The sequence below is a fragment of the Candidatus Eisenbacteria bacterium genome (genome assembly GCA_026388185.1).
GTDB lineage: Bacteria > Eisenbacteria > RBG-16-71-46 > JAFGJU01 > JAFGJU01 > JAPLKG01.
This window is the reverse complement of record JAPLKG010000011.1, coordinates 1-57,671: the sequence shown is the minus strand read 5'-3', so window position 1 is coordinate 57,671 and position 57,671 is coordinate 1. Positions and strand designations below refer to the sequence as shown.

At 55.8% G+C, this 57,671-nt stretch carries 41 protein-coding genes, 1 tRNA gene and 1 pseudogene (1 of these 43 running past the window's edge); 3 read left to right on the top strand and 40 right to left on the bottom strand.

Annotation, left to right across the window (positions count from 1 at the left end; all coding sequences use genetic code 11):
• The 32 genes and pseudogenes from lon to NTX17_05760 form a co-directional block, all read right to left on the bottom strand.
• A protein-coding gene (gene lon, locus NTX17_05915; protein MCX5800906.1) for an endopeptidase La crosses the window boundary here: on the bottom strand, window positions 1–2,339 show its 5' portion. Its footprint begins 64 nt before the window's first position; 2,339 of the gene's 2,403 nt are visible here — the first part of the coding sequence; its start codon is at window positions 2,337–2,339; the stop codon falls past the left edge of the window.
• 7 nt (window positions 2,340–2,346) lie between these two features.
• Window positions 2,347–3,600 (bottom strand): ATP-dependent Clp protease ATP-binding subunit ClpX, encoded by a 1,254-nt coding sequence (gene clpX / locus NTX17_05910; GenBank protein MCX5800905.1) that lies wholly within the window; start codon window positions 3,598–3,600, stop codon window positions 2,347–2,349.
• Between the two features lie 17 nt (window positions 3,601–3,617).
• Window positions 3,618–4,202 (bottom strand): ATP-dependent Clp endopeptidase proteolytic subunit ClpP, encoded by a 585-nt coding sequence (gene clpP / locus NTX17_05905; protein ID MCX5800904.1) that lies wholly within the window; start codon window positions 4,200–4,202, stop codon window positions 3,618–3,620.
• A gap of 1 nt (window position 4,203) precedes the next feature.
• A complete protein-coding gene (gene tig / locus NTX17_05900; protein MCX5800903.1) occupies window positions 4,204–5,487 on the bottom strand; it encodes a trigger factor in 1,284 nt (427 codons plus the stop codon).
• Window positions 5,488–5,572: 85 nt separating this feature from the next.
• A tRNA-Leu gene (locus tag NTX17_05895) sits at window positions 5,573–5,657 on the bottom strand.
• A gap of 302 nt (window positions 5,658–5,959) precedes the next feature.
• Window positions 5,960–6,262: pseudogene (locus tag NTX17_05890) on the bottom strand (TlpA disulfide reductase family protein).
• A gap of 15 nt (window positions 6,263–6,277) precedes the next feature.
• Window positions 6,278–7,222 (bottom strand): hypothetical protein, encoded by a 945-nt coding sequence (locus tag NTX17_05885; protein ID MCX5800902.1) that lies wholly within the window; start codon window positions 7,220–7,222, stop codon window positions 6,278–6,280.
• A 35-nt stretch (window positions 7,223–7,257) separates the two neighbouring features.
• Window positions 7,258–8,526 (bottom strand): MFS transporter, encoded by a 1,269-nt coding sequence (locus NTX17_05880; GenBank protein MCX5800901.1) that lies wholly within the window; start codon window positions 8,524–8,526, stop codon window positions 7,258–7,260.
• 2 nt (window positions 8,527–8,528) lie between these two features.
• A complete protein-coding gene (locus NTX17_05875; protein ID MCX5800900.1) occupies window positions 8,529–9,752 on the bottom strand; it encodes a YCF48-related protein in 1,224 nt (407 codons plus the stop codon).
• A gap of 51 nt (window positions 9,753–9,803) precedes the next feature.
• Entirely contained in the window at window positions 9,804–10,586 is a 783-nt protein-coding gene (locus tag NTX17_05870; GenBank protein ID MCX5800899.1) for an enoyl-CoA hydratase-related protein, read from the bottom strand.
• 40 nt (window positions 10,587–10,626) lie between these two features.
• The gene (locus NTX17_05865) at window positions 10,627–10,965 is read right to left on the bottom strand and encodes an Mth938-like domain-containing protein (GenBank protein MCX5800898.1); all 339 of its coding nucleotides are present in this window, start codon (window positions 10,963–10,965) and stop codon (window positions 10,627–10,629) included.
• 99 nt (window positions 10,966–11,064) lie between these two features.
• The gene (locus tag NTX17_05860) at window positions 11,065–12,318 is read right to left on the bottom strand and encodes an endonuclease Q family protein (protein ID MCX5800897.1); all 1,254 of its coding nucleotides are present in this window, start codon (window positions 12,316–12,318) and stop codon (window positions 11,065–11,067) included.
• A 408-nt stretch (window positions 12,319–12,726) separates the two neighbouring features.
• Window positions 12,727–14,328 carry a recombinase family protein gene (locus tag NTX17_05855; protein ID MCX5800896.1) on the bottom strand — a complete coding sequence of 534 codons (1,602 nt, stop codon included), beginning with the start codon at window positions 14,326–14,328 and terminating at the stop codon, window positions 12,727–12,729.
• Between the two features lie 1,150 nt (window positions 14,329–15,478).
• Complete coding sequence (locus NTX17_05850; protein MCX5800895.1) at window positions 15,479–16,072, bottom strand: hypothetical protein; 594 nt, start codon at window positions 16,070–16,072, stop codon at window positions 15,479–15,481.
• A gap of 121 nt (window positions 16,073–16,193) precedes the next feature.
• Window positions 16,194–17,960 carry a DNA methyltransferase gene (locus NTX17_05845; protein MCX5800894.1) on the bottom strand — a complete coding sequence of 589 codons (1,767 nt, stop codon included), beginning with the start codon at window positions 17,958–17,960 and terminating at the stop codon, window positions 16,194–16,196.
• Between the two features lie 1,134 nt (window positions 17,961–19,094).
• Window positions 19,095–19,685, bottom strand: coding sequence for a hypothetical protein (locus NTX17_05840; GenBank protein MCX5800893.1), 591 nt, complete (start codon window positions 19,683–19,685; stop codon window positions 19,095–19,097).
• Window positions 19,686–19,783: 98 nt separating this feature from the next.
• A complete protein-coding gene (locus NTX17_05835) occupies window positions 19,784–20,578 on the bottom strand; it encodes a hypothetical protein (GenBank protein MCX5800892.1) in 795 nt (264 codons plus the stop codon).
• Between the two features lie 1,078 nt (window positions 20,579–21,656).
• The gene (locus NTX17_05830; GenBank protein MCX5800891.1) at window positions 21,657–22,151 is read right to left on the bottom strand and encodes a hypothetical protein; all 495 of its coding nucleotides are present in this window, start codon (window positions 22,149–22,151) and stop codon (window positions 21,657–21,659) included.
• 334 nt (window positions 22,152–22,485) lie between these two features.
• Window positions 22,486–23,376, bottom strand: a complete 891-nt coding sequence (locus tag NTX17_05825) for a hypothetical protein (GenBank protein MCX5800890.1) — start codon at window positions 23,374–23,376, stop codon at window positions 22,486–22,488.
• A 489-nt stretch (window positions 23,377–23,865) separates the two neighbouring features.
• Window positions 23,866–24,630: a hypothetical protein gene (locus NTX17_05820; GenBank protein MCX5800889.1), complete on the bottom strand. Its 765-nt coding sequence runs from the start codon at window positions 24,628–24,630 to the stop codon at window positions 23,866–23,868.
• A gap of 158 nt (window positions 24,631–24,788) precedes the next feature.
• A complete protein-coding gene (locus NTX17_05815) occupies window positions 24,789–24,926 on the bottom strand; it encodes a hypothetical protein (protein MCX5800888.1) in 138 nt (45 codons plus the stop codon).
• A gap of 16 nt (window positions 24,927–24,942) precedes the next feature.
• Entirely contained in the window at window positions 24,943–25,512 is a 570-nt protein-coding gene (locus NTX17_05810) for a hypothetical protein (GenBank protein ID MCX5800887.1), read from the bottom strand.
• A gap of 273 nt (window positions 25,513–25,785) precedes the next feature.
• Window positions 25,786–26,172: a hypothetical protein gene (locus tag NTX17_05805; GenBank protein MCX5800886.1), complete on the bottom strand. Its 387-nt coding sequence runs from the start codon at window positions 26,170–26,172 to the stop codon at window positions 25,786–25,788.
• A gap of 433 nt (window positions 26,173–26,605) precedes the next feature.
• The gene (locus NTX17_05800) at window positions 26,606–28,540 is read right to left on the bottom strand and encodes a tetratricopeptide repeat protein (GenBank protein ID MCX5800885.1); all 1,935 of its coding nucleotides are present in this window, start codon (window positions 28,538–28,540) and stop codon (window positions 26,606–26,608) included.
• A 334-nt stretch (window positions 28,541–28,874) separates the two neighbouring features.
• Window positions 28,875–29,315, bottom strand: a complete 441-nt coding sequence (locus NTX17_05795) for a hypothetical protein (GenBank protein ID MCX5800884.1) — start codon at window positions 29,313–29,315, stop codon at window positions 28,875–28,877.
• Window positions 29,316–29,475: 160 nt separating this feature from the next.
• On the bottom strand, window positions 29,476–29,652 hold the full coding sequence (locus NTX17_05790) for a hypothetical protein (protein ID MCX5800883.1): 177 nt from the start codon (window positions 29,650–29,652) through the stop codon (window positions 29,476–29,478).
• Window positions 29,653–29,752: 100 nt separating this feature from the next.
• The gene (locus NTX17_05785) at window positions 29,753–30,991 is read right to left on the bottom strand and encodes a histidine phosphatase family protein (protein MCX5800882.1); all 1,239 of its coding nucleotides are present in this window, start codon (window positions 30,989–30,991) and stop codon (window positions 29,753–29,755) included.
• A gap of 215 nt (window positions 30,992–31,206) precedes the next feature.
• Complete coding sequence (locus tag NTX17_05780) at window positions 31,207–31,854, bottom strand: DUF4062 domain-containing protein (protein ID MCX5800881.1); 648 nt, start codon at window positions 31,852–31,854, stop codon at window positions 31,207–31,209.
• Between the two features lie 201 nt (window positions 31,855–32,055).
• Window positions 32,056–32,595, bottom strand: a complete 540-nt coding sequence (locus NTX17_05775) for a hypothetical protein (GenBank protein MCX5800880.1) — start codon at window positions 32,593–32,595, stop codon at window positions 32,056–32,058.
• A gap of 503 nt (window positions 32,596–33,098) precedes the next feature.
• A complete protein-coding gene (locus NTX17_05770; GenBank protein ID MCX5800879.1) occupies window positions 33,099–33,623 on the bottom strand; it encodes a DNRLRE domain-containing protein in 525 nt (174 codons plus the stop codon).
• Between the two features lie 25 nt (window positions 33,624–33,648).
• Window positions 33,649–37,140 (bottom strand): right-handed parallel beta-helix repeat-containing protein, encoded by a 3,492-nt coding sequence (locus NTX17_05765; GenBank protein MCX5800878.1) that lies wholly within the window; start codon window positions 37,138–37,140, stop codon window positions 33,649–33,651.
• Complete coding sequence (locus tag NTX17_05760; GenBank protein ID MCX5800877.1) at window positions 37,130–38,449, bottom strand: PQQ-binding-like beta-propeller repeat protein; 1,320 nt, start codon at window positions 38,447–38,449, stop codon at window positions 37,130–37,132. Before NTX17_05760 ends, NTX17_05765 begins: the two co-directional genes overlap by 11 nt.
• Window positions 38,450–39,269: 820 nt before the next feature.
• Between NTX17_05760 and NTX17_05755 the strand changes: the two genes are divergently transcribed.
• Both NTX17_05755 and NTX17_05750 read left to right on the top strand, forming a co-directional pair.
• Window positions 39,270–40,136 carry a tyrosine-type recombinase/integrase gene (locus NTX17_05755; GenBank protein ID MCX5800876.1) on the top strand — a complete coding sequence of 289 codons (867 nt, stop codon included), beginning with the start codon at window positions 39,270–39,272 and terminating at the stop codon, window positions 40,134–40,136.
• 211 nt (window positions 40,137–40,347) lie between these two features.
• Window positions 40,348–41,484, top strand: a complete 1,137-nt coding sequence (locus NTX17_05750; protein ID MCX5800875.1) for a right-handed parallel beta-helix repeat-containing protein — start codon at window positions 40,348–40,350, stop codon at window positions 41,482–41,484.
• 69 nt (window positions 41,485–41,553) lie between these two features.
• Here NTX17_05750 and NTX17_05745 read toward each other — a convergent pair whose 3' ends face one another.
• The 3 genes from NTX17_05745 to NTX17_05735 all read right to left on the bottom strand — a co-directional run bounded on the left by NTX17_05745 (window position 41,554) and on the right by NTX17_05735 (window position 45,784).
• The gene (locus NTX17_05745) at window positions 41,554–42,138 is read right to left on the bottom strand and encodes a hypothetical protein (GenBank protein ID MCX5800874.1); all 585 of its coding nucleotides are present in this window, start codon (window positions 42,136–42,138) and stop codon (window positions 41,554–41,556) included.
• Complete coding sequence (locus NTX17_05740; protein ID MCX5800873.1) at window positions 42,110–43,447, bottom strand: DNA methyltransferase; 1,338 nt, start codon at window positions 43,445–43,447, stop codon at window positions 42,110–42,112. The genes NTX17_05745 and NTX17_05740 overlap by 29 nt, the downstream gene beginning before the upstream one ends.
• A gap of 84 nt (window positions 43,448–43,531) precedes the next feature.
• Complete coding sequence (locus NTX17_05735) at window positions 43,532–45,784, bottom strand: phage/plasmid primase, P4 family (protein ID MCX5800872.1); 2,253 nt, start codon at window positions 45,782–45,784, stop codon at window positions 43,532–43,534.
• Between the two features lie 644 nt (window positions 45,785–46,428).
• Between NTX17_05735 and NTX17_05730 the strand changes: the two genes are divergently transcribed.
• Window positions 46,429–47,811, top strand: coding sequence for an ATP-binding protein (locus NTX17_05730; protein MCX5800871.1), 1,383 nt, complete (start codon window positions 46,429–46,431; stop codon window positions 47,809–47,811).
• 115 nt (window positions 47,812–47,926) lie between these two features.
• On the opposite strand, the gene NTX17_05725 is transcribed toward NTX17_05730, so the two are convergent.
• The 5 genes from NTX17_05725 to NTX17_05705 all read right to left on the bottom strand — a co-directional run bounded on the left by NTX17_05725 (window position 47,927) and on the right by NTX17_05705 (window position 57,528).
• Window positions 47,927–49,180: an NAD(P)/FAD-dependent oxidoreductase gene (locus NTX17_05725; GenBank protein MCX5800870.1), complete on the bottom strand. Its 1,254-nt coding sequence runs from the start codon at window positions 49,178–49,180 to the stop codon at window positions 47,927–47,929.
• Window positions 49,181–49,299: 119 nt separating this feature from the next.
• The gene (locus NTX17_05720; GenBank protein MCX5800869.1) at window positions 49,300–52,377 is read right to left on the bottom strand and encodes an efflux RND transporter permease subunit; all 3,078 of its coding nucleotides are present in this window, start codon (window positions 52,375–52,377) and stop codon (window positions 49,300–49,302) included.
• The gene (locus tag NTX17_05715; GenBank protein ID MCX5800868.1) at window positions 52,374–53,525 is read right to left on the bottom strand and encodes an efflux RND transporter periplasmic adaptor subunit; all 1,152 of its coding nucleotides are present in this window, start codon (window positions 53,523–53,525) and stop codon (window positions 52,374–52,376) included. Before NTX17_05715 ends, NTX17_05720 begins: the two co-directional genes overlap by 4 nt.
• Before the next feature lie 469 nt (window positions 53,526–53,994).
• Window positions 53,995–54,855 carry a hypothetical protein gene (locus tag NTX17_05710; GenBank protein ID MCX5800867.1) on the bottom strand — a complete coding sequence of 287 codons (861 nt, stop codon included), beginning with the start codon at window positions 54,853–54,855 and terminating at the stop codon, window positions 53,995–53,997.
• Between the two features lie 78 nt (window positions 54,856–54,933).
• A complete protein-coding gene (locus NTX17_05705) occupies window positions 54,934–57,528 on the bottom strand; it encodes a T9SS type A sorting domain-containing protein (GenBank protein ID MCX5800866.1) in 2,595 nt (864 codons plus the stop codon).
• Window positions 57,529–57,671: the final 143 nt, after the last annotated feature.

Below are 57,671 nucleotides of genomic sequence, written 5' to 3'. Positions count from 1 at the left end.
ATGTCCAGGGCGAGTTGCAACACCTCGTCCATCGTCTCAACGCCCACTATGTTCAGGCTGTTTCGAACCTCGGCCGGAAGCTCCGTCAACTCGCGCTCGTTCAGCTTGGGAATAAGCACGGTCTCTATACCGGCGCGCCTCGCAGCAACCAATTTCTCGTTGAGACCACCCACGGGCAGCACGTTGCCCCGCAGAGTAATCTCTCCCGTCATGGCGACGTCCTTGCGCGTCGGAACCCCCGTTAGAGCGGAAACAAGAGCGACGGCCATCGTAATTCCTGCCGAAGGTCCATCCTTGGGCATGGCACCCTCGGGAACATGAACGTGCACGTCCACTTCTTTGTAGAAGCCCCTGTCAAGACCGAGGACCGTGGCCCTCGAACGCGCGTAGCTCAGGGCGGCCTGACCGCTCTCTCTCATTGTCTCGCCGAGCTTGCCCGTGAGAAGGAGTTCACCCTTGCCGGGCAGCACGCTCACTTCAACCGTGAGCACGTCGCCGCCGGCTTCGGTCCAAGCGAGCCCGGTCGCAATACCGGTCCGGGCTTTCTGCTCCACCACGCTGTCCATGTACTTCGGCACGCCAAGAAACTCCTGGAGCCTCTTGCCGGTAACGACCACTTTCCTCTTCGCCTTCCCCGCCGCCTTTCGTTTGGCCACCTTCCTGCACACGGAAGCGATTTCTCTCTCCAGACTCCTCACACCCGCTTCGCGCGTGTACTCGTTTATCATTGTGCGCAGCGCGCCCGAGGTGAAGCTGCAATCGGAATCGCGCAGACCGTTTGCGGCAAGCTGCTTGGGGACAAGGAAACCCTTGGCTATTTCCGCCTTCTCGTACTCAAGGTAGCCGGGCAGTCTCAATATTTCCATCCTGTCCTGCAAGGCAGGCGGTATCGTGTGAAGCACGTTCGCAGTCGTTATGAACATCGTCTGCGAGAGATCGAACTCCACTTCAAGATAGTGATCTGTGAACGTGCAATTCTGCTCGGGATCCAGAACTTCGAGCAGCGCGGAAGCGGGATCGCCCCTGAAATCAACGCCGAGCTTGTCCACCTCGTCCAGCAGAAAGACGGGGTTCATCGAGCCAGCCCTTTTTATGGACTGAACGATGCGCCCCGGAAGCGAACCGATGTACGTCCGTCTGTGCCCGCGTATCTCCGCCTCGTCCCGGACACCGCCCAACGACATTCTGACGAACTTCCTTCCCAGGGCTCTCGCGATGGACTTCCCAAGAGACGTCTTCCCGACCCCCGGAGGACCGACAAAGCATATGATCGGACCCTTGAGCGAACCTGTAAGCTTGAGGACGGCGATGTACTCCAGTATGCGCTCCTTCACCTTCTTAAGCCCGTAATGGTCTTCGTTGAGCACATCCTCGACGGCCTTCATGTCCGGGTTGTCGTCGGTTCTCTTTGCCCAGGGCAACGCAACAAGCCAGTCGATGTAGTTGCGCACGACGGTTGCCTCCGGTGACATGAAGGACATCTTGCTCAGCCTGTCTAACTCCTTCATGGCCTTCTCGTTCACTTCCTTGGGCATCTTGGCTTTCTTTATCTGCTGGGCGAGTTCTTCGAGCTCGTTTGAAAACTCGTTCTGATATCCCAACTCTTTGCGAATGGCCTTGAGTTGCTCGTTGAGATAGAACTCCTTCTGGTTCTTGTGCACCTGGCTGCGAACCTGTCCCTCGATCTTACGCTCGAGTTTGAGGATCTCGAGCTCAGAAGTGAGCACGCGGCACAGAGCCTTGAGCCGCTCGGACACATCTTCTATCTCGAGGAGCTCCTGCTTCGCGCTGACCTTGAGGAAGAGATGCGCGGCCACCGTGTGAGCCAGACAGGTGGCGTCAGTCATGTTGCTGACGGTCATGAATATCTCATCGGAGATGCGCCTGCTGAGCCGCACGTATTCGCCAAAAGAGCTCACCACGCTTCTCATCAGAGCCTCTGTCTGTGGCGAACTCTGGCTCTCCTCCTTCATGAGGACGATGTTTACGTAGTACATTTCCTTTCCTATGTGGAAACGGCGCACCCTGCCCCGACAGATTCCCTCTGCGAGTACTCTCATCGTGCCGTTGGGATGTCTCGACAGTTGAAGGATCCTGACGACGGTTCCCACCCTGTAGAGTTCGTCCCTCGTGGGATCCGCGATTTCCGGCCGCTTCTGCGTGGCAACGAACACCATCCTGTCGCTGGCGACGGCTTCCTCTATGGCGTTCACCGATGGAACCCTTCCCACGAGGAGCGGAATCGTCATGTAGGGGAATATAACGACGTCCCTCAGCGGAAGAAGTGGTAGCTTGTCGTCGATCTCGAAGACTTCGTCACCGCGCTTTATTACCAGCATTTGTCGTTCACGCCTCCTTCTTTTTTCTCTCGCCTCTGAACGTCAGGAGGGCGGGCGTCTTGTCAAGAATCATTTCTTTGGTGATTGTACAGGCCACGACGTCGGTGCGCGAGGGAAGGTCGTACATCACGTCCAGCATGGATTCCTCGAGCACGGCCCTGAGACCCCTGGCGCCTGTTTTGCGCTTCATCGCTAGCTTCGCGACTGCTCGCAACCCATCTTCGGTGAACTCGAGCCTTATGCCCTCCATGTCAAAGAATCTCTGATACTGTTTCACGAGAGCGTTTCTCGGCCGCGTCAGTATTTCGACGAGCGAATCCTGGTCGAGCTCGTGGAAAGGAGCAACGATCGGAAGTCTGCCCACGAGCTCGGGTATGAGACCGAACCTCAGCAAGTCCTCAGGTTCTATGAGCGACAGGATCTCCCCGTAGCTTTTCTGGGACTTGCTCTTTATCTCGGCTCCGAAGCCCATGACCTTACGCCCTATTCTCTTCTCAATTATCTTCTCAAGCCCTTCGAAAGCGCCCCCGCAGATGAAGAGTATTTCCTTGGTGTCGACCTCGATGTATTTCTGCTGCGGGTGTTTTCTGCCCCCCTGGGGAGGCACGTTTGCAACGGTTCCCTCCAGAATCTTGAGAAGCGCCTGCTGCACTCCCTCTCCGGAAACGTCCCTCGTGATGGAGGGATTGTCACTCTTCCTCGCGATCTTGTCTATCTCGTCTATGTAGACAATCCCGTGCTGGGCGTTCATCAGATTAAAATCGGCGGCCTGGAGAAGCCGCACGAGAATATTCTCGACGTCTTCGCCGACGTAGCCTGCCTCAGTCAGACACGTGGCGTCAACGATCGCAAACGGCACCCTGAGAAAGCTGGCCAGGGTTCTCGCGAGCAATGTCTTGCCCGTCCCCGTCGGCCCCACCAGCAATATGTTGCTCTTCTCGATTTCGACGTCGTGAGAAGTGGAAGGGTTGAAAATACGCTTGTAGTGATTGTAAACTGCGACGGAGAGTATCTTCTTGGCCAACTCCTGCCCTATCACATATTCGTCGAGAACCTTCTTTATATCGGCCGGCTTGGAAAGGCTCTCTTTCTGAAGGGGCTGTTTTTCTTCGAGCTCGCCCTCAAGAATGTCGCTGCAAAGCTTGACGCATTCGCTGCAAATGTAGACGGAAGGACCCGAGACCAGCCGCGTGACTTCGTCCTGTCCCCTGCCGCAGAATGAGCAACGAATCGGATGCGGAGAAGCGGCCCTCTTCTTCATGACTGCCTACTTCCTTCCTACGCTCTCTTAACAATCACATCGTCAACAAGGCCATACGTCTTAGCCTCTTCGCCCGACATGAAGAAATTCCTGTCGGTGTCCTTCCTTATTCTTTCTATGGGCTGACCCGTGTGCTTCGACAGAATTTCGTTGACCTGCTCCCGAAGCGTCAAGATTTCCTTGGTGTAAATCTCGAGGTCGGACGCCTGCCCCTGGCTGCCCCCCGCGGGCTGGTGAATCATGATCCTGGAGTGCGGGAGAGCCGAGCGCTTTCCCTTTGTACCCGCAGCCAGAAGCACCGCCCCCATGCTGGACGCCTGCCCCATACAGATAGTGACGACGGCGGGCTTGATGAATTGCATCGTGTCGTATATCGCAAGACCCGCAGAAACCAGCCCTCCGGGGCTGTGTATGTAGAGATGTATATCCTTGTCCGGATCGTCTGCCTCGAGAAAGAGCATCTGGGCTATGACCAGATTCGCCACAACGTCGTCTATCACGGAACCCATGAAGACGATCCTGTCCTTGAGAAGTCTCGAGAATATGTCGTATGCCCTTTCCCCTCTTCCAGTCTGTTCAACTACGATCGGTACAAGAGACATTTCAATTACCCTCCGGTTTCGGCAGTGGTTGCTTCACGATCTTCACGTTCGCTTGAGAAACGAGAGAATCGATCACCCTTCTCTCCAACAGATTGTCCCTGAGCCGGCCTAGCTCCGTCTCACCCTGCAGGCGCTCCTTGACCTCCTCCGGTTTCAACTGCTGGTACGCGGCGATTCGCGCGATCTCGTCATCCACGTCCTTATCGGTCACCTGAATGCTCTCTTGTTTGGCCACCTGCTGGATTACTATCAGCCGTTTGATGAAGCGCATGATCGAAGGCTTGAGCTCCTCCCGGAGCTTGGCGTCGTCTTTCGGAGAAACGTCGGGATCCTGCTTTTCGAGAATGTGTCCGAGCATGCGTTCAACCATCGATTCGGGCAGATCAAAGGTATTCATGGAGGAAAGCTCGTCGAAGAGACTGGATTCAAGCAACTCCTGCGAACGCATTATGGCCTTCCCGTCGAGCTCGAGCTTTACCCTCGCGCGCAGCTCTTCGAGACCGCCTGTCGCGCCAAGCCTCTTCGAGAATTCGTCGTCAAGAACCGCCTCCTTGCGTTCCTTTATTTCCTTCACCTTGATCCTGAAGGAGATCGAGCTTCCTGCAAGCTTCTTGTCGGAGTGGCTCGCAGGCAGATTCGCCCTTACTTTCTTTTCGTCACCGGCCACGGCTCCCTCGAGAGCCTTCTCGATTTCGTCGAGAAGCGTGTGCGAACCCAGCACCACGGCGTAGCTCTGAACTTTCGACGACTCCTGGGCGCCCTCCGTCTTGCCTAGCCTTTCGTAGTCAATGACAACGAGGTCGCCTTCTCTGGCCTCCCTGGCTATTGCGACGAACTCGGGATTGCTTTTTCTCACTTCCTCCAGCGCCCTCTCCATGTCGTCGTCACTTATCTCGAACTCTATTTTCTCCAGCCCGAGCCCCTTGTAGCCGGAGACCTCTACCTGCGGTTTCACTTCAAACGTGGCCGTGAAGGTGAGCGCCTGGCCGCGCTTGAAGCTGATGTCGTCGAAACTGGGGTCACAGATCGGCTCAAGCTGCGCTTCGCGAAGTGCCTCCTCGTACGCGCGAGGGACAACTCTCTTCAAGAACTCTACGTCCAACCCGCTTCCCAACTGAGCCTCAACCAATCCCAGAGGCGCCCGCCCCTTTCGAAAGCCGGGGATTTCGAGTCTGTTCCTGAACTCCTTGACAACCTCCTCCATCTCCTTGCTCACCCGTTCAGGAGGAATCTCAATCTTGAGAGTACGTTTCCAGAGTGTCCCTTCTTCCACTTGAACCTTCATCAGACCTCCTTCTTGAGTAACGCAATACAACCTCGGGAAATCCCGGCCTCAAGGAACCGAAGTCCCAAGGACGCAACTCGCGAGTTGGTGCGAGAGGGGGGATTTGAACCCCCATGAGTCTCCTCACTGGATCCTAAGTCCAGCGCGTCTGCCAGTTCCGCCACTCTCGCGGGCGTGCTTCCTCTTACTTAAGTATAACACATCAGTATAACACATCGAATCCGAAAAGCAATACGGTGCCGAGAGGCAAGGAAGACGGCCTAACCGACAGTCGAGCAACAAGGTAGCGCGCACCGGGGTACGGGGAGGTTCGCAGGGCTCGCGCCTCGCGACGGCCCACCGGACGCGCGACGGCCCGCCCGTTGCATGACCCGAGAACGAGAGAGGGGTCTGCCTTACTACGGCAAACCCCTCCAGTGGCCTCGCCGGGTCGCAAGCCAAGGCCGAGCCTCGAAGGCATCTTGTGGCCGACTTACGCTGGACCCGCCAACAAGCCTTGAATCTCCTTCTTGAGAATCTCCTCCATGCCGTCGGAGTAGCCCACATGCCTAAAGGCCACAAAGCCGTCGCCGTTGATTATCAGCGTCGTGGGTGTCCCTCTCACTTTGTAGAGCTTCCTTCCAACGGACCTGTTGTCAAGAAGCACCGGGAAACTCACGCCGGTATCGCTCACTACCTTGATAGTTCTTTTCTTCTGATTGGAGACGTCAACAGAGACGACGGCGAATTGAGCGGACGGGAACTCTTTGGCGAGCTCCTCGAGTCGCGGAAACTCCGCGACGCAAGGTCCTCAAGTAGGCTGCATGAAATTGAGCAGAACAACCTTGCCCTTGTAGCCCGAAAGGGTCTTGATCAGGCCCTGCGTGTCACGGAGCGCGAATTGAGGAGCAGGGCTCAGTCTCTGCTCTCTCCGTGATTTGATGTCCCTGTCCAGGTCGGCGGTGGAACGGCTCGTCGCGGTGTAGAGGCTGTCAAGCTTGTCTCGAACGTCGTCGTACTGTCCTCTCGCCATCAAATCCAGATATGTTGCTATTGCATCCTCTACCTTACCGGCCGCGAGATACGCTTCGCCCAGATGCTGCACCGTGGACTCATCCACGTCTTCGCCTGCCGATTTGACCGCGTTCTTGAGTGCGTCTGTGGCTTCGGCAATCCTGCCCGCCTTCATATAGGCCCATCCGAGACCTTCGTAAGCGTAGGCCTTGGTAGCCTCGTCCTTCGCGAGACCAACTGCCTTCTTGCCGAGCTCTATCGCCAACTCCAGCTGTTCGCCCGCCTCGGCCAGAGCATATCCCATGTCGCTGTAAATGGAGCTGTCCTTGAGATTGAACGCCAGCGCTTCCTTCGCGATTGCGAGCGCGCTGTCCGCCTTGCCGACCTCTCGCCAGAACATAAACAGCGAAGGATAGATGGGTCCCTTTCCTTCCAGTGTTTCGCCGGACGCAAGGATTTCTCTTGCGTAGGAGAGGGCCTTCGTCGTGTCTTTAAGGTCGCTCAAATACGCGTCGAACACGTAGACGTGAGCGTAGCCCCTGTACTTGCCTTTCGGATGCGCCTTGAGAAACGACACGAGATTCACAATTCTCTTGCCCGGTTCGACCTCCTCCCTCGCGGTTCTGAGGGCTTCCTTCTCCCTTTTCTCAGCCATCTTCGGAAACTTGGGAATTGCGACCACGAAGATTGCGACGATCACCGCCACCAGCACCCAGGCGACAATCTTGACGTTACGGCTCATTCAGACCACTCCTTTCGTCTTGTTTAGATACCCCGCTACTCCTCTGTCAGCCCTCTCGACGTTTGCCTTACGACAATCACGACCGCCAGAAGCGCAACGCCGACAAAGGTCAACGTTTTCGCCTTGTCCAGATTCTCTGCCAGGAGACCGATGAGGACGCTCGAAATAAGAAACCCTCCGTTGAGAATCGCGTCACGCGCGCTGAAAACTCTTCCACGAAATTGCTGCGGCACGGACTTCTGAAGCAACGTGTCGAGACAAATCAGCACCGGTGACAGCGCCACACCGGAAATACACGCCAGTGTGTTCATCCACACGAGGCTCTTCACTCTGGCGAAAACCACGATCAGAGCGGCAAACACTGCGAGTCCCCAAAGGACAATGCGTCTCTGTGTGGTGACGTGCCCGAATCTACCGGTTATCACCGAGCCAAGTATCATGCCCACGCCGAGCGAGCCGATCAATGTGCCGAGCCCCTCTATTCCCTTACCCAACACTTCCTTCACCAAGACAATAACGAGAACGTAGAGGCTGCCTCCCGCAAGAGCCATCGCGATTGCGCTCGAGAAAACAAACACGGTGGGCTTGTGTGAGAAAGCAAACTTTATTCCCTCCCACACTTCCAAGAAAAGCTTCTTGGACTCCCTCAAAAAAACCTGGAATCCACCCAACCGGGGAGTCGGAATAGAGGACACGATTTCCTCTTCCGGGCGCGCCGCAGGATGATAAGTCACGAGAAGCAACATCGCCGCCGAGAAAACGTAGGAAATGGAATCGAGATAGAAGCTTGTTCTCCAGCCGAAGTAGCCCACTATCATTCCGCCCGCAACGGCGCCGATCACCGTCGAAGCTCTCGCCGTGAAGGTTGTGACCGAACCCGCCATCAGTATCTTTCTCTTCGCTATCACGCTGGGAACGAGAGCGTTCTTTGCCGGCGAGTAGAACAGGCCCGCAGAGAAGACAAGAAACACGACGGCGAAGATGACGTTGGATGAGGGAATGAAGGGTATGAGGAGAACCAACGACCCTCTCATCAGGTCGCAGAAGAAGAGAACTTTCTTCTTGTTCCATCTGTCGATGAAAACGCCGGATATGGGACCGAACACGAGGCCGGGGAGCGTGACAAAGATCATGAGCTTTGAGAACTTGAACGTGGAGCCGGGCATCATCTCCGAGACAAGCGCGATGAGGGCCATGTGGTTGAGCCTGTCACCGAACTGGGAGACTGTCTGCCCGATGCTCAGAGCCAGGAAGCTTCTGACCCGCAGTACACTGCCAAGACTGATTCGTACACGAACTCCCAATGCTACTCGTACCCCCAGAGCCCGGACAGACTTCCTGCCCAGCCGTTCGGCGAACCCTGGATTGCGTCGACGCACAGGAGGCCTTGCGGGGTTTCTTCAAAGAGATACCACGTGAGACCGCCATCGGCGCTTCTGAACACGTAACCGACCGCACCATATTCGTAGCCGACGGCCCAGTAATCGGTGCTGCTCCATGCGGTCAAGGCGCGTAGCGAAAGAGACCCCACGCTGCCCATCGACTCCCAGGAAATGCCGCCGTTGGTGGAGCGAAGTACAAGACCGTCGTCGCCGACACAGAGGCCAATCTCGGACGTGAAGAAGAACACATCTCTGAGGCAAGAGGTGGAAACCGTGGAGCTCGACTGCCACGTGACGCCGCCGTTTGTGCTTCTAAGGATCACTTGCCCCTCGCCCGCCAGATTGCCGCCGACCACCCACCCGTGCGTGATGTCAAGGAAGTAGACGGCCGAAAGGTTCTTCGTGGTATTGCTGGTTCGAGGGCTCCACGAAAGACCACCGTCCGTGCTGCGTAGAATCTTGCCGGAATCTCCCACCGCCCAACCGTTGCTGGCGTTGACAAAGCACACGTCGTGAAGGTCCTGGCTGGTCGTGCTGGGCCAGGAAGTCCACGTGTCGCCGTAGTCCGTGGTCTTCAGAATGACCCCGTTTGTCCCGCAGGCCCATCCGACCGAGGGCGAAGCGAAGCTCACGGACAACAAGTCCTCGCTCGTCCCGGCGTTCAGTTGCACCCAGCTCGCACCGGCGCTGGAAGTCCTGAAAACGTTTCCGGCCTCCCCGACCCCACAACCGTAGGTCAGGGTGGCGAAGTCAATGCCGTAGACCGCGGCGTCGATTCCCGTCACGCGACTCCAAGTGAAAGTGCCTTCGATTGCCGTGAGTCTGACGTCAAGACTGACGGTGTCCTCGCGGGCCGTCGAAAAAGAAACGGTGGAATCCCTGTAGCCGTCGAGCGTCAGGGTGAGCGTGTGATCTCCCTCGCGAACCAGAACACTGTCGGGAGTGAGCTTCCCGGTGCTCACCGCATCAAGATGTATCAAGGCCCTTGCGGGTATTGAGTTCACGTAAACGAGGGCTTTTGCGCGCGGGCTGGTAGGCTCCCCTCCGCATCCGGCCAGGAGAAGGCCGAGCGAGCAACCGACCAGAGCGAGACATCCTGCAATCACAATAGTCGACACCACGACCGTCGACGAGCGGCAAGCCTTCATCTCTCCCTCCCCGCTAGGCGGTGCACAAGTTCGTTCCAAGTCCGTTCGGCGTCACTTCCCTTTGAAATTCGGCTGTCTCTTTTCCAGGAACGCGGTGACACCTTCTTTCATGTCCTCGGTGGCAAAGCAAAGCCCAAACATGTTTGCCTCTATGTAGGCGCCTTCGTCAAGCGAAACCTGAAGACCCTCGTCGATCGCCTCCATGGCATAGCGAAGCGCCAGAGCCCCCTTGGAAACGAATCCCCTCGCCATCTCCTCACACGACTCCATGAGCTTTTCGGGAGGCGTTATCTTGTTCACAAGTCCGATGCGCAGAGCTTCCTGGGCGTCGACAAACCTCGCGGACAGAACGAGCTCCATCGCGATTCCTCTACCGACGAGCCTCGCCAGCCTCTGCGTTCCTCCGTACCCCGGGATAAGCCCTAGGTTCAGTTCCGGCTGACCCATCTTCGCGTTCTCGGAGGCGACTCTCACCGTGCACGCAAGCGCCAGCTCGCAACCTCCGCCCAGAGCGAAACCGTTGATGGCGGCTATCGAGGGCTTGCCGAGCTTCTCTATCAAACGAAATACGTGTTGCCCGGCGAGCGAGAATCGTCGGGCTCCCTCGGGACTGAGGCCGAGAAATTCCTTTATGTCCGCACCCGCCACGAAGGCCTTCTCGCCGCTGCCGGTGAATATCACTGCTCCCACCGAATCGTCATGTTTTATTTCAAGCACGACGCGTCGGAGCTCGTCCATCGTCGCAACATTGAGAGCATTCAGAACCTTGGGCCTGTTCAACGTGACGATTCCAACCCTGTCCTTCTTCTCGTAGAGAATGTTCTCGTAAGCCATGGAATCCTCCTGTACGCGTGGAACTTTATGCGGCCGCGCCTCAACACGTCAAATGAAACGCTGCTACGACTCGCTTCGTCTTCGAGATCTCGTTGTATTTCTGGCACGCCTTCTTGGTGTTGGCGGCAAGAAGCTCGACGCCGTTGGTTTCCAGAAAGCGCTTCGTCCTCGATGTGATTTCGAGAAAGCCGGAGTAGCCGGTGCCGACGATGAGCATTTCGGGTTTGGCGTTCATGATGTCCTTGACATCTTCGATCGAAAGCTTGTGTCCATCCTTGCGCCACCACTTGTCATCGATTCTGTCAGGATAGATGATGACGTCGGAGACGTAGGATTTCCCGTCGACGATGATCTCTCCGAATTCGTAAGAGTCTATCATCGCAAGACCTCCCCTCGTAAAGGACCTACCAAGAGAATAACGATTGTTATATCAACACGTTATCGCGACTATTTACAGTAATATCTCAAGGTCGCTCCGTCAGAAGAAACTCATTTGCTCGGTGGCCGGCACCTCTCCACACTCCTCTTCTCCCACGATGCTTATCTTCCCGAAGACGCCGTCGTGACCCGGCACGATCTTGACCTTTCCCTCCCTGACCCTCCGAATTCTATCCACGATGTTCTTCGGTACGTAGCGCGAAAGCTCTTCCACGGAACGATCCAGAAGCACGTCAAACTCGCTCCCAAAGGTCTGGACTATTCTCATGTATTCCCGCTCGACGGACGCGGCACCCGGAGCGACTCCGAGCGCTTCCCCGATGATCTCGCCGAGAGGAATCAGATGGCGCGCCGGTATCGCGCCCTTCGGAACAAAGCCCGGTTCCCTGTCGGCAAGCTCCTCGACTCTGTGACAGACCCCGATGGTAAGGAGTTTCTTACAGACGGGGCAGACGTTCGAGTGTTTCCTGCTCTCGGCGGGCGCAAACAGGATTCCGCATTTCCTGTGCCCGTCGTAGTGATACTTGCCTTCCTCCGGGAAAAACTCGATCGTGAAAAGAAACCTCTTCGCGTCGCGCTTCTTGATGACGTCACGTATCGCAGAAAACGAGAGCTCACAGTCGAAGACGTTTGCCTCTCTCCCTATTTTGGACGGAGAATGGGCGTCCGAGTTGGAAATCAAAGTCAGCTTGTCGAGCTTGGAAAGCCTCCAGTTCATCTGTGGGTCGGAAGAGAGTCCCGTCTCGATCGCCCAGATGTGGCCGACCGTTTCTTCGAAACACTCCTCGAGCGAGTCGAAGCCGGAATTGGCGCCAAACACACTGAACCACGGAGTCCAAGCGTGTGCCGGAATCAAGATGAACGAGGGCGATATCTCCAGGACCATCTTCACCAATTCCTTTGCAGAAAACGTGAAGATGGGGCGACCGTCGCTCGAGAGCTTCCCGTACCTCTGAAGCTTGGCGTTGAGCCTCTCGACGTCCGCGAGACTGCGCCCGAAGATGAGCGTGTGGATCTTTCTGAGCTTCCCGCTCTGGTGGTAGATGTTGGACACTTCTCCCGTCAGCATGAAGCGAGTGGGATGGTCGCCTTTCTTGACGCGGAACAGCCCCTCTTCTGCGGGCTCGAGCCTCGCGCTCAACTCGGCGAAGTAGGTGGGATGCGTGAAATCACCCGTGCCAAGAAGCTTGATTCCCTTGAGTGCGGCCCAGCGGGCCAGAGTCTCGACTTCCATTTCCGTGCTGGTGGCACGACTGTAGCGAGAATGGACGTGGAAGTCTGCAATGAACCGCACTGCAAAACCTCTGGGTTCGTGTGTCCAGCCGATAGTAGACCCTTACCCGAACGGAGCCCCACTTTTCCCAGCATTCTTCGGCGCTATGAAAAACTCGCCGTTTTGGGGCCCGGATGAACGTATGGGTATTCTTCGGCGTTATGCTACCAGATAGACAATTGAAGTCAAGGAGAGAGGAAAAGTGCTTGTTGGGCTAAAGGGGTGCGCCACTCGGCGGGAAATCATTGGGGCAGGCAAGGGAAAGCGCTTGCAGAGCCGACGCGATAACGTGGACCTAGATGCCGACAACCGGGAGGCGCCGCCTGGGCCGAGGCGATACGCCGGAGTGAGACGCACAAATTGTATCTGGCAAGGGAAAGCGCGTGTTGGGGCAAGGGCGCGTGCTGAGAGACATTGTAGGTTCAAGTACTACCCGCGGAGCCACTCTTGTATCCCAGTGCGTACTCCCCCACTGACCGGCCCTACGGCGGCCACACGGCCGTACAGGGCCATCTTCATCGAGTCCGACGCCAATTCCACACGGTTCACCACGAGTTTCACGAGGTCTTTCTGCTGATACGGCGGTATCTGCCCAAAGACTTCGCCGAACTCGCTTAGGGCGTGCATCACGTCCCGATGACTCACTGACTCCCGCTCTATCTCCCCGATAGCCTGCTCCACTTCTTGAATCCCTGTCTCAACCCCCTTTCGTCTATCGCCTAACTCTTCAAGTGTCTCCCGTACGAAAACCTCGCCCTTCTCACCTCCAATCTTCTCACGATCTCTGATGATGCCAGTTGCGGTAGCCTTGATATTGACTAGCTCCCTCTCAAGCGTATCTTTCCGCTCCCGGAGCTGAGGTAGTTCTGTCTTCATCCTCTCGTTGGTGCGTTTCACAATGCCCTCTAGGATGTCGCTGCGGCCGGAGAGCTCTTTGATTCTCTCTAGAACCACCTGCTCAACCTCGCCGGCTGGCATCGCGAACCTGCACTCCTTGCTCTTGCAAACATAGTAGTAATACTTGACGCCTCTGGCGCCATTCCCCGGTCGGCCCTGCATCTCGCTCCCGCACTTAGCACAAAAGAGCACCCCGTTCACAATGTAGTTGTGCTTAACGGCCTTCGCGCTGTTGTGCCTCGATTTGCTGTTCTTCTTGAGCAGTTCCTGGACCTTCCAGAACTTCTCCCCATCAACGATGCCCTCCCAGCGAGCATCCACGGTCCGATATTGCTGACTCTCGGGGAGCTTCTCCTGGTCGAGCACTCGTTTCTTCTTGTTGATTTCCTTCTTGCCGATGTAGGCCCGGTTCGTGAGCAGCTGGAACGTGGACATGTAGCTGAACTTCTTGGCCGAGTGGCGCTTTCCCCTGCGCGACGTGTATTCCTTTGTCCTGAAGCCCTGGCTGTTCAATGCCTTCATGGCCCCGACCGCAGAACCCAGTTCCAGGCATTTATCGAAAGCAAAGTTGACTGCCACTCTCTCATCGGGGTTAGGGATGAGATAGACCTTCTTGTCAGGGTCGAGGTCGTAGCCAAGCAGGTAGCCACCGTTCCATAGGCCACGTTCCGCCCTGGCTAGGCTCGTGTCTCTGTTTCGCTCCGAGGTTTGCTCCCGCTCGAACTGAGCAAGACTAATTGCGATGTTCGTTAGGAGTCTGCCCTGCGATGATGTCGTGTCGTAGCTCTGCTTCAGGCAAACAAACTCGACATTGTGCTTGTTCAGGAACTCGAAGAAGTTGAGGAAATCCTTCACCGAGCGGCTAACCCTGTCCAGGGCTGTGCAGCAGAGCGTGTTGATCGTCCCAGTCTTGATGTCCTCTAGAATCGGTGCGAACTCCTTGCTCCGAAGGGAGTCCTTGCCAGAAATTCCTCTCAGTATGTATAGCTTCACTTCGACCCACGGCTCGCCGCCGATCCTCGTCATATGCTGCAGATGGTCTCTCAACATTTGGGGCTGATTAGTGAGAGACCCCTCTTTGTTCATCGCTTGTTCTTGGGTGCTTACCCGTATTACAAGCCCGCACTTTTTCATCGCTTAGCCTTACCTCGAATCCTTAGAGCCGCAGCCGAGCCACTAGTACAACCTGTTCATCGCAACCACACGCCTTCCGATCCTGTGTCCCAATTCCCGCTCTGTTCCGACCGGTAGTCAACTCAATTCTCCTTGCCCCTAAGCGGCGGCTGCTTGCGCACGGACCCCTTGTGTCTGAGGTACGCGTGGACGCCTTCTGAAAGGATTTCTGTTATCCTTCCTCGTCTGCTTTCCTCATCCGAGCCTTCAACGTACGAGACTACGGGGCCTTTCAACATGGCGAGTCTGTTCCCGGCAGCTGGCGGCATAGGAGCTTCAGCTGCTCTGTCCTCCAGCAACAGATGCTCTCTTTTCACCTGATCTGCCAATGTCTCTTGATTGTGCCCCGAACACATATCAACGCAGGTATCCCGACCTGTTTCTTGGCGTGTTACTCTAGCCGGAACTTCGGTAGGCACATGGAATGTTAGGTGTTGCGATGGCGTGAAGGCGGGCTTTGGAACATTGGGAAGCGTATTGCCAGCAGACCGCAAAGAGACAAAATTGCCCTGCGTCTCCGACGAGGAGATTATTTCTCTCGAACGTGATTTTCTGCTCGTGTTCTTGCCGGTCAACAAAAAAGAGACTCCTTTGGCTTGCTCCCAAACCAAGAAGTCCCGTCAAATGCAATATGTGGCAGAAACGCAACATTGTCAAGGACTAAGTTCACCGGCGGTCAACTTTGTTCTGGGCGTCGCCTCCACTATAGCTACCAGCGTTTCCACCGTTCCCGTCTCTGGGTCTTTGTGCTCGCAGGGGCTAATCTCGACAGACTTCCACTGTCTCGTAGCGGGTAATCTTGTGTGATGGAGCGCAGGCAGAACATGCGTACACTCAAGCCGACCCAGCCATGAAGCTAGTTCCCACCGCTGCGCGCCGTCTTCACAGCCGCGAGGGGTATGTCTGTGCGTAGTTCTCAGGGCACATTCCCCCGTGCATCGAGTGAGTCAGCTCCCGCAGCTTCGAAGTCCTGCACTAGCGGGGGAGATGAAGTGCGTGAACTCGCTGGTCTTCGAGAGCAGGCTGGCGCGAATGCGGGACAAGGTCAATTTTGGGTTTGCCATGGGGTTCGCCCTTGCGTGACGTAAATTCGTTCTTCTCGTCCATAGAACTAGAATCTAAACAAGTTCTCGTGCAGGGCGATCGTGACAACATTGCCCAAATAGATCACTTGCCGCGTTGCATCTACAAGGTAACTAAGGAATTGATTCCTTACAAGCATGCCCTCATGGGGGAGCAGTTGCTTGAGTCTCGATAACTTCTCAGGATCGCTGTGGAAATAGTAACCATTAATCCAGAGGTCGGTTACAAACTCTGGCGTCAACTCTTCATTATTGATTACGAGCCTTATGCCACTACTTCTCTGTGCTTGCCTCCAAGCTTCACGTGATTCGACCAGATAGCCCTTCAATTGGTCGCTTGAAAGGTGTCGCTGACAAAGGTTGTAAACCCTATTCAAGAACACAGGCTCGTTGTTTGAGACAAACTGGCGAAAAGTGAGCAGGAAGGAGCGAAGGGTTTCTTCGTCGGGTTCCTCAGATTGGAATCGTAGGCCCTTCATTCTATCCCAACTAATGGTAATCGCGGGATTGAATCCTTGTCGAATGAGACGAGTATTCCGCAGTTGTTCGACTCTCGCGCTGAACATCTCAAGCTGTTCGTGAGTATTCATCTCGGCATCGCAGACCTGGAACGCTCGGCCCACAACCGTTCCCCCGCCTGGTCTACTGCATTCGGGCGTGAACGTTCAGGCGTTCGACACACCTTGCCGAGGTTCGCCACACTTCACTCAATCGGCCACTTCGGAATCAGCTCGTCAATCTCTTTCACTTTTCGGGAAGCTTTGTGTCAAATGGTAGTTGCTGATTCTCCGCCGTCTTGCCTTTCGCCTTCGGTGCTTTCTTGAATGTCGCGCCCACCTGCTTGATTGGGGGCATCTCTATCTTCTTTCCGGACAGAAGGTCTGCCACTGTGAGAAGTTGAATCTTGGGATGTTTCCGGCCCCACGTCTTCGATTCAAAGAACCCTGTGGTGACAGCTTCGGCCTGCATCGGTCCGGTAGGGTCTTCCATGGAAATCAAGACACCTATCGCTGCCTTTTCCCGGTCCACCACGCCGCGCAAGTCGCGGACGTGATTGGCAGTGACGTGCCCGGCCTTCACAGACAGGATGACCGTTTCAAACTTCCCGGCGCTGTCTCCCAAGAAAACGATCTTTCCGTCAATGCCCTTGTCAGCCCCCTTCTTCTGCTCGACCGGACGGGCACCGACAAGGCCAAGCGCCCACCACTGAAATTGATACGGATCCGACGCTGCCAATGCCGCTGCGTCGGGCACACTCACCGGCTCACCGATAACCTGGTAAGGTCGCTTGGCAGCCCCATACTCGGCGTGTGCCTCAGCAACACAGTTTCCAACCGACACGGACGTGCTGGGCGTTTCAACCCCGAACGCATCCTTGAGGCGCTGCTTGATCAACGTGATCGCAAGGTGCGTGATGTCTATCCCGATCCACCGGCGGCCTAACTTCTGTGCCGCGGCAATTGTGGTGCCACACCCACAGAAAGGGTCAAGAACAAGGTCGCCCTCGTTGCTGCTGGCGCGGACGATACGTTCGAGCAGAGCTTCCGGCTTCTGGGTCGGATAGCCCAGTCGTTCCGCCGCTTGTGCGCCAATCGGGTTGATGTCCGTAACAACGTCCGTAATGGAGACGCCGGCTTTCTCGTTGAAGTACCGCTTAAACCCGGGCACCTTCCCTTTCGGCGGCCAGCAGATCAACCCCGCCTTGTCAAGTGCGTCCAACTTCTGTTGAACAGTCCATCCGGCGTATTCCTTGCCGAAGAGTTCCTGAAGAACCTTGTTTGGCACGGCCCAATGACGCCCGGCGTCCGTCGGGTTCACACTGCGCCACGGTTGCCCGGATTCGCCTGTCCTCGTTCCTGCTCCGGTCAAATCGCCCACGCGGAAACGGCCTTTCTCATCGGAGAACCGGTAGAACCGCTCAACGTAGTCTTCCGAGTAGTCCTGGAAGACCGGATTCCAAACGAAGGCGGCAGACTTCGCATAGAACAAGATCACGTCATGGACCGGCCCCCATCGCTTTGACCCAGAGTGCGCGCTTGTCCGTTTCCAGACGATTTCGTTCAGGAAGTCTTGCGGCCTGAAGACGGCGTCCATGAGCATCTTCAAGTAGTGACTCGCCGCCGGGTCGCAGTGAAGGTAGATGCTGGCGGTGGCTTTCATCACGCGGCGCAATTCTACAAGGCGCGGGGCCATCATCACGAGATAGGCCAGCATGTCGCAAGGACCAAGGAAGGCACGGAAGGCTTGCATGACGTCCGCAACGCGCCCACCTGCCGTGACCAGTTCAGTAAAGACGGCCTCATCTTCTTGGTCCCATGTCCAAGTATCTTCAAAAGCGCGGATTTGCGACGCGGCGCGGGTGCCATCCTTTTCCTGGAACAGAACGTTATAGCTCTGGTTGCTCTTGAAAGGTGGGTCCAGATAGACAAGGTCTACCGACTCGTCCTTTACGTATCGCCGCAGAATGTCCAGGTTATCGCCGTAGTAGAGCCTGTTTTTCCACTCGCCCACGTTATTGCCTCCGTCGATAGGCGTCAGGACGTTGTGAATTGTCAACAATGGGAGGGTATCACAAGAACGAATCGATTGGAAGATGCGATACATCTTGTCGGCAGCTAAATTGCGCGCCACGTACTTCTGTGAACGGTGACCAGAAACAGAGAAACTGTCCCCGCTGAATGTACGGCGAGGCTAGCGATTGAGTGGTCACTGATTCGCGCACCATCAGGCAGACCGTGGCGGTCACCTGCTTTGTTACTCAAGGACGCCAGACCATTAACGATTTGAGTCAACCCATTTAGCAATTGATGAACAGCTTGCTGAATTCCCTTTGACGGGTCAAGTTGAAGTACTCGCGCAGTCTGATTGTAGAGACGCGAAACATCCCCTGACGAGTCAGGTGTCTGACCTCGCTCGATTAAGATTGTTTGACAAGTTGATTCTAGCAAAGTTCGAGCAGCCGTTATAGCCGAGGAAGCTGATTGAGTGACACGAGACGCGGCTGCGAACCACTGATTCCGGACCGAATGAACTGAGAGCGCAGAGAGACCGGTTGCAAGCGGAGATACTCCGTCCGCTGCGGCAAGCTGGGAAAGGAGAGCCTTCCGGTTGGTTTCGCTCGGGAGAGCATTTCTCGCTGGTGGTGGATTGTCACATAGGTCGTAGAGGAACTGCCGCTGAATGGCGGGGGTCATAGCACTAACGCAGTTCAGAAAAAAGGCGCCTTTTGTTGGAGGTAATCCTGGGTCTACACTCGGGACATCCACTTGATACACGGGAAAGAGATCCTGTAACTCGCGGAGGCTGTACCCCTCGCGCCCATAACAAAAGGCCGCCGCGAAACGCTTGATCATATTCTGTGAAACTGGTCGCATGTCTCTAAAAACCGGCGAACTCTAGTTTATTCAAAACACTTTGAGCAACAATGTGATATCTGCAGTCTATCTTATGCGAGTTCCGCATGACAGCACCCTGCGTCCGATTGGTCCCAAAGAGAATAGCCTCTAACTCGCTTGCCCGTCAATCCTTGAATGCGCACAAAACACCAAGAGCAAGGCCGTCTCTGCAGACGGTCCTCACTCAGCTTGCTACTTCTTCCCTGCCATCACGGCTCTGAGCCTGTTTGAGAGCGTCCCTCCGTTGTTGCTAACGCGGTCGGGTGACGTAGCCTACGAATGTTGCTAGGGCGAAACATGCAACAGAGACGAACCAATACGCGTAGGGCCTTCTGCGCCCGCCCCGAGCTTTTCCCTTATCACTGGCGATGAAGAAATTCAGGGTGAAAGAGACAACGATAAGCAGCAAGTACAGTCCCGCGCGATGCAGGGGTTCCCTTAGAAAGATAGCAAGAGCTGGCAACAGGAAATAGATCGGTCCGAATGGGCTACTCTCGCTTCCCCCAGTCGTTACCACGAGCACAGTAATCCAGAGAATATTCAAGAGGAAGACAAAGAATAGGGCCCAGGACCAAGGGACGCCTGAGTGGGACGAGGTACCGAAGAGAGGCCGCCAGATTGTCGAGTACTCATCTGAGAAAACGAGGAGGCCAACAGTAATAAGCGCAGCAGCCAATGTGACCAGGTGAAGCCCAACTGACCTGGCCGGGCGCTGGGAAACCGTTACCGGCAGATCACCGCTTTGGAGTACCAGCACCGCGAGGAATACGATGGCTGCTAGCGAGAGCTGAGTGATGAGTGCAGCAGCCACTAGGTTGACGGGACCAATAACTTCGTGCATCTCGGGTGACCTATCCCTGTACTTGCATAACGAATTGCGGGAGTGGTGGGGCTTTCCGTCCGCTCCATCCGCAGGTTAGATGCGTTCCTGAGTGTATCTCACAAATGTCCCGCAAGAGGATGTTTCAACTGCAAGAGTCGATGTCGCAAGACCCGCCGCTCTGTATCAGTGTACGAATGATAGTTATCACGCGTTCCGGGTGCTGTCCCGATGCGGAATGCCTGAGTCGTGTCTGTGCCCGAGGTATCGAGGACTGCGGCAGACATCAAGTGCTCTGTATCGAAAAGATCACCATCCTGGTCTTTGTAGAAGATCAACGCATAGAGGAAGAACCTCTTCCCTACGGCAAGGTGTTTCCAGTAGAAAACCAAACGAAGGCTATCCACTGGTGCGAGAGATTGGCCGCGTGCATATCCGGACAGCCCGTCAAAGGCAACTCTACCAGCCCTTCCCTCTAGGAACCTCTCGCGGAAGTCCATTTGATCCCACACGACAGTATAGACGTGACCGATGTACGAAAGGAGTCCATGGCCGCCGTTAGTCAAGAGAGGAGCATAGAATAGGTTCCACGAATTCTTCTCGCCGCGGGTAGCCAAGGGGAGGAACTGAGTTTGACCCAGGTGTTCTTGACTTGTCGGCTGGTATACGATGCCAACAGGTCTATACGACTGCTTGAGCGAGCGATTCAAATGTGAATTTTGAATCTTGAGCTCTCGGAACTCCCCGACCAGAAGTGCTGTGCCAACGATCGCAGTGAGCGCAATGACTCCGGTGAAAAAGGTGTTCAAGATCTCACCCAGGCCGAGGTGCTTAGAATTGCCTCTCGCATCTTTGGGGCATGCCCCGGGTTCAACCTCGCTAGCTGGAACATCGTCGGGTTTGTCGGCACTCAAAGTTGACCTCTCCTTGGGCCTAGCATCTAACTATAGGATTGTATCCGGAGTGCTCACGGTAGTAAGAGACGACTCATCAGGAGACGGAAGAGCGTGAGTATTCTGGATACAATTTGTTGAACTGAGCCTCTTCGCACTTACCTATGGGGATTATATCGGAAGGCGGAGGTTCTTTGCAAGGTTTTTGGAGCGTGATTTGTTCGATGTGTGACGGCGTGAGTACGTGAGGTGCGGGATTCTGCTAGCCTGAAGACGACCCTGAATATCTTGCTGCAGAAAGAGCAAGGCCGTCTCTGCAGACGGTCCTCACTCAGCTTGGCGCTACTTCTTTTCTGCGGGAACTGCTCTCAGCCTATTCCCTAGCGATCGGCTCTCACAAATCAGAAAATGGAACCAGGTTAAATCATAAGTGCGCCGTCAACCCACCGATCACCGAAAGTCTCACCAAGATATCCCATCAAATCGTAAAGCGTCTCGCATTCGACTTTCATCGGGCGCCCTCCAGTAATTTCTCGCCATCTCGGACCATGAAAATACGGTAGTGCCAAACCAAACACGACGTACGAATCCCCCTCAAACATAACTGCCGCGATTGTTCTACAAGATACATTCTGGGATCCCGCTCTTCGACACGGCACCTGCAGAGTGCATCCCCCTTTTGGGCCTACGCCTAGTCGAATTCCCATCGACTCCATCGCTTGGCTAAGCTCCTGGAAATCCATGATCGCCTCCTTGTCATTTCAGGTCCCGCCCAGATGTCGAACCACGGCCTATGCGGTTCCCGCATATAGGCCGTGGAACATCTTTCTATTAGTACTGCGAGCTCAGATTAATCAGCAATGGTTAGCATAACTGTGACGTGCGCACCTGTCAACTGGGAGATTTGTGTTCATGGAAGACAGGGGAAAGAGCAAGGCCGCCTTCACAGACGGTCTCGCTCAGCTCAGGGCTAGTTCTTCCCTGCCATCACTGCTCTAAGCCTCTTAGAGAGCGTCCCGCCCTTGTGGCCCCGCATCGGTCAAAGGGAAACTTCATCTCTTGACAACGGGAGGCCTCATACGGGTTAGGCGTCCACAAATCACTGATGCGGCCAGATGAAGAAATAGTCCCGCCGCTTTTTCCCTTCACTATGGTTCTCGTTCACCTTATGACCGGAGCTTGAGTCGATCGTACTCGTGCAGTGAAATATTGCGCGACCTCCGGTATCGTAATGGACTTCTTCAGCTTCAATCCCCTGGGTTCGATCCTCCGAAGGAGAGTACCTCAACCGAGCTTCGGCTACTACATTCCCATCGCTATCTGTTGCTCCTGCACCTATCAGTATTGGGCCATCGTAGACAAAATACACTGTGAACTCGCTGAACTTGAAGTAGAGTGGGATTTCACTTTGAAACGCATAGCCGGGGAGCCCCCACGGCGGATAGCCCACCTTGTACTCCAGAGGCATCGGCCCCTTACAGTATGGCGGTTTTTCCTCTGCGGTAACGATGTACTGATACGCAGATTGGCCTTCCTTAAGCTTCGATATCTCTAGATCGGAAGGTTTCCAAAACGGTGTACTGCCGCTCGGCATATTGATCGGCTCCTCTCTTGAGCATCCATTGATTCCCAAGAGAAGGAACAATAAAATCACAGAAAGTAGATTGCTCAGTGGAGTCTTCATGAATTCTGTAGCTCTGACGCGTAACTGCGCCTTATGCCGTTTCCGAATAAGTACCTTTACAACGTCTTCTTTCCCAGATTGCGCTCTCTGCTTAATCCACCATGGCGAGTATAGTTGTGACCCGCTCGCCTGTCAATCGCACAAAACAGGAAAGAGCAAGGCCGTCTATCATAGACGGTCCTCACTCAGCTTACTACTTCTCCAAGACGCTTACCTTTCCGTGTTGATGCGCCAAGTAGTCAATCTACTCAAGCCACTCCGCCACGAACTCTGAGATCGGACCCCCTCCTTGTGTCTGCGCCTCTGGCGAAAATCGGTAATTTCGACACAGTCGGTGCCAGACGACAGCCTTGATGCCCTTGTGCGTGCCGAGAATCCGAGGGTCGCTAAAACGATCGCGGAGTTTGGGCCCGAAACCAAGTTTGCCCATATTTGCCTTGTGGTAGCCGAACCCGATGAAGAGGACAAGCTCTGCAGATGAGATCAGCCTCCGAGTCTGTACGAAATCTGAATGCTCAATGTTCGCCTCGTGGACGACTCGGATTGAGCCCGCAGCTGCCTTGTACATATCGTCATTCACGGGATCGCCGAATGAACCATCGTAGTTCCCTAGCGATCCATGAACGTGCAGGATCGACAGCCTCTCACGAGCCGTCTCAGGCCTAATCGAGTAGTTGTTGCAGAGGACATGGCAAAGGTAGTGCTCCAGTGAGCGATCGTAGTTGAATGTAACGATGTGAACTGGTTGCTTCTTGAAAGCCACCCAAGACGGAGCCTTCAGCCGTGACCAGAGTATTTCGTACCAGTGATCCCTGGGTTGGTGCGGAGGAAACAGCTTGTGCTTGGCCCGGTACTCAAATGAGAGAAGGCACAGCGCAATTGCGGATCTGCCAACGTCAGTCCATTTCGGACGCTCCTCTAGGAATGCGTCGACAGAAGGCGATCCCGATTCTGAGAGATCGTGGTGGAAGTCGAGGAACTCCGTGTCTGCTATTCCGAATTGCCGATAGAGCTTTTCGTAGGCGGAATTCGCCGACAGCGTGAGAACATCGTCACGCAGCTCGTATCCAAGGGGCAGCCCGTACGGCTTGCTGGCGCCTGCTCCCAGAATGAGGACGGTCCTTCTTTGAATCAAGGGCGAGGACTCTCTCTTCTCACGTTCGCTGACTGTGAGCTAGTCACATCCTATCCCATCTCCGCATGAGCTCTGTTGAACGCCTGCCCAAGTAACCATAACTGTACCGTGCTTGCCTGTCAACCTCTGAGTGCGCACAGAACAGGAAAGAGCAAGGCCGTCATCACAGACGGTCCTCACTCTTGCTGGCTCGCTACCCCTTCCCTGCCATCACAGCTCTGAGCCGATTCGCCAATCCCCCGCCCTTGTTGCCCACTCGCTCGCGCGGACCCACGTGCTTGTCGGTGTAGGCGTAGGCTGCCTTGCTGATGGATGCCTTGAGGGTAGCCAGCGGAATAATCTCCTCGCTGATCCGGTGCGGGCATTTAGGTGTATTCCTACAGGTTGGCCGGGCAGGTTGAGTTCAACTTACTGTGGCACCAACGCATCGCACTGAGCGGAAGCGCAGACCGGCTCGCACGGCAATGACCGCCGCCGAAGCTAATCCTTTCATGGGTCAGTTGCAGGAACTGAGGGCTCGCCGTTAGTTCCAGCGGGGGGGCGGGTTTGGTCGGGAATCTCAATCCACTCCATGCAATGCGGACATTTCTTGGCCTTCAGGGAAACGAACTCTCCACACGTGGGGCAGGCTCTTTTCGGTGAGGGAAGACCAATCCTAAGCGGGCTCATTTGGCGAAAGTCTTCCGCTCTTCCTGACTCTCGAATTGCCTTGGCTACTTCGAGCTCTGGATCCTGGAATGATTCAAACAAGACATCTTCAAACTGGGTCATGTCGATGTCGATGTACTGCGTCATCTGTTTCCCACTCTCGTTCTCGAATGTGACGCGCAGTGAAAGACATTGTTCACCGCTTTTCTCTACCTTCCATTGAGGAAAGCCGAGATAGTACTTGAGCTTTCGACCTGCTGAGAAATGAGGAATCCCGTATTTTATCACTGGCAGGTCTGATATGCCGCCCCTACCCGTCCTACGTCGTATCCACGACAGGTCCTTTGTCACTGCGAATCGCACATTCTTGGCAGGGGAAAGGCCGGAGTTAGTGATTACTAAACGCAGGTCATTGCCTGGGAGTTCAAAGTCGACATTGATTGCAGGGTCTCGAGCCTCCCTCATGCTTTCCAACATCAGCTTTGTCAAGCGCACGTACTTTGCGGTCAGGCAGACCAAGATAATCGTGGCAATAGTCACCGCCACCGTGTTGATCAGCGGCACATATTGTGTTAAGAAGAGCATAGACTCGATGTCAATAGCCATGTGTCACCATGCCCAACTACGGCTCATGCGCTTCCCGCACAACAGCACTCTCTGCTTGATTAGCCACAGCGAGCATAATCTCAAGGTGCCTGCCTGTCAATCGCACAAAACACGAAGAGCAAGGCCGTCCTCTCAGACGGTCCTCACTCACCTTGAAGCTACTTTTTCCCAGCCATCACAGCCCTCAGCCTGTTGCCGAGCGTGCCTCCCTTGTTTCCCACGCGTTCACGCGGCCCCACGTGCTTGTCGGTGTAGGCATAGGCCCGAACGACGCAGGTCAGCTGCGCTAGCACCATCCGTGCACAAGAAGACTCATGGTCTCTCCGCGCTCGCCGGCGGCTGCATGTCGCTGTTCGGCGGTGAACTTCGTCCGCCAGACGTTGTTGGCAGGTTTTTTCGTTCTTCTAGCGCACGGCCCAGTAGAGCGCCGATGTAGTTACCAATCAGAAGACCCAAGAAAAGCCCGACTACAAGTTGAGTCTGCTCATCGCTCGTGAGATAACGCGGAGTCGGCCGTATCCCCGGAATCAAGACATGGAGACGTGAGCCGAGCATAGCGCTGTACGCGATTCCTATGCCTGCGATCCCTCCCGGAATTGAGAGGATGCGAGAAAAGCGCCTGATGAGCGATCCTTCCGGAGATCGTTCCCTTTTCATCCGAGCGCGAGCATCCGCTGCCACCAGGTCTCTTATTCTCCGGGCAGATCTGACGGTCAGTGAACGTCCTGCGCTGCCGTGCCTCAGGCAGTACCAGGAGAGTTCGCCGAAGATGGCTACGAACAGAATAGACGAGTACTCGCGATCGCGAATCACATTTATGAGTACCAGAACCGCAAGTGCGGCGAGGATGATTCCTGCAATGCGAGAGAAAATCGATCTCATGGATCAATCACCTCTGGTCAGGGGCTCTTCTCTGTACAAGTATGTGGTCGACATTGGCGATCCGCCGAACTACGGCTTATGCCGTCTCCACATACGTGCCTTTGGAACGTCTTTCTTTCCAGATTGCGCTCCGCGCTCAATCAGTCACAGCGAGCATAGACGCGGTTAGCTCGCCTGTCAACTGCTCAGCCGTCTTCTTAGTCGCACAGAACAGGAAGAGCAAGGCCGTCTTGGTAGACGGTCCCCACTCAGCTTACTGCTACTTCTTCTCAGTTAGATATCCCTAGCCAGCTTGATCAGCTTGATTGTAGCATTGGACAAGGCACCCATGCCAAAGCCTGTGGGGTTCTTCACTACAACTTGACCCGTTTGAATTACTCTGCAAGCCATGACCAAGGAACTGATCTGGCCTGAGGACGGGCATGCGGAGCCGAGCCACTCCACTGAGACGCCATCACCAGTTGCTGTCACTTCCAGCTTATAGCTTCCAGGATCAAGCTTGAATGTCCTCGATTCTCCGTCCTTGAGGACAACCAACTCATCCGCGATTATCACGTCTGTTGGTTCGACTTGCGCCTTCTCCTCTTTCTTGCTGCCCGAGGAACAGCCCAGCACAATTGCTACAAGGAAGACAATACAAACAAGGTGTAGTTTCTTCATTTGATAGAACCTCCCTGTATGACTCTGCGTAAACCAACTACTGCTTGTGCCGTTTCGACACACAGGCCTTCAGAGCGTCGTCTTTGGCCACGGCGAGCATAGTCACGAATTGCTTGCCTGTCAACCCCGGAACCCGCACAGAACAAGAAAGAGCAAGGCCGCCTCTACAGACGGTCCTTACTCAGCGCGCTACTTCTTCCCCGCCATCACAGCTCTCAGCCTATTCCCTAACGTACCTCCTTTATTCCCCACTTTCTCCCTCGGCCCCACGTGCTTGTCGGTGTAGGCATAGGCTGCCTTGCCAATCGAAGCCTTTAGAGAAGCAGAAGGTATCAGCTTGTCGCTGTCTAGTGCGGGCGTGTAAGCATATTCCTTCAAGTTGGTAAGGATCGGTGAGGTTCAGTTTGCTGCGGCCCTTGCCCAATCGGCGGCATCAGCTGCGGCCATTAGGACGTCGGCTGGATGCTCTAGTTGGACATCGTCTGTCTTTGCCATGCTCCGAGTTGGCCGTATCCCTAGGGGCTTTCCTGCGGACTTTCTGCCTTCCAGTCTTGAATACATCACGGAAGACCTTCGTTCGGCGCACGGCGGTAAAGTCGGAATCACGCTGTGACATTTGCCAATACCGTAAGTCGATCGCTATGGCCTTCTGGAGGCTCCGCGCAGCCTCGCGGGGCTGCTTGGCAAGAGCATAGGTGCATGCCTGGTCGTACCACAATTCGGCATCAGCGGGACTCGCTGACAACATGGCTGAAAACAGTTCCAAGGCTTCCCCCTGCCTTCCCGTTTGCGCAAGGCAGAGAGCCTTGATTGTGAGTGCACCCGGAGTCTTCGAATTCTTGGAGAGAACCTCGTTACAAACATCCAAGGCATCTTGCGGACGCCCTAGCTTCATGAAAGTTCTACAGATGTTCAACACCCGTGTTTCGCATGACTTGTGCTCGGGGCACAATTCTTCCATTCGTGCAAAAACCCGAAGCGCCTCATCGCACTTTCCCAAGTTGGACAGGCAGGCGGCAGAAGAACATAGTGCTCCACTATGCTTCGGATCTAGTTGGACAGCCTTCTGGAAGCACGGCAGGGCCTTTGCGTCAGATTGCTCAATCCTGCCGAGCACAAACCAGGCGTCGGCATTCACTGGATCTTTCGTGAGCAGTGTTTCCACGGTGCGGCGAGCTTCAGCTGGTTGGCCAGACGAAGCCAGAGCTTGTGCTTTCCAAAGAAGGAATCCTGATTCCATCGGGCGTATGCGAAGCGCTCTGTTGAGCTCCTTCACGGCAGACGTGAACTCCTTTTGCTCGTAGAGTAGAATTCCATAATGGTAGTGAAGTAATGCGCAACCCGAATCCAGCACAATTGCCTTCTTGTAACATAGCGCCGCCTCCTCAGTGCGGCGAAGCTTGTCGAGCGTGATAGCCTTGTTGTGCCAAAGGAATTCGGCCTTAGGTCTCAACCGGATTGCAGCGTCCAATGCTGCCAGCGCATCTTCAAGTTTGCCTGCCCTGCGGAGGATATAGGCCTTGTCTGACAGGAGCGTTGCGTCCTCCGGCACCCCCGAGATGTGCCCGTCAATGACAGCCACAGCCTTGTCAACAACGTTTATGTTCGCATAACTGTGAGCGAGTGTTGCGAAATAGCGTGGGGGCAAAGTAACGGAATGCTCCGCCGCTATACGTTCGACGTGGGAGTGTGCAATGTCGAGTATGCGGGCATCCCTCTCGTCATGACTATCGGGGCTCTTGGTGAGCACGCTGACGATTTCAGCAAGATGTGCTTTGAGCTCCTTCTCGACCACTTCCTTGTGAGGGAACATGCTGTGGAGAAACTCATCTTCAATCTGTTTCGCCAATTTCTTATATGCGGCGAGGAGCATCGAGCGTATCTGCTTGGGGTTATTCCTGTCGTATCGAAGATAAAAACGGTCTTTCACATCAGAGAAGTGCCTATCCATGTCAATTTCAGGCGCAGGAGAGAGGCCGCCAGCATCGGGCGAGTAGAAGCCCTGGATATCTATTGTTGCTCCGTGGCCAAGCAGGACGATGCAGGGCTTGCGAAGGCCCTTGAGAATCCCATACTCGAACAACACGTTTGGACGAAGGCCATCAAGAATCACCACGGCGAAGCAACATGAGGAGAGCAGGTCAGTAAGTTCCGCGTATTGACTGTCACCGGATTTCAGATACTGATCGAGCCGCAGTACCTCGAACCTGTGGGACTTAGCCTCTTGAAAAACCGTCTCAACGCAGTCAATGACAATCTCGACATGCTTTTCTCTCGACGAGAATACGACAAAGCAAGAACGAGGAGATCTGGCTGCTTGATACTTCAGGTTGACCAGCAAATCATCGACAAGCTTTGCGGTCTCCATTTGTACTCCTCTAGCCTTTGTTCTCGCCCAACTACACCTTATGCCGTTTCCAGATAAGTACCTAGAGAACGCTTTCTTTTCCGCATAACAACACTCTACGCTTAATCAGCCACAGAGAGCATAGTCACGAATAGCTTACCTGTCAATCGCCAAAGTGTTTCCTGAATCGTCACAGAACCCGAAAGAGCAAGGCCGTCTGCAATAGACGGTCCTCACTCAGCTTGCTATTTCTTCCTCGCCATCACGGCCCTGAGCCTGTTCCCAAGCTGCTGACTTTGTTGCCAGCGTGCTCACAGTGTACTACATGTTTCGTCAGCCATATCTAGCGTATTGCCTAAACAAATCCGATCTTTCTCTTCTCTTCCATGGGAGCATGGAACATCACATACGCTTTCACAATCGCCAGCAACCTGCCACTCCAAATTAGCAGTTGCTCCTTGGAGGAGACACTCAAAGCTTCTTTCATCTCTTCCTCTGACGCACCGGCAGGCACAAGGCGAACAAGTTCCGGCGATAAATCAGGGTCCTTTTCCAGCAACTGCCTGGTTTCCTTGAGGAGCGCGTTGAACTCGTTCAACGCAGCCATCAATGCTGTTCCGAACGCCTGCTCTGCTGCCAATCGTTCTGGCTCGAAGAGTGGAAAGGCCGGAACAGGCTCGAGTTTGGCCCCGTGAAGATCAACTCGATACTGCTCTATTCGAAGATAGAGAACATAGGCCTGTTTCCCGAGGCTGGCATCTTCAGTCGCGCTTCGAGTTGATTTCTTGGAGGGCATCCTACTTGATCAACCACCTTTCAGACCGATCTTAGGACTACGGGAGCAGTCTTCTACCTCCCGTACCTACCCCAGAACTTACCATTATTGCGACCTACTCGCCCATCAAAATGAAGAAGAAGCGAAGACCGCCATTCAGCAGTCCTCGCAATCTCGGCGACTACTTGCCGCTCATCACAGCCCTAATCCTGTTTCCCAGCGTGCCTCCCTTATTTCCCACGCGCTCTCGCGGGCCCACGTGCTTCTCGGTGTAGGCGTAAGCAGCCTTGCCAATCGACGCCTTGAGCACGGCCAGTGGGATCAGCCCTCGCTCCCCGGGACGGGCAGCTATCCACACTCCTTCGAGGTAGTCGAGCTAAGTTGAGTTCAGCCCACGTGAGACCCAACGAGTAAGCTCACCCGCCCGAGACCGTCAGGCCACAGGTTCGTTGCTCTGTCTATACAAGATGGTCAGTACGATTCTCATATAGCACAGATGTCTTGCCAAGCTCGTCGTGTAGCACCTTTGAGATTGATGCGTTGTCGATGCGGCGTTCTCTGTAGCGCTTGAGCGGGGTACCACTCAGATGAGCAAGAAGAATACGGGTGACGGTGTTGTGAGTGACAACAACAATCTTTGATATCCCCAGCATTGAGGGAGAGTGTTGCATCTCTTGCCAGAACTCCTGAACTCGCTCAAGCACCCTCACGGGGCTTTCACCGGCAAGTGGTGTGTTGGTCACGGGGTCCTCCTTGTACCTGGAGTACGATTCAGGCCACCTAGCGAAGACCTCTTTTCTTGTCAGACCTTCCCACTCTCCATAGTCGATTTCTCGAAGACGTTGGTCAATGACCAACTGGCCCCCGGTAAGTGACTGAATCATGCGCGCCGTGGCCACAGCGCGCTTCATCGGGCTCGAGAAGATTTTTTGGATGCCCTCCGGTTGGAGGAATCGTCCCACGGATTCGGCTTGACGAAGCCCGTTTTCGGTGACCGTGGATTCGGTAATACCAGAGTAACGATCGCCGCTCTCGTTGTCTGTACTTTCGCCGTGACGAACGACAAACCAGGTCTTCACGCGTGTGTCCGCGGCTAACGTTGAGCTGCGGCAGTGCTCAATCGCCCTCGCTTCGTGTTCGCTTCTGCTATCCCTGACATAGGTTCTCGTAAACATCCAGGGCATCCGCAATTCCCGCCCAGAGCGAATGCCTACGTATTCTATGGGTTCTGTGCAGCCCTTTCTAACAAAGTAGGCGGCGCGCTTGACCGACACAGCACCCATTAGGACGAAATGGTTGTAGTACAGTCTCATGGTATTGCCACTGTGCGCTTCTCCAGCGACCAGGAGTACCCTATCAACGAGAACGAGTGGTAACTGCAAATGAAGAACCATATCGTCTATCCGGCGCCCATCCATCCACATATACTTCCGGTCTATGACCAGCAGGGGACGGTGACCAAGGCTTCCCGAGATCAGTGCACCCATTATCGCACCGCCTCGTCCAATTCCGACAATAAGCGTGGGGTCGTAGCCCGCCTGCTTCATCTGCTCCGAGATGCGCAAGGCGGCATTTTGAGCCGAACGCCAAGACAGGCGCCTAAGGGGGAAAAATCTCTCATAGAGGTACCAGGCGGAGGCGAGGGCGCCGATGGTGCCGAGAATCAAGGCGGCGATTTGGATGACAGTCATGGTCATTGCCCATATCCTCTTACATCAGACTACGCGTTATGGTACTCTCGGGCAGAAACCCCTATGAGGCCCAGCTTACCGCATGAAACGCGCTCTACCAAATCAGCCACAGCCAGCATATCTGTGAACTGCTTGCCTGTCAATTGCCAAGCCTTCTGCTAAGCCAGTGCTCACCAGGAGAGAGCAAGGCCCGCCTGCCCGCAGCGCCGGGTTAGACCACTCTAAGCGACGAAGCTACCGTCATGGGCTTCACGACCTCTTTTCTCCTCCGACTCAAGCTCCGTCTTCCAGACAGCTAACATTTCCTTAAGCACTTCCATAATGCGAAGATCAGATTGACAAGCCCCCACATCTCGGGCTACACGGAGCTGCAGATCGACTGTGCTGTTCGGATATTGAGGGGGCTGTGCGAGCGCCGGACCACAGCTCGGAAGGTTCATCAAGTATTCCTTGAACTTCTTCAAGCGGTTCTGTCTATTCTTGTTGAACTCAATACCAGCCGGTAGGTTCGGACTTAGAAAGTATGGCAAGATGAACACGCCTCGAATCTTGGCGGCTCTTCTTACTTCTTGTTCGGTCCAAGAAACCTCTGACGGAGCCAACTCACCATACCGCGTCGCCACAAGTAGTACAAGTACGTGAATATCTCGGAACCAATACGGGATTTGCTGGAGCACCGTCTTGCGAGGCTGCATATCGGCCTCTTCTGCAAGCCTCGGTAAACACCCGCACCGGAGTATGGCCTCCCTGACGGCCAGACGTTCAGGCTTCAGGTCCACAAAGGTGGAGCTAACGAACACATTGAGTGGTCGACACCGCGTCTTGTCTGCCTTGTCTTTGACCACCTTCAGCATTTCGCTCACCTTCATAGTCAATCCTCCGGTCGGCCTAACTACTCCTTATGCCGTTTCCAAACAAGTGCCTTTCCAACATCTTCCTTTCTAGATTGCACTCTCTGCTCAATCAGCCACAGTGAGCATAGTCACGAATAGCTTGCCTGTCAACCCTTGAATCCGCACAAAACAGGAAAGAGCAAGGCCGCCTATCATAGACGGTCCTCACTCAGCGTGCTACATCTTCCCCGCCATCACAGCTCTAAGCCTGTTTCCCAACGTCCCTCCCTTGTTACCAACGCGCTCACGCGGGCCGACATGCTTGTCGGTGTAGGCGTAAGCTGCTTTGTTGACCGATGCCTTAAGCGCCGCCAGCGGAATCAGCTCCTCGCTGTCCGACTTGCCCTTCACCATCACGCGGATGCCCTTGTCCGCCTTCTCGACGATGAAGCTGACCTTCGGGCTCACGTTGGTTGAGCGCCCGCCTTCGAACTCGCAATCCACTCCGGCCTTGCGGCAAGCTTCGCGGTATAGCGCTGCTGCCTCGCGATACTGACCTCTGGCCGTTGCCACGAGGGCTTGAGCCTTGTCCAAGAGCGCCTTCGCCTCAGTTTCAGCCTTGGTCAAGCCAGCGTTGGCGTCGAGCACCGGCTTACGTAGGGCGTCGAGGTCGGGAACCTCGCGTGCGGGCTTTGCGGCCTGGGACGATTGCCCGGGTTGCCTGTGCTTCACCCCCGCCTTGGCCTTTCCGTTGCCTTTCTTCGCCTTCTTTGCCATGTTTCTCACCTCCTCTCTAAAAGCTTTTTGTGGAAGCAGTTACAATCACTGCCTAGCTCCATGAACGCTCTGGCTGGGAAAGGTATCAACTCAATTCTGCGGCTCAGGCGAAGATTCTTTTGGCCAGAAGACAGGGCAGAAAGCGGAGGAAAAGGCGCGGTTTGCCGCGTGAATTCAGGGGACCCTAGTCAGATGTATACCCGGCGGGAGATCGTCAGCGAAATGCCGCTGTAGGTGGCCTTTTTCAGTGGCAGAATCGATTCTAGAGGACGACGCAGAGGTGTGAACGGTCCTACCGGTAGCATGAATCTCGTTCACGGGGTGTGACCAGCGTTCCCACAACTGTGCTTTGGGTTCACGGTGGTGAAGCGACGACACGCTGACGAGTCTGCCGAATCGCCAGCGAAGCCGCCGGCCTCGAGGCAGTAGAAATAGACGCCTGAAGGGAAAGGGCAGCCCACATGCGGAACTGCCCCGATCCCTCAACTCTGAATCTGTTTTTCTCAGTACAATATCCTGAGCTTGGGCGCGGAGACCCTGTCCACTGAGAAGGTCCCCGAGAACGCCCCGGACACCTTCACAAGAACCCCAAAGTTCTTCGAAGGCTCCCTCAGCCAAGCGTTCGCGAAGTCTGTCACGTCGAAAGACAACTCTTTGCCGCTGCCCACCTCGCTTATCTCACAGGCCGAGTGCCGACCGTCCCAATCTCCACCCGCCTTCTCCCACGAACCCGTCCAGCTCACACTCTTCGCATCCCAGGCGCTCGTAATAGCATATGCCTGGAAGGAAACCATTCCCTCATCTCCGACGCAATCAGCCCCGAAGGACAGAGAGGCAAAGTCGACTGAATGGCCAGCCAGGATTTCAGGCAGAGTGAACTGAACGAGGAGCCTCGTCTCGGTCGATTCTGCCGAAGGCTTGATCACTGCTACTTGGCTCGCATCAACCTCAAGACTTCGAGACCAAGAACTCCCGACCCAAAGCACCACACAAACCAGCACCAGCGGAATCACGTATGTTCTTCTCATAACCTTCATCTCCCTACGAGTGGGGCTACTTCAGAACCACGAGCTTCTTGGCCTGTCTGAAGTCTCCAATTGTTACCTCATAGAAATACACACCCGAAGCCACAGGATTCCCTCGCCCATCTCTCCCATCCCACGTGACGCTGTACCTGCCAGTACGTTGAGGCTCATCAACAAGCGCCTTCAAGACTCGTCCAGAGATGTCGTAGATGACGATCCTCACGTGTGACCCCGGCTTGCTCACGCCGTACTCTATTGTCGCCCGAGGATTGAGCGGGTTCGGGTAGCTCTGCATCACATAGGGCGCTCCAGGCACAGAAGACACAACCGCCACAAGCGGAAGCGCGTACGATGTCCCAGGATCGCTCGCGTCACACGGCGAATAGTCAACGTCCCCAAAGAACCTCTTCGCACTGGGACTACTTGTCCCCCACCAGTTGTACTCTGCATAAACCGTGTACTCCTCCGTCAGGTTCATCACGTAGCAAAAAGAGCTCTGGCTAGCGTAGATGCGATTGGAGCCCGAGTCCGGGATATCTCCAAGAAATGGAACTGCATAGTCTGTTGCCAAAACACCTGTCCCTTGAAAGCCCTCTATGGTGTTGTAACGAACGCTCGGCATCGCGCCTCCATAGCACTGTATCCCGCCACCGGTGCTTCCCTGAATCCGGTTGTGCCAGAAAACTGGCGAGCCGTCCGTGCACTTTATCCCGTACTTAAGCCCCTCTATCCAGTTGTACGTGACGTCGGGCTCCGTGTTGTCTTTCAGTTCAATCCCATATCTGACCCCGCTACCGAAGCCAGTTATCGTGTTGTGCTCAACAGTGCCGGAAGTGGCGGAGGTAAGCTCGATCCCCCTCACGCCGGTGCTTCCGACCAAGAGGCTGTCTCTGGTCAGAGTCACGGCTGATGCGATCGCCTTGATACCATCGTTTGAGAAATCCGAAATGGTACATGAATCCACGGTAATAGTGGTTGACTCAGCCTCAATGCCTGTGTAGGCGTACCTGATCACGCAGTTGTCGATTACATTGCTGGTGCTACCCGGACGCAGCCTGATCCCACGCCAGTCGCTCGCCTGAGGAGATGACGAAAGCGATGAGAACTCTATTGGTAGAGTCCTGCTGCCATCTGCCGTCAAGCCTCCCGCGACGACAAGCTCACATTTTCCTGTGTCTGTACCTCCGTGAAGACTGTCCACCGTGTCGAATCTCACATTGGTGCCAGGAGATAAGCAGAGGCGCACTCCCTGGACCACGGTTACGTCTCCAATAACACTAACCGGTGAGTTCCAAGTCGTGTCAGCAACCACGAAGCCACTCTTCACCGCCGCAATCGTCAAAGCCGCATTACTAGTGTCCGATACGAAGCATCCATGCGCGTCTTGTGCCACTGCCTTCACCTTGCATTGCCCGGATGATAAACCCTGAGGAATGCTCCACAGATAGGAACCATCATTTGAAAGGACACTGGCTATCAGCTCGGGGTAACTCACACCACCGTCCGTCGAGAGGAAGAGATCCACAGTATCGTAAGCATTCGTCATCTGCGTTGGAGCGAACTGCCACGTAATCTCTGCTTCATCGCCAGCGTTCCACCACTCAGAGTCATTCGGGGCGTTGATTGCGATTGTAGGGTTGCTTGTGTGAAGCAAGTGCGCGCTGACAATGCCCGAATCCAGTGAATCCTTTTCTGTCCCATCCCAGTTGAGGTCAGTGCATTCACCTCCGGGGGTCCACAAAGCCTCGTCAAGCGAGTCGACAACACCGTCTGCGTTAAAGTCCGGACTCCTGAAGACAACAACGGGCTGCTGAGCCATCACCAGACTGTCTGCGTGAACGCACACCCTTACACTTCCGCATCCTCCAATGTGATGAGCCACCATTCTGATGTGGCCTTCCTCATCTCTAAAGTCAATAGGCCTCAGCGTGTCACCGCCGCAAACGTGCACGTTGCCTTCGTACGCAGTAAGCACGGCGTATACGTCATACGGAGGTTCGTCCATGACCCGTCCGCAAACATCCACCATTTTCGAGTCAATGACCAATGAATCAGCATCTCCTCCAGGACACACCAGGATACTGTCGTTCTCCACGGAAATCTGGGATGCCGTCAGTGACACGTCTTGAAGGTCTTGCATAGACCACGCGCTATCTGCCACGCTCTCCTCGGAAGCGCCGCTGGCGTTCCAGGCTATCACGCTATAGTAGAAAATCTCATCCCCGTAGGCGGCAGTGTCAACATAGCTCGTGGATGTGGTCGATCCAAGAAGCTCCGGCACCGGAACGCACTCGTCAAGTCCCTGGCCGGTGCACCGGAAGACATAGTAAGAATCCGCTCCCGTGCTCGCCTCCCACGAAAGAAAGACAGTGCTGCCGCAATCAGTAGTATCCTCGGCTGCCACAAGATCCATCGGCCTGCTGGGAACAGCCGGCTCCAGCAGGCTCTCCGGCTCCGCTGAACCGATATATACATCATTCAATATGTACCAGTACGGACGTGAATACTCAACGGTACGGTCGACACAAGTGAAGTTGATGTTGTCCTCGTAGGTTATTTCCACATCCCCGGTAATGTCCACGTATGGACCCCAGCGATGGTCGCTCCTGCAAAGCCAACAGCAGTCCTCGCAAGCCTGGACCCAGGCGAATCTGTTGCACCCAACGTCACCCCATCCCTGAAGGTCTTGAACGCAATTGCCCACATAGACGTTGACTGCCTTCGGACAAAAGGAGCCTCCCGCATCTGTGGCTCGACCAGTAAGAGTGTGCCATCCAGTCTCCAATTTCGTCGTATCCCAAGTGATAACCAGCGTATCTGCATCCTTCCCATGCTCAGGATCGTTAGGCTTACACGTGGCTGGATTACAGTTGAGTCTCGGATCATAGCTTATGTACCCTATCTGACCACCATCAACCAAGAGCTGGAAAGCGTTCAGGTCCCACTCATCATTGGTCCGCACCACTGTCTTAATGTCCACCCTCCCGTTGATATAGTCTCCGTTTTCGATTTCCTGCTCCCAGCGAGAGTTTATGAATTTCGATACAGTAGGGGCGACCTCGTTGTCGTACGGAAGGTATCGAAAAGGATGAGGCCCGGGCGGCCCGTCATGCGGCTGGCCGAAGTCGAAGTGCAGATGAGGGTACCCAGGAGCGCCGGCGTCGCCGGAAGGAGCAATGAACTCCCCAGCCACAACCGGCCTGGAAGCTGAGCCTGCAGGAACCTTGCAGTGGCGATATCTTGACGTCAAACTGCCATGATCAACTTCGGCTACTCCAAAAGCGCCTCCAAGCCATGTAAAATCTCCGGCCTCTGCTGCGAATACGGGTGTTCCCTTGGCGGCACGGATATCCACCCCGTAGTGAAATCCCCAGTCTCCCGCATGGTGCCGCGGGCCGAAATCGCTGGTAATAGTATGACTCACCGTCGGCCACACCCATGCCTGAACGGGTATCGCGCCAAGAAAAACCGTCAGGAAGGACGCAAAGCACGCCAAACTGGCTGGGGCTCTATTTCTCATGGCTCCGGCCCCCCACGGCTCGAGCCGTGAGCTTCGAGACATCGAACATATGTAGGTCGTCCATGTCCCTCACGAGTAAGTAGTTACCCCCCACCAGTACCTCCAGATCCACGTCCCCTACCACAGCCTCCACCGGCCTTCTCCACACAACATTGCCCTGCACATCGAACGCATAGAGAGTGCTCTTCGTCCACGTGAGCTCTTTCCCAGCGCCATTCGCTTGTGTCTTATACCTTCTCTCATCGCCTGAGAGATATCCCGCTATGAAGAGAACCTTGTCGTCGGCTGAGAATGCGGCCCCCTGCGGCGGATACATGAAATCGAATCCCCTTTGCCACAGGACGTGACCCGTGTCGTTGTCGAAAAGGAACAGGGTCTCTCCAAAGTGGGCTGCAACATATCTTCCATCAGGCGAGATCGCCAGCCATCCCCACTTGGAGCACTTGTACTCCCAGCGCACATCGCCACCCCTGCTTAGAGAGTAAATTCTAGACTCTCGCTTACTGTATGATTCGGATGGCAGATACGCGGACTTGTGCAACAAGGCGGCAATCTGTCCAGATGGTGACGTGGCTAGTTGCGCGGGGTAGCTGGCCGACTCCCCTACCAGCCACAGGAACTTCTCCCAGTACTTCTTCCCGGTCCTCACATCATACAAGCTGACCTTACCTTCGGTGTATGCTGCAAGCGTCTCCTCTGAACAGAACGAAGCGGTAAGGAACGTATGCTCAGGCCCGTCCATCTTCCACAAGAGCTCTCCTGTCCTGGCGTCGTACACTCTCAAGAACGCATGGTCTGCCTCATAGCTAGGCTCTACAGCGAAGTAATCCCTAGCTGGAGAATAGATTACCCATTCCTCCTCGCCGGACTCGATAGGGCTTCCTTCAAGCAATTCGAGGGTCTTGCCCTGTAAGTCTTCAACTGCTGCCACTCCGATAACCCGCTTCCCATCCCCAGATAGCACACCTCCCTTGCCCATGCTCGTCCCGATTTCCTCTCCTTGCCTGCTCACTATGTGCCTCTTGTTCACGTGCTCCCCGCCAACGTCCAGCCCAGTGGTAACCAAAACCCGGCTGCCATCAATGGACATCGTGACGCCCTCGATCTCGTCAAACCTCCTTGTCCAGAGAAGCGATGGTTGGACCAGCAAACTGTCCGGCAGAGAGACTACGCTCTGTCCAGTGCTACCAACAGGCGCCTTGGGGTTTGACTCTTCTGCTGCCTCCAGCGCTTGCCCTAGGTCGAGCTGCAGCCCAAGCACAGGCCACAACATAAGAAGAACGAACACCCAGAGAGATACGAGCCTCATGAGGGAAACCTCCTTCTTACTGAGACAGTCAGAGGATCCAGTGCCTCTGTCAATAGAGCACACCGGGTGGAGAAGAGATGCCCAACAACCCTCCCTGCGAGTTGTATCAATCCGCACATCGGATGACCGAGGATCGCTGGTATCACCACACTAAGCTGAACCTTGGTACTCCGGCTCACAGAAAAGACGAAACATGCCGTTCCAAGTACTAGGACGCAAGAAGCGCCTTAGCACGAAACCATAATAAACTACGTCGAAACCTTATTGCTCGCCTCCTGCAGTTGACTCTATCAGTACCGGGCCACATATGGATCGCCTCAACCTTTGCTCGGAAGACATGGGACATCTGTTGCCACCCAGGGCTCTGAGAGACCTATTTGGCGACCGTGTCAGGCAAAGCGATTTATCGAATCATGTTGTCAGCTCTCAACACGTGCTCCAAGGGTGAGGTATATCACCAAAATACTCGCTGCACAAGGAAAAGCAACCGTCAGATCGTGATAGTTTCGCAATTAACGAGCACCGCTCGGTCCTCAGTGCTGCACCGCCTGTTGTCCCCCGGTGGCTGTAACCTTTGTCAGAGTCTCGACCATTTCGAGCGGGTCAGGTGGAGCTTTGCCAGAGGCTAGGCATAGATGGGCATGTCCACGGAGATAAGGCCACACAGTGCCTGTGTCGCGGCCACATTGCGGAATGTTCGGCCTGAGTGCCGGGAAAGTCGCTTCACGCAGCGAACTCTTCGCATAATCGCCTTGACTGTCTCTTCGAAGGAAGTGTTCATGGATGTGGCTCGAGAATCCGCTCGAAGGGAGGTGAAATCATGAAGCTCTCGACAACGATCAAACGCTTTGACACGCAGCTCCGGGCAGACGGCAAGAGCGAGCGCACGCAGCAGGCTTACTTGCGAGACCTGGGCAAGCTGAAGTGCTGGCTCAAGCGAGATGTCGAGGTCAGCATCATCACTCCTGACACGCTCGCACGCTTCCTAGCCAATGGGAACGGCGAGCCAACGTCCCCTCTCACCATCAACAGAACCAAGACTGCGCTCAGGGTGTTCTTCCGCTTCCTCACCGACGCAGACTATTTGAACGATAACCCGGCAAGGTTGATTCGCTCGACACCAACTGACAGGAGAGTGCCGAGCTACTTGTCTATCGACGAAGCGAGGAAACTGCTCAGCACAATTGCCAACTCCGACAGCGCCCTTGCCAAGAGAGACCACAGCATGTTCTCGGTGCTCCTTAGCACCGGCATCAGACTCGGCTCGCTGGTTGGCCTGAACGTCAGCCACCTGAATCTTGCCCAGCGGACCATCGCCATCAGAGCCAAAGGTGGGCGACAAGAGACGGTGTTCCTCAACCCGCAGCTTTGCCGACTGCTTGCGCACCATATCATGGCTCAAACGGCTGACAACACCTCGTCGCTGTTCTGCTCCCGTAACGGCGGCAGGCTTGGCACACGCCAAGTCCAGCTCAGGTTCCATCACTGGCTCAAAGCAGCAAGCATCACAAAGCCGCTCTCAGTCCACTCCTTGCGTCACACCTTTGCCACCCGGCTCTACTCCAAGACAGGCGACCTGCGTCTGGTGCAGCGAGCCCTCGGCCACAAGCGCATTACCACTACCGAGATCTACGCCCGGGTGGAGGACAAGGCTTTGAGGAAGGCGCTTGAGAAGCTTTCTCTTTGACGCATCCCATAATCGGCATTATACGAAGTTGGGTTGCTTGAGGGGCGATCGGAAACACAGTAAGTGCTGTGTTCTCCACGGAAGCAAACCTCGCATTTGTGATGCTGATTGATGTCCTCTCTTCTTTGTGGTATAATAAGAGCGTGAGCTGGCAGCATCATCAGCTGAGATAGTTTCTGGCGATCCAACTGTCCCACAAGAGGTGATTCCCTTGAGAATTCTGGTTGTCGCATGTGTTCTCTGCTCTGTTCTCCTCACTCCGTTGACTGCCACCGCTCGCACTTGGCTCGTTAGACAGGACGGTAGTAGGGACTGCACCATCATCCAGGCCTGTGTCGATTCGGCTCAGACCGGAGATTCAGTCTTGGTCTATCCTGGAACCTACGAGGAACACGTCACCGTCAGTCGTGCGATATATCTTGTGGGTCAATCGGGAAGTTCGGTCACAATTATTGACGGCACAAACACCGGGCGCTGCATTCTTCTGGACCGAATTGCTTCGCCCGGAATCGTGATCAAAGGTTTCACCATCCGGAACGGCGAGCTTATGGACTACCCCGGAACGTTCGAGACGGCAAACGGAGCCGGAATCTTTTCTAGGGGTTCTGCGGGTCTTGTCGCAGAGTGCGTGCTTGAGTACATCGCGGGCAAGAGTATCGGTTGCGACGAGACGTCTGCTATGACTATTGAAAACAACATCATGCGGGAGAATTACACCACTTACATTGAACCTCCATATCCAGTCTCTGGTGGCGGCGTGATCACCCGCTCGTCAAACACCGTGATTCAAGACAACACATTCTACAACAACGTAGAGGCAGATGTTGTTGTTCAGGACTCTTCCCCCCAGGTGGTTCGCAACAGGTTGCTGGGCACCGCACAACTCGGAGGAATCATAGGTGACGCAAACGCATACATTGCTGAGAATCTGATCACGGGCTGTTTGAACCCCGTACACCTTTCGCTTACCCCAGTATTCACTCGTAACACGGTTGTTAACAACAGGGGTACCGGTATTGAACTTGATTTCGGTGCGAGCCCGGTGATATCCAATAACATTGTGGCTGGGAACGCTGAAGGAATTGACTGTCACTATGGATCCCCTTCGCTTTCTTGCAACGACGTGTGGAACAACGCAACCAATTACTACGGGTGCACTGGTACCGGTGCCGACTTCCATCTTGATCCTCAGTTTTGCGATGCTGCGGGAGGCAACTTCCATCTGAATTGCACTTCGCCTTGTGCAAACTACTCCGGTTGCGGGCAGGTCGGGGCTTATGGTGTTGCCTGCGGCTCGACTGCGGTAGAAGAGACCACCTGGGGAAAAATCAAAGCCATGTTCCGCTAGTGCACGTTTCCCGTCGACCGTCGGTGCCCTGGAGTCACGTCACAAGCTTGGCCGTGGCCCGGCATCACTCTATTTATCATCAAGCGGTATCGGCGCCAGCCCACGTTCAAGCCTGTACTTGTTGACGATCTGACGGAAATCGAGCGTCACCTGCTTCTGCTCCGTGCTCACCGTCTGCGTCACCACAAAACCCTTGCGAGAGATGAAGCCAGAAAGCTCGGCCAACCTCTCCAGTATCTCCACGGCCCTCTGCAACAAGATAGCCTGCGCATACGGGTCAGGGATCCTCGTCCCTTCCTTCGTTTGTCTCTGCGCATCCTTGTAGGCCATCAACGCAAGAGAGAAGAGACCCTCAAGCTTCGTCACAATCTCGCTCTTTCGCTCGACGGAGTTCAAAGCCTTCGCGTTCTCCTTCATGCAGAGCTGGTAGTCTCTCCATGCGCGCTCTCCAGTCATGGGCTCAAAACCGTAGGCAGTGATGCGCTCCCCTATCTGGTCAAACGTGAGGTTGCCTATTGCCCGAAGCTCCGCAACTCTCTTGCGCCGTTCCTCGTAGTAAACCCGGCCTCTTATGGGGCGTTGTCTTCTGACTGCCTTCACGACCTCGGCTTTGGTCACGACCCCGTCAGGCAGCTGCTTCTCTGGCTCGCTCATAGCCCCCTCCTATCAGATTGCCGTCCCTGAGCAAGAGAGCCTTCTGCCCCGTAAATCGCTCCCATCGGACCACTGCCATGTCCACGTAAGTCGGGTCAAGCTCCACCGCATAGCAGACCCTCGTTGTTACCTCGGCTGCTATGATGGCCGTCCCAAAGCCCACAAACAGGTCAAGGCATGGCTCCAGTGAGAGCGCGTTGTTCCGCATGGGCCGGGCGAAAAGCTCAACTGCTTTTTGAGTTGGATGCTTGTGGTCGGTTTCCCTTGTCACTTCCCACACAGTGGATTGGTTTCTCATTCCCACAAACCTGTGCTTCTTTCCCCAACCGTAGAGGCAAGGTTCGTGTCGCCAGTGGTAGTCTGCTCGGCCAAACTGAAAGTTCTCTTTCACCCACACGATTTCCTGGTGAACCTCAACTCCGACTGACTTCAAGGCCTCGATGAAAATGTCCCTCGTCACGCTCGCGTGCCACACATACCACGAGGCGTCGGGAGTAGAGACCGATGCTGCAGCCTTGAACGCTCCGGTCAAGAACTCCAAGAGCTTCTGTCCCTCGAGGTCGTCGTTCAGAATCGGGCGATACACGATGCCACCGCCGTGCTTCGTGGGGCTAACCTTCCTTCGGTGCTGATTACCGTCGTAGGCCACCCCGTATGGCGGGTCAGTGGCAACAAGCACAGCCTTCTTCCCGCCCATGAGAGCCTTCAGCGTCTCCGGCTTTGTGGAGTCCCCGCAGAGAAGGCGATGCCTGCCAAGTTGCCACAAATCGCCAGGCCTGCTCACTGGTTTCTCTGGCTCTTCTGGAATGAGGTCGGGATCGACCAGGCCCGCATAGCCTTCTGCCGGAAAGAGCTTCTGGAAGTCAGTCTCCAAGACATCCAATCTAAGCTCGGCACACAATTCCGGCAGTTCAACTTTGAGCTCCTGTAGAATCGCTCCCAGACCTTCTGTCCACTCGCCCTGTATGTGCCTGCTGTTCAAGGCCACGTTGAGCGCCTTCTCCCTCGCCGGGTCAAGGTCAACCACCACGACCTTGGTGCTCTTGACCCCCGTCTCCTCCAGAACTTTAAGCCTCTGGTGGCCTCCAACAACGTGCCCGGTCCGTTCATTCCAGACGATGGGTTCTACAAGCCCAAACTCATCGATGCTGTGAGCTAGCCCGGCAAGCGCCTCGCCCGATATCTCACGCGGGTTGTAAGGCGCCGGCTCAAGCCTCTCCAAGTCCACTTCACGTATTTCCATGTCCATCTTCTCTCCCATTCTCCCCAGCAACGGCGCGGGCAGTCTCCGCTTCTCATTCCACCACACTTCACGGCGTCACCGCGAGATTCGGAACGCCCGCGCCTTAATTACCTATCAATCAGGGAATTATCTCTCCATTGAAAGCCCTCCTTATCCAGTGGACCTAGCACTGCTGACAGATGGTGACAAATGTTCTGGTTCATTCTTATATTCGTCTCTCGCGTGGGATGATATGGAAAGTCTGTCAGCATCTGTCAGCACGTCATTGCACAGACGTATTCCCACCCACTGACGGGAGCCTGCGTGCCCCACGCGACGCTGGACGATCCCCCTCTGTCGCAACAGTTCGCCAAACCTCCGCTTTGTCAACGGCTCCTCGCAGACGTTTTCGCACCAGGCAGTGTACGTCTCGTGCAGCTCGGTGATTGCCGCAGTGAATCGCGGCCCCAACTCGCAGCTGTCGGTCAGAAAGCCGCTCAAGGCGTCCTGTTCATCTCGATATGCTGCAGTAGCCACTCGAACCTCCTCGGCCATCCAATGATGATCTCGCTGCCAATCCTGAAGTCCTGCCAAAACCCAGTTGAGCACTGCGCTCCCCTCCGCCCCTAGCTCGGCGACGACTTCATCCTGCGGTCGCCGCTCTGCTTCCGGAATGGTCTCGGTCCATGGCACCAGCCGTACTCGTCGCCATATACCTTCGTCGGTTCCGCTGATAGTGGGCTTGTGGTTGACCAGGAGCACGATGGTGAAGGTTTGTCCGAACTCGAAGAAGTCTCCTCGCATGAAGCGTGCTTTCTTGCGGTCGCCGCCAGTTAGGTCTTTTACCAACCCCTCGGCCAGCCCTTTTCCTTCGTCCGTCTCAATGCTGAAAACGAGTCTTGAGCCGCACAGGTCGGCGATCTCAGTAGGGTGTCGCTCGTTCTTGCCCTGAACTAGAAGTTTTGGTGCAGCTTTCTTGGCGTAGTCCCCGAGGACGTTCTGCATCACCCGGGCCGTAGTGGACTTACCGTTGGCTCCGACGCCAAACCAGATAGGCAAGAACTCGTCGAGTGTTCCACCCACCAAAGCCAAGCCCAGATCCCGCTGCACCTGTCGCCTTACATTGACGTTGGGTAGACACCGTTCCAGATGCGTCAGCCAGGAGCTGCCAAGCGCCGATGGATCAAAATCCACGAGGGCCTGTTTCGTGCACAAGTCGTTGGGCAAATGTGAGCGCAGCTCGCCAGCTCGGAGATCCACTACTCCATTTCTCACGTTCAGAATCCAGGGGTCAGCGTCCCACTGCTCGGGATTGGTGTGAAACCCCTCCTTACCTTTGAGAAACGACAGTGCACCCTGGACTCGAGCGTACATGCATGATTCATTCGCCAGCACCGTGAGCCGGCGCACCTCATCCTTGTCCGTGCAACTCGCCAGCCGTCTGGCGTACTCTCTGCGCAGCTCCTCGGCAGCCTTGGCCGCCATCTGCTGTTCCGTGGCAGGCTGCCATACGCCGTCTCCCCACGCCATCCAGGAACTCCGATGGGCAGCCCAACGATAACGGTCCTTGAACAGGAGGGCCAAAGTCTCGGTATGGGCATAGTCCCGCACAGCGAGAAGCGTCGTGTCCGCAGGCAAGTAGTGACCCACAGATTGGGCGATACTTCTCACCTCAGCCTCTGCCAGGGGAGGGTTGCAGCGTTGAACGTTTTCCGCCGCCAACCCCGCTTCGATTGCCACCTGGCTCATCCCCCGCCGACGCATCGCACCGGCCAAGCTGATCAACGTGATGTTACGGCGTCCTTCGGGGATGCCCTCATCGACGGCGAGGCCGGAAGCGATCTTGTGGTCAGCCCTTCGTTCGGTCAGAAGACTCAAGAGGTAGTCAGGGAACGGCAAGACAGGTGTGGTTTCCGGTGCGTGTGTCCAGCGGTATTCTCGATGACCAATCTTGGAAGGTGGGGCAACCACATAGGCATCAACTTTCGTTTCAAGACCGGGGCCGAGCACTCCGTTTGTGTTCTTGATACCATCCACCAAGCTGTAATAGTAGTGTGACCCTCCGGATGGAGTCTCTACGTGAGCCGTTTCGGTAAACTCGGACCCGAAACGCTCGATGAGAGAACGCAACGATTCCTCACCACGTGCACTCTTTTTCACGTCCACATCCAGCGGCGCCAATCCGCTGGCCTTGCACGCAATCCCGATGTTGGCCTGGGGCCATCTGCTCCACCATCCATGAATCGCCTCGGGATTCGTCGTTGCATCATGGAACCCACCAGGTGTTCGAGGATGCTTCCCAGGCGCTTTACACCGGGGGTCTCCACAGCCACACAACCCGCTGGGCGTCGTGTCGTACAAAGGCAGTACGGCCCATCCCCGTTCGGCGTAACGCAAGGCCGCTTCAAGCAGAGGCTTATTCATGACCCGCCTTTCTGTCGCTTCGATACACCCCAGTAGTAGAACAAGAGGCTTTTGCCTCTACCAAGAACGAACCCAGCTATGAACCGTGACCTCCCCCCGTCTGCTGGTGGCAGAGATCGTCAGCCCAAGGCTGGCGCTAACGCGCTCTTCTGTGCTCAGATTGAATTTCTTCGAGTGGAATAGGCGGAAGATTTTTCTTCGGGTCAAAGCAGCGTCAGAGTGGCTGCACCCCAACGTGCTCAGCAGACTGCTCTTGGCGTCGGTTCGGGAAGGATTGTGATGCGTGTGTGGCCCTTCGCTACGCGTCTCACGCGCAGACGGACCGTATCCCACAACACCGCGCTCTGTGATACCAGCCCGCGGAGCCACTCTCGACTCGAACCAGGCTACGTGCCTACACAAAAAGCTTGAACATCTTCCAGCCCGCGGGGCCACTCTTCAATCGGAGGGCTGCAGGCATCTCGTCGCGAAGTTCAGCGCCGCGTGAAACTGTCGTCTGCCGTGCGCGCCAAGATCGCGAAGAAGACGCGCACAAAGCTGGCTACGGTAGAACCAACTGGAAACTATTCTCTTGACCGCGTGATGGATATGTTGTAAAAACATAATGTTGTTGGCGCATAATTCTGAGGGGAGGATAATATGCCATGCGACTAGAATTCCTCGACCGAGAGAATGAACGGTCACGCCTTGCTGGGGCGTTCGTGCGACAAGAGGGTTCGTTCTGCTGCCTCTATGGACGCCGTCGTTGCGGCAAGTCGCGCCTTCTCCAAGAAGTACTACCGAACCGGTCGGCCGTCTATTACGTGGGAGACGAACGAGAACCGAGTCTGCAACGGGCGGCGCTCGCTGCTGCAGTTTCCACTGTAGTGCCGGGATTCGACCAGGTGACCTATCCGGACTGGACAAGCCTGCTAGTGCGGTGGTGGCGCGACGCACCCCGAGGCACCGTTTTGGCTCTCGATGAATTCCCTTACCTGGTCAGTGGAAGCCGCGAGCTGCCGAGCATCTTGCAGAAGCTCATCGACCAACATAAGGCGACGCGCCTTCACTTGGTCGTATCTGGCTCGGCACAGCGGATGATGCACGGATTGGTCTTGGACACCACTGCACCGCTTTACGGCAGAGCGCAGGAGATCATCAACGTCGGCCCATTGGGGGCTGCTTGGGTGAGCGAGGCATTCAAACACTTGCGTGGTATCCAGCTACTGGAAGTGTACTCCCTGTGGGGAGGTATTCCACACTACTGGGAACTGGCTTTGGACCGTGGCTCGAACTGGGAAGCCGTGCAGGAACTTGTCCTGGATCCGTTGGGTGTTCTTCACGCCGAGCCGAGTCGCCTCCTGCTCGACGATCTTCGCGAAACGGCCCAAGCCGCGTCTGTTCTTTCGTTGATAGGGCGAGGCTGCAATCGGATTTCGGAGATCGCCGCGCGCATGGAGAAACCTGTGACCTCTCTCACGCGCCCTCTGTCGCGACTCCTGGAGCTGGGTCTGGTTCACCGCGAGCAACCGTTCGGTTTTTCTGAGAAAAGCAGCAAGAAATCGCTCTACAAGATACTGGATCCTTTTCTCGCCTTCTGGTTCAGGTTCGTCGAACCTAACCGTTCACGGTTGGAGGCCGGAGCCTTGAAGAGTGTCGCGCGCGAGATAGAAAGAGATATCGCGACGCACTATGGGGAGGTTTGGGAGACGCTCGTGAGATGCGCCGTCCCCCGGTTACCGATGGAGGGAATCGAATGGCGACCGGCGCACAGGTGGTGGGGCGGCGGTACGGACAAGAATCGTTTGGAGGTGGATGTCGTCGCCGAGTCCATCGACGGCAGAACGTTGCTCGTGGGCGAGGCGAGATTGACAATTGATGCCGGCGGGCTAGCCCGGGCCCGACAGGAATTGAAAAGAAAGACGGCGCGACTGCCGTTTGTGAAAAACTATGAACGCGTAGTCGAACGAGTATTCGCTGCTGAAACACGGGCTCGTAGGGACACAGATCTGATTACAGCAGCGGACGTTTTCCGTGTGTTGACATGAGAGGGCTTCTCGAACACCGACCAATTTGCGGCTGAATGGCAGCGGCCTTGTGGTTCCAGTCCAGCCCGCGGAGCCAATCTCCAATGGGAGGGCTGCAAGCATCTCGTCGTGAAGTTCAGTCCCCCATGCAGCCGGCGGCGGCCCACCCGGCCACCCAACCGGTGGAAAACGCGGCTTGCAGGTTATAGCCGCCGGTGTCCGCGTCCAGGTCCAGCACCTCACCGGTGAGATGAAGGCCGCTCACAAGTCGCGAGGCCATGGTGCGCGGGTCCACTTCTCGCGTATCCACGCCGCCTGCCGTGACTATCGCCTCCGCAAGAGGACGGTGTCCGGTGACCTCCAGGCGAAAATCCTTGAGCCACGTCCGCAGCCGCTTACGCTCCTGTGTAGTCATCTCATGCGCCGCCCTGTCCGGAGGGATGCGTGTCAAGTCTGCGCAGACCGGGATCAGTTTTTGGGGCAACAATCCCTTGAGCAACGTGTGAAATTGCCGTTTGCCGTGCGCGCCAAGGTCGCGAAGAAGACGCGCGTCCATCTCGCTCTCGTCGAGAGCGGGCTTGAGGTCGATGGAAAGCACCACTTTCTCGTCGAGGCGTAGCGCGTCCACCACCTGCTTACTCAGTGAGAGGACGATGGGACCGGAAACGCCGAAGTGTGTGAAGAGCATTTCACCGAAGGCCTCGGCTCGCTTTTTTCCGTTGACCAGCACCCTGACTGTCACATTCCGCAGGCTCAGGCCCTGCAACTTGGGGGCGATGTCGCCGGCTGTTTCTAAGGGAACGAGCGCCGGTCGAATCGGCACGATGGTGTGGCCCACCGAACCGGCAAGTTGATATCCGTCCCCCGTTGACCCGGTCGCGGGATAGGACGCCCCACCAGTAGCCACGATCACCGCGTCCCCGCGATAAACGCGCCTGCGGGACACTGTCACTCCGACGACCCGCTTTCCCTCGACGATCAGCTGTTCCACGGGCGACCGGGTCTGCACGGTCACGCCGCGTTCGCGGACCCAGCGCACCAACGCATCCACCACGTCTTGAGCCCGACCGCTCGCCGGAAAGACGCGTCCCCCCCGCTCGGTCACGGTGCGTACCGCCCTCTCTTCAAGAAATGCCACGAGTTCCGGCGTGAAGAACCGGGAAAAGGCTTGCCGAAGGAAACGTCCGTTGGCTCCGAAATGCTCGATAAATTCGCGAAGCGGGGTCACGTTGGTCAGATTGCAGCGTCCCTTGCCCGCGATGCTCAGCTTGCGTCCGGGGCGATCCATCTTTTCGAGAAGGAGCGTTTCAGCCCCCAGTTCCGCGGCCTGCCCGGCGGCCATGAGACCGGATGCGCCTGCCCCGATGACGATTACCTTACGCCCTGCCATTCACTCCTCAATGCGAGATCCGCATGTAGAACCCTGCGGGATTGTGAGGTCGCCCGTATCGCCCGTGTCAAGCCCGTCGGCCCCAACACTCCTCAATCAAGCCCCCGGCACCGCTACCCTCATCCCACCCGACGGCCCCTGAGATGCCCGAACATCCCTCCCAGTCTTCCTTCCAGCTTGTCCAGGTAGATGTAGAAGACGGGGGTGGCGTACAGAGTGACTAGCTGCGAGAAGAGTAGACCGCCCACGACGCACAGACCCAAGGGACGGCGGGACTCAGAGCCCGCGCCCAGTCCCAAGGCGATGGGGAGGGTGGCCATGAGGGCCGCGACGGTCGTCATCATGATGGGTCGAAAACGAATCTTACAGGCCTGGAGTATTGCCTCCTCGCACTCCATGCCCCGGTTCCTCGCCTCGATGGCGAAGTCGATCATCATGATGGCATTCTTCTTGACGACGCCGATGAGCAGAATGAGCCCCACGAAACTGTAAAGGTTCAGGTCCACACGGAACAGAAGCAGGATCCCGAGGCCCCCGAACACGGCGAAGGGCAAGCCTGTGAGTATTGTGACGGGGTGAACGAAACTCTCGTACAGGATGCCCAGGATCAGATAGATGACCAGAACGGCCAGGATCAGGAGACCCAACAAACTGGTCTGGGAGGACTGGAAAACCTGGGCGGTGCCCGAAAAGCTCGTTGCGATGGAGGACGGGAGCGTCTCACTGGCGATCTTGTCCACCACGGCCACGGCTTGGCTGAGAGACACCCCCTCGCCGAGGTTGAAGGAGATCGTCACCGAGGGGAGTTGGCCCGCGTGGTTCACCGTGAGGGGACCGGCTCCGGTCTCGATTCTTGTGAGCGCAGAGACGGGCACGAGGTTCCCAGCCTGCGAGCGGACGTAGAGAAACTGCAGGGCCGAGGGGTCCGCCTGATACTCAGGGAAGAGTTCCATTATGACGTAGTACTGGTTGTCGGGAGCCAGGATCGTGGTGACCTGCCGAGTGCCGTAAGCGGAGTAGAGTGCGGTCTCGATGGCCTCGGGCGTGACGCCCAGAGACGCGGCGCGGTCTCTGTCGATTTCTACGTCTACCTCGGGGTTACTGATCCGCAGGTCGCTGTTCACGTCCCTCAACAAGGGACTGGCTTTGAGCTTGGCTTCGAGGCCGGGCTCGCTGGAGTAGAGTGACTTGAGGTCCGAGGACTGAAGCGTGTACTGGTAGAGCCCTGAGGCGTGGCGCCCGCCTACGTTGATGGCCGGCGGGTTCACGATGAACACGCGGATGCCCGGGATCCTTGCCACCTTCATCCGGATTGCGTTGACCACCTGGTCGGCGCTCATCTTTCGGTCGCGCCGCGGCTTCAACTTGATGAACATGTCGCCCTGGTTCCCCCCGCCGCCACCGCCCGCTGAGGACATGATGTCTGCAATGTTGGGATCCCCTGCCAGGACGGCGGCCACGGCCCTCTGGTGCTTGACCATGCTCTCGAAGGAAAGCCCCTCTGCCCCTTCCGTGCTGCCGGAGAGAAAGCCCGTGTCTTCGCTGGGAACGAAGCCCTTCGGTACGATGATGAACAGAAGAACGGTTCCAGCCAGGATCGCTGCCGAAAAGAGAAGCGCCACCCGCTTCCTCTGGACCACCCATCCAAGAGTCCTTTCGTAGAACCCGAGAGCCTTGAGCCAGAAAGATTCGACGGTATCGAAAAAGCGCCCGTGCTTCTCCTTGGTCTCGTGTTTGAGGAAGCGACTGCACATCATGGGGGTGAGCGACAGGGAGACAAAGCCGGAAATAAGAATCGCCACCATGATGGTCACGGAAAACTCCCTGAACAGCCGCCCCATGATTCCGCCCAAGAAGAGGATGGGGATGAAGACGGCAATCAGGGAGAGGGTCATGGAAACTATGGTAAAGGCCACTTCCCTCGCTCCGTCCACGGCGGCAACAAAAGGCGTCTTCCCCATCTCAAGGTGCCGGAAGATGTTCTCCAGCATTACGACGGCGTCGTCCACAACGAAGGCGACGGCCAACGTGAGGGCCATGAGGGAAAGGTTGTCGAGGTTAAACCCGAGCAACGCCATGGCGGCGAAGGTGCCCACCACGGACATGGGCAAGGCGAGGCTTGGAATCACGGTGGCCGAGAAGTTCCTTAGGAAGAGAAAGATAACCATGACCACGAGAAAGAGCGTGAGCAAGAGAGTAAACTTCACGTCGTTCACGGATGCCTGAATGGGCACGGCCTTGTCAAACATAACGTGGAGGTTGACGGACGCGGGGATCTGACTCTTGAAACTCGGTAGAAGCGCTTTGACGGCGTTCGACACCTCCACGGTGTTCGTACCGGGTTGGCGTTGTATGGCTAGCATGATGCATCGGCTGTCGTTGAACCACGCGGCCGTCTTGTTGTTCTGAACGCTGTCGAAGACGTTACCCAGATCCTCCAGACGCACGGGAGCTCCGTTACGGTAGGCCACGACAATGGACCTGTAGCTCTCCGCGCTGTTGAGTTGGCCCGAGGCCTTGACCGTGAAGGTCTTCTCGCGGCCCCACAGGGTCCCCGTCGGCATGTTCACGTTGCTCGAGTTCACTGCGCTTATCACTTGGTCCATTCCGATGCCCCTGGCGGCCAGCGCGCGAGGGTCAAGCTGGATGCGCACGGCGTACTTCTGACCTCCATACACCTGAACCTGAGCCACGCCGCTCACCATGGAGATGCGCTGCGCCATGAGGTTTTCGGCATACTCGTCGAGCTGATAGAGCGGGAGCGTCGGCGATTCGAGAGCGATGAAAAGAATCGGTTGTTGCGCAGGGTTCGCTTTCCGGTACGAAGGCGGAGTGGTCATGTCCTTGGGAAGTTGCCGGGAGACCGCCGCTATGGCGGCCTGAACGTCCTGGGCTGCCGCGTCGATGTCCCGGTCCAAGCTGAATTGGATGGTGATGCGCGTCGAGCCCAAGCTGCTCGTGCTGGTCATGTTGTCGATGCCTGAAATCGTGGAGAACTGCTTCTCGAGCGGCGTGGCCACTGCCGAGGCCATGGTCTCAGGGTTCGCTCCGGGGAGGCTAGCCGACACGGAAATGGTCGGGAAGTCCACGGTGGGCAGATCGCTAACGGGCAGACGCCCGTAACCGAGGATTCCGGCAATGATGATGGCCGCCATGAGAAGGGTCGTCATGACGGGCCTGTTGATGAAAATGTTCATCTGGACCCCGTCTTCTGCTCCAACCTGACCGCGACCGTGGCTCCCGGCACCAGCCGCATCTGACCGTCGGTCACCACTGTCTCGCCCGGCTTCAGGCCCCGTTCAACGACGGCCGTATTGTTGAACGTTCTATTGACCTCGACGGGACGCTTTTCCACTTTGTTGTCTGAACCGACCACAAACACAAAACTGCCATCTTGTCCCGTGACCACGGCTCCGGCCGGCACTGTGAGGGCGTCGGTTTCCACTGTGAGAATCAATTCCGTGTCCACAAACTGGCCGGGCAGCAAGGAGTCGTCCTCATTCGAGAGCTCGGCCTTGAGGGTCACGGTACCGGTGTTAGGATCAACCGCGTTGTCGAGAAATGCCAGGTGCCCCTTCACCTCGGGACGGCTGCCGTCCCTCGACGGTTTCACGCGGACCTCCAGCCTTCCCCGATCGGCGTATTTCTTTACCAACGGCAGTCGACTCTCGGGGACGGCGAAGCTCACGCGGACGGGAGTCATCTGGTTGATGACTACCAGGGTGGCGTCGTTGGCCTTTACCACGTTGCCCCTCTTCACGAGGATGCTGCCCGTGCGGCCGGAAATGGGAGCAAGGATGGACGCGTAGGCCAGGTTCAGTCGAGACTGCTCCACCGCGGCATCGTCTGCCTGGACGGTGGATCTGAGCATCTCGGCCTGCGTCACGGCGTCGTCGTACTGTTCCTGCGTTACGAAGTCCTTCTTGATGAGATCGGCATAGCGTTTGGCCTGGACTTCGGCGTTGGCCGATTGAGACTTGTCCCTAGCGAGCTGGGCCTCGGCGGCGTCAAGCGCCACTTTGAACGGCCGGGGATCGATCTCGAAGAGCGGCTGGCCTGCTCGCACCTCCTGTCCCTCCGAGAATCTCACCTGAGTGACGACTCCGCCCACTTGGGCTTTCACGGACACGGTCTCCAGGGCCTCCACAACGCCAACGGCGTCCAGAGAGAGAGGCGTCGGTTGGATCACAACTTTAGCCACGGTCACCGGCACCGGCGGCACGTGGGCGGCCTTCTTGTTTGTACAGCCTGAGAGCACCAGAGCGGCGATTAACGAGCACGCCAAGCCGCGTACGACATAGCCTACCCGCCCCCGCGATGGAGGGCTCACACATCTTCTCGTCATGATCTCTCCTCTGTGGCCTCCGCGTTCACGCTAGGTGGCGCACGTCATGGTGAACTAGACCATTCGCGCGACGACCCCGAGTTTCGCTAGCAGCTTTCATAAATTATAAGTCTATTACGGAACGAACGCGCAGACAAGGCAAAGCTTGCGGGTTTCGTCGCCTGACCGGCAATACAAGAGGGATAACCGGATTGTCTGGTCACCCCTCTCAATTCGAAACATCCCTGTGGAGGCGAAGGAACAACTACCGCGCCAGGAGCCATCGGACCACGGTATTGGGGAGCAGACGTACTATCGTTGGAAGGGGATGTACGGTGGTTTGGGAGTTCCCGATATCGGCCTCACGCCGCACAAAGCTCCCATCTAGAACTTACTCTTCAGAGAGCCCCATGTAAGTTGGATCATTTTACTCCATGAGAGAGACGGCGTATGTCGGCGCAGAACACAATTCTCACTTGTTAGTTTGATACTAACGAATCAAGACGAGTTTTGTTCTGTATATCTCTCCTTCTGTATTGGTAATGGCAAAGTAGATACCTGGAGGCACTTCGTTGCCACATTCATCGCGACCATCCCAGACCATCCTGTTTTCTCCCGAAACCACTCGACCATCGAAGATCAAGCGTATCTTTCGTCCCGCCAAGGAATAGACTGAAGCGGATGCGCGTGACTCGATGGGGCGCGTGTCTGCTAAGGGGAGCCTGAGAATGAGCGACGTATGTCTGTTGAACGGATTGGGACAACTCGTCAACCGCTCGTCAGAGACGATCATCGGCTCGATCCCCGTAGATGCTCCTACGAATACCCACGCGTCGGGCTCAAGCACGGGAAACAACTCGTCTCTGTTTATGTCCCACAGCCTCATCTTGACGATCCGAACCAAGCATGCCCCGCTCTCTTTCGCCTCAAAGACGAAGCGAACCAACTCACCTGGGGGAAGAAAGTAACTTCGGTAACCGAGGACACAATCAGCCACAGACTCTGTATCCGGAGCGGTATGTCTTGACTCGAAAAAAGTGGGGAACGCCGCCTTCTTGAACAAATTCCCCTCTCCCGTGGACACCAATCTCACGAGCAAAGTATCGAACGTAATCACGCATTCCATACAGCTAAGGGAATCAATCGTGTCCTGAACAAGGACCTGGAGCGTACAGCGTGCGGCAGGCTCGATAGAGACATGCTGAGGATAGAACGAAACGCTGGCATCCCCGCCGTTGGTCTGCCAGGATTCCTTCCCGTTCGCAAAACAGACCGTTCTTTCGCTCGGCGAGAAGAGCACGACGCCACTGACCAGCAGGGCTACCCTGAAGAGATAGGCTCCCTTCCTCATGTTTTTTTCTGTCTCCTGTATAGGAAAGCACGCGGGAGGTGCCTAGATCACCTCCCGCGCTTTCCTGCTCTTGGCTTTCTACTTTAGCAAGAGCATCTTCTTCGCCGAAGAAGCGTAACCAAGCGCTTTCATCCGGTAGAAATAGAGCCCCGTCGGAACGGCTGTTCCATCCGCGCTCTTGCCATTCCATTCAACCGTGTAGCGCCCTACTTCTCTCTGTGCATCGACTAGCGTGACAATGAGTCGTCCGGATACATCAAAGATCTGGATCGTCACGTTACCGCTGGCCGCAACATCGTAGGTAATCGTTGTCACAGGGTTGAAGGGATTGGGATGGTTCTGCAGAATCGCCGTAACAGAGGGAACGAAAGGTGCGTCGTACTCTTCAACCACCTCGATCTGCCCCGACTCGTTCCGCACGTTTCTGAGATCTACCTTCTCCAGATGCACACGGACCGGATCGCTGCTCCCACTTTGGATAACGAGCCGCACGATCTCACCTGATCCCTCAAAGGCGCGGTCGATCCCGAGAGTTGCAATGCCTATTTCCACTTTGCCCTCTTCAACCGGCCTCGTACCCAAGAAGCTCTCTGGACTCTCTGAGATGAGCGCTCCACGCTCTACCCTTACTAGGTCATTACCGGCTCCGTAGTCCAGGAGCAGACGCAAGCCCTTGAGTGAAGCGGCGTCATTCTCAATCACGACAGATACGACGGCCGTACCACTTGAAGCTTCCACAACCTGTTCAGCAGAGATTCTGATCGAGACAAGCTGTTCTAGCTCCGTGGGGGATTCAATTGCAAGAAGACCGGGCATCCCTAAAGGTGACACGTTCCCGTAGTTCATCGCAAGTATCATGAGATCTTCAAAATCTACGACATCGTCAGGCATTGGGATGCCGAGTCTGGAGTCATCGTCCGTAGGTCCAAAATCGCTCTCTGGCGTCCATCCCGGTTCATCTTCTGCGGTCCCGAAAGCACCCGAGAAAACGACAAGATCTGAAGCTTCCACAGTACCCGTGAGATCAATGTCCCCAAGCCAGTAGCTTGTCGAACGATCTGCCGCAATTGAATCAAATGCCGAATAGTTTCCAGCACTGTCAAAAGCGAACGCAGCGTAGTAATAGATGTCGCGCTGCCAGGCGCCAACAGCGTTGTCGTACGCTTCAGAACTTGTTTGAACGACTAAGGATCCCTGAGTCTGATTCGCAGGATAAGAGGGAGCCGGCCCCTCGTACTCTGGGTAGTCAGACCAACGGACACGACGGATCTCCACTTGAGAGAACGTGGTATCGCCCGCGGGATTCATCCAAGTCAAGTGAACCTTGTTGTGTCCAGGAAGCGCAAGAAAATCGTGCGGCGGAGCAGGCGCGACCGTGTCCTTAATGAACCGCCAACTGTAAGTAGCGGGCGTCCCCTCGCCGTTCCAGTTGCCTGCGTCGTCCTTAACACGGAAATAGATCGTATGCAATCCCTCAGACAGGCCCGCGAACCCCGGCAAGACGAATCCGTCGGCATTGTACTGGCTGGCGTCAATGTTGACAAAGATGCTCTGCCACCCGCCAGAGTCAATCCGATGGTCCGCACGATCAAGATTCTTGTCGTCGTCGAAACCGAAGTTACTGAAAGACGGTGCCGTCTTGTAGTACTTGCCTTGGGTCTCAACGATTGGCTCCATCGTGGGAGCCGTGCGATCCACATAGAACTGCCAACTGTAGGTGTTCGGAACCCCCTCGCCGTTCCAGTTGCCCGCGTCGTCCTTAACACGGAAATAGACCGTGTGCGACCCCTCAGACAAGCCCGCGAATCCCGGCAAGATGAATCCGTCGGCATTGTACTCGGTAGTGTCAATGTCGACAAAAATGCTCTGCCACCCGCCGGAGTCAATCCGATAGTCCGCAAGGTCAAGGTTCACGTCATCATCGAAACCGAAGTTGCCGAAAGAAGGAGCCGTGCTGTAGTACCGACCCTGAGGTTCAGCAATAGGCTCCATCGTCGGAGGCGTGCAGTCAACCCGGATATCGCCGTTCTCTTCACGGGTAATTACGGTACTGTTGTTGATGTCACGTACCTTCGTGTTGGTGATAGCAATGTCGCTGATTCCTTCAGCAACGGGAGTCAGGTTAACCTGGAAAAGATCTCCTACACCCGTCGCCCCCGAACTGCCACCAATTATTGTACAGCTTACCTTGTAAGATCCTCCGCCCTCATCAGCAACAGAAAAGAAGGTAGGACCCACGGAACTGAGGAACGTCCCCTCCGTGATATCAACATCGGGATCGCTCACCCTGACCACATTAGTATCGATGGAGAAGGTGACTTCATATCCTCGAACTTGCTCAGGGAATCCTGATGCATCGTACCGGAACTCAATGGATTTGTTGGTGGAGCAGTTGGTAGTGCTGAACGGTGGACTAGCATTGACCACGGCGCCCGCAATGTCTCCGGCAGCGGTTACCCGCTGCGCATAAACGTCATAGTTACCGCTGCGGGCGTCATACCACGTCACAATCGCCCCACCAGCACCATCGGACGTGATCGCCGGATACACCTGATTCCCCGTTGCCGTGCAGATGTCCACGCCATTGGCCACCCACTGAACCGCGCCCGAGCCATTCACCTTCTGCGCATAGATGTCACTGCTGCTCTCGTTGCGGTAGTCATGCCACGTCACAATCAGACTTTATGGATCTGGCTGGACTCCTCAACTAATCGTGGGTTAGTGTGGAACTGTCATCGTTAACCGTTCCTACTAGAGCCACATGAGTGCCGCAAGCACTCAAAGAGGAAAGGAGCCCAGCCATGTCTCAGTATATA

Excerpts from the sequence above, each read along its gene's own strand:
- clpX (MCX5800905.1), bottom strand. The coding sequence starts at position 3,600 with ATGAAGAAGAGGGCCGCTTCTCCGCATCCGATTCGTTGCTCATTCTGC.
- clpP (MCX5800904.1), bottom strand. The coding sequence starts at position 4,202 with ATGTCTCTTGTACCGATCGTAGTTGAACAGACTGGAAGAGGGGAAAGG.
- tig (MCX5800903.1), bottom strand. The coding sequence starts at position 5,487 with ATGAAGGTTCAAGTGGAAGAAGGGACACTCTGGAAACGTACTCTCAAG.
- NTX17_05885 (MCX5800902.1), bottom strand. The coding sequence starts at position 7,222 with ATGAGCCGTAACGTCAAGATTGTCGCCTGGGTGCTGGTGGCGGTGATC.
- NTX17_05875 (MCX5800900.1), bottom strand. The coding sequence starts at position 9,752 with ATGAAGGCTTGCCGCTCGTCGACGGTCGTGGTGTCGACTATTGTGATT.
- NTX17_05870 (MCX5800899.1), bottom strand. The coding sequence starts at position 10,586 with ATGGCTTACGAGAACATTCTCTACGAGAAGAAGGACAGGGTTGGAATC.
- NTX17_05865 (MCX5800898.1), bottom strand. The coding sequence starts at position 10,965 with ATGATAGACTCTTACGAATTCGGAGAGATCATCGTCGACGGGAAATCC.
- NTX17_05855 (MCX5800896.1), bottom strand. The coding sequence starts at position 14,328 with ATGAAAAAGTGCGGGCTTGTAATACGGGTAAGCACCCAAGAACAAGCG.
- NTX17_05840 (MCX5800893.1), bottom strand. The coding sequence starts at position 19,685 with ATGCACGAAGTTATTGGTCCCGTCAACCTAGTGGCTGCTGCACTCATC.
- NTX17_05830 (MCX5800891.1), bottom strand. The coding sequence starts at position 22,151 with ATGCCGAGCGGCAGTACACCGTTTTGGAAACCTTCCGATCTAGAGATA.
- NTX17_05820 (MCX5800889.1), bottom strand. The coding sequence starts at position 24,630 with ATGGCTATTGACATCGAGTCTATGCTCTTCTTAACACAATATGTGCCG.
- NTX17_05815 (MCX5800888.1), bottom strand. The coding sequence starts at position 24,926 with ATGGTGCTAGCGCAGCTGACCTGCGTCGTTCGGGCCTATGCCTACACC.
- NTX17_05810 (MCX5800887.1), bottom strand. The coding sequence starts at position 25,512 with ATGAGATCGATTTTCTCTCGCATTGCAGGAATCATCCTCGCCGCACTT.
- NTX17_05805 (MCX5800886.1), bottom strand. The coding sequence starts at position 26,172 with ATGAAGAAACTACACCTTGTTTGTATTGTCTTCCTTGTAGCAATTGTG.
- NTX17_05800 (MCX5800885.1), bottom strand. The coding sequence starts at position 28,540 with ATGGAGACCGCAAAGCTTGTCGATGATTTGCTGGTCAACCTGAAGTAT.
- NTX17_05795 (MCX5800884.1), bottom strand. The coding sequence starts at position 29,315 with ATGCCCTCCAAGAAATCAACTCGAAGCGCGACTGAAGATGCCAGCCTC.
- NTX17_05785 (MCX5800882.1), bottom strand. The coding sequence starts at position 30,991 with ATGACCATGACTGTCATCCAAATCGCCGCCTTGATTCTCGGCACCATC.
- NTX17_05780 (MCX5800881.1), bottom strand. The coding sequence starts at position 31,854 with ATGAAGGTGAGCGAAATGCTGAAGGTGGTCAAAGACAAGGCAGACAAG.
- NTX17_05775 (MCX5800880.1), bottom strand. The coding sequence starts at position 32,595 with ATGGCAAAGAAGGCGAAGAAAGGCAACGGAAAGGCCAAGGCGGGGGTG.
- NTX17_05770 (MCX5800879.1), bottom strand. The coding sequence starts at position 33,623 with ATGAGAAGAACATACGTGATTCCGCTGGTGCTGGTTTGTGTGGTGCTT.
- NTX17_05765 (MCX5800878.1), bottom strand. The coding sequence starts at position 37,140 with ATGAGAAATAGAGCCCCAGCCAGTTTGGCGTGCTTTGCGTCCTTCCTG.
- NTX17_05760 (MCX5800877.1), bottom strand. The coding sequence starts at position 38,449 with ATGAGGCTCGTATCTCTCTGGGTGTTCGTTCTTCTTATGTTGTGGCCT.
- NTX17_05755 (MCX5800876.1), top strand. The coding sequence starts at position 39,270 with ATGAAGCTCTCGACAACGATCAAACGCTTTGACACGCAGCTCCGGGCA.
- NTX17_05745 (MCX5800874.1), bottom strand. The coding sequence starts at position 42,138 with ATGAGCGAGCCAGAGAAGCAGCTGCCTGACGGGGTCGTGACCAAAGCC.
- NTX17_05735 (MCX5800872.1), bottom strand. The coding sequence starts at position 45,784 with ATGAATAAGCCTCTGCTTGAAGCGGCCTTGCGTTACGCCGAACGGGGA.
- NTX17_05730 (MCX5800871.1), top strand. The coding sequence starts at position 46,429 with ATGCGACTAGAATTCCTCGACCGAGAGAATGAACGGTCACGCCTTGCT.
- NTX17_05725 (MCX5800870.1), bottom strand. The coding sequence starts at position 49,180 with ATGGCAGGGCGTAAGGTAATCGTCATCGGGGCAGGCGCATCCGGTCTC.
- NTX17_05720 (MCX5800869.1), bottom strand. The coding sequence starts at position 52,377 with ATGAACATTTTCATCAACAGGCCCGTCATGACGACCCTTCTCATGGCG.
- NTX17_05715 (MCX5800868.1), bottom strand. The coding sequence starts at position 53,525 with ATGACGAGAAGATGTGTGAGCCCTCCATCGCGGGGGCGGGTAGGCTAT.
- NTX17_05710 (MCX5800867.1), bottom strand. The coding sequence starts at position 54,855 with ATGAGGAAGGGAGCCTATCTCTTCAGGGTAGCCCTGCTGGTCAGTGGC.